The organism is Bradyrhizobium australafricanum (genome assembly GCF_020329495.1).
GTDB classification, from domain to species: Bacteria; Pseudomonadota; Alphaproteobacteria; order Rhizobiales; family Xanthobacteraceae; genus Bradyrhizobium; species Bradyrhizobium australafricanum.
Genome location: NZ_JAGKJL010000002.1, coordinates 173,015 through 230,685, shown reverse-complemented (window position 1 = coordinate 230,685; position 57,671 = coordinate 173,015). Strand labels below are relative to the sequence as shown.

Here is a 57,671-nt window from a genome sequence, read left to right as displayed (position 1 = left end):
CGGATTTGCGATCCGCCCGGAAAAGAAATCTCTAAGCCTTGCCTCGATCTCACTTGCTGGAAGCGTATCGAGATTCACGCCTGAGCTGAAACTAGACAATGCTGGAATTTCCATGTCCAACCTGAGCCGCTCCCACGAGATCAACAAGCTATTAACATTGGTTCGCACCACGAATTCCCTATTAGCGCACATATCCTACAAGAATAAGGCTATAACACGCAGTGCTCACAATTAACTCTTGTAAGGTTATTTCGAGGAAAATCAATACAATAGAGCAAGGGGACTCGACGTCATTTGCACGAAAACCGCGTCACAGGACCGGAACGATCGGAGATCGCCGATGGACCACGGGAATGAAGCAGTCCGCTAGTCGTTCGGGCTTACAAGAACGATGCTTTTGACATCGTTATCCGCAAGCCTCCCGCCCGGCGCGTTCAGCTTTTTGAGTTCCAGCACCCTGCTGCGGCTGCGGCACGCTCCAGACCTCTCGTCGGCGCAATTCGATCGGACGCCAGGCTCCCAGCCGACGAAGCGACGAAGCAATCGCTCGGTCTCCATCCCAATCAAGGCCCCGTTCCGATTGTGTCGGAACGGACAAGGCTGGTCTTGCATTGCTCGATCAGCGCCAGCGAACCGGCCGGGTCCGATCGTTCGACTCCACCGTCCGGTGTTCTACATGATAGGGCGCGTAGATCTGCTTCACCCAATAGTTGAAGTTCGGGTGCAGCTTCACGAAGTCATAGAATGAATCGCCGAAATTCGACGGACTGAGGCAGGTCTTGTTCTGAGGCCGTGACGCGATTGCATTCAGGCAATACGACATCATGCAAGCCTTTGTCTCGCTCTCTGCCACCTTGCTCAGACTTCGGAAACTGTTGGTTGAATGAAGTCGGTACAGATAGCGGTCGGTCTCGAGATAGGTCGGCTCGACCTTGGTTACCGCGCGCAACGCAAAGTCCCAGTCATGGCAGTATTTGAGATCGGCAAGCCAACCCACCTGCCGCAGCAGTTCACGGCTGAAGACAAAGTTTCCGGTCGATGCCGCGATCTGAGAATCCAGAAATGTCCATGACAACGGCGCACCTGCGATCTGGGCCCGATCGATCGCATAGCGCAGGCGCGTTGGAAACTGGAAGTTGCTGATCGACTTTCCATGTTCGTCGATTGGCTCAACCGCCGAGAAGCCGAAGAACAGCCGATCATTGGCATGCTTATCCGCGAACAGCCGAACCCGATCCTTGGAAAAGGCATCGTCCGAATTCAAAAGGAAAATCATGTCGCCGTTCGTCAGCGATAATGCCCTGTTCCAGGTGTAGTGGGCGCCAAGATTTTGAGGGTTCTTGAGCAGCTTGCAGGAAACAAAGCGCTTTCCGAACGACCTCTTCTTGAGGACCCTCTGCGCGACTTCAAAACTCTTGTCCGGCGAATTGTCGTCTACGATGACGAGCTCGATGTCTGCAAACGTCTGTTGATAGACAGTCTCAAGGCATTCCTCAAGATACTGCTCATGCTTGTAGCACGCGATGACAACACTTGCGAGCATCGGTGGCGACCTCAACGTCTCACGATGATCGAGTGGCGAGACCGCACGAGTGCACTAGTCCCGTCGCCGACCTCCAGAACCGCGAGTTGATATTCACCATCCGGCAAATCTCGAATCGAGAAGGACAGCTGGAAACCGAAATAGCAGTCCTTGCTCTCGGCCTTCATATACTCCTTCACGTCCACGCGCTCGTGCCAATCTACGATCAGGCAATAGCCGCCGTTTGCTGCGCCATCCGGAGTAAGCCCCGACAGGACCAGGAATCCCGTTCTCTGTCGGCTGGCCTCAAAGGCGTTGCCCGCGCAAATCCATCCCCGCACCAATATCTCATAGCGCGGATCGACAATCACCCGTTCGCCGGTTTGAGAATTGATGTTCTCGATCACCAGCAACGAACCTGCCGGATTACCGGACGCGCCTTCTGCCTCCACTGGCGTGCCGCTTCTTACGCGCTGCACCCCCGAATGGGTGAGGCCCGACCGGTGCAGGCTTGCGAGCACTTCGACATGCGTCGAGGCTTCTTTTACCGCCCACTCAAGCTCCTGCCTACTCAGGCAATCCAGCAAATCCGGGCTATTTCGAATCTGGGCCGAAATGGGCTCAGCCGAAGCGACCCTTCGCACGACCTCGAGAAACGCCCGTCCATGGCGCGAATCCGGCTCGAGATGCGCACCTTCCGCCCACTCGTTCCAGGAATTGATAAACACCAATGATTCGGAAAAGCTGTTGCCCTTGGCACGCAGGGTTGCATCGCGAAGCCAAACCTCAAACGCTTCCGGACTGGACCTGGTAAAGACGTGACCGCGCGGCCCCTTGCGAGGCGTATTGTCCCAACGCGGCATCACCGCAGGAAAGAACGGGAAGTCGTAGATCTTGCCGATCGACGATCGCATGGCGTCGACATAGTCGTACACCTTTCCAGCGAAGGTCGGCGGTGCATCGACTTCGGTCGGCGGCACCTCCCTTGTCGAGACCGTGTGCGGAGGAAACTCGATTGCCGCGTCGCAATTGACGTCGCGCGGATCGAACTCTCCGAACGTCATCGCATTGCAAATGAGAAGCTCGCCGATTCCGAGTTCTCTGGCTCGCTCGCGCCAAATCTCGAACAAGCGCTGCTTGTCCGGCAACAATGACGGCCTGTAGATGACGATGACCTTTCGACCGTCGACAGTTATGTAGCGCTCATCGAGCAGCAGGTCGGCCATGTCGTCGATAAAGCGGACATCGTCGTCCAGGGAGTGGTTTTGTCCCAACAGAAGCTCAGCGTCCGAGCCGTCCCACCGACGAGACCAATTCTCGTTTGCCCAGCAAATGCAGAAAGGCAGGTTCGGCTCGCCGTCCTCGAGCAGCAGCTGAAGCGGCTTTTCCAATAACCTTCGGCCCTGGAACCAATAGACGTAGTAGCAAAATCCATCGATGCCGTACTGGCGCGCCAGCTCGCCCTGCTGACGACGCGTTTCCGGCAGCCGGACGTCATAGAATCCAAGATCGGCCGGCAACCATGGGGACTCGTGTGCCGGAAACTGGGCACGCATGCGCGCGACGTTGGTCCACTCGGTAAACCCTGGCCCCCACCACCTGTCATTTTCATCAAATGAATGGAATTGCGGGAGGTAGAAGCAAATGTAGCGCACCTCCTTGGGAGGCGCGTCCGCCAGTCCAGCAACGATCCTGTTGTTGCTCGGAAACAACAGGTCGTCGTAGTCCGCGGTCGAGAACCCCAGCGCGACGATCAATTCGCCTGGCGTATAGTTCTCGAACAGGGGTATTTCGTAGTACTCGCCATCATTCAGGCTGATACGCAGATAGATCTGCGCACGCTTAGGCTCCACAAGCGCGTTTCTCAGGGCGCGCGCCAAGCGACGGCGCACTCCCGGCGCGGATAGATCGATACGAAATCCGGGACGTCCGATCACGCTCCGCGGACCTACGCGGGCCGGCATAGATCGGCCTGTCCGTCCCTCCTCGACACAGTGGGAACCGACAAAAAGCGCGATCGAAACGGTTGAAGCGGGCGACTGGGCATCGACAATCCAACCCGAAATCCCACGCCCCGAATACTCCAGTATCGCGCCGCGCAGACGCGATCCTGACTGGAGATCGCCTACGTCGGGATCCAGGAACAGGCTCTGCGGATGGTCGTCCTGCTGAACCGGACTGGCAACGGGCAACATATCCTTTGTATCCCTGACGCTCCGTTCGACCATCTTGTTCATTGCCACTCAATCTCCTGCCAACGCTCAGCGCCGGGTCCAGTTTCTCTTTCCCGGTCGCGCGGAAGTTCGATCCCGAGATCACGCTGCCTGACATGCCCGGATCGTGACCTCTTGATCCTTATCGATCATCTCCACACAACCAGAGGTACAATGAACATTTCTTGCGCGAACGCAACATTAGCGCAATCTCTCTGTCGTCGATGTGAAAACCATTGTTAGTTCTGCCTAGATTGTCACGCGGACTTGCCCGCTTCCGTGCCTTCGCGCTCAAAAACAAAGCTGTCCATCATCTCTGCCGTTGCCTGCGCGCGACGCGATGCCGTCTCCAACAAGTTCAGCCGACGCTCTCGCCCATTGCCTGCAGACGACGTCGCGCCCCTTCGTTGTTCTGCTGCGCCGCTTGTCGATACCAGTGCAGCGCCTGATCGCGATCCTGTGCGACGCCGTTGCCGGCGCGCAGCGCATCGCCAATTGCGAGTTGGGCTTCGATCATGCCCTGCTTCGCAGCGGCCTCGAACCATTCGGCCGCCTTCGCCGGATCGGCATCGCGGCCCTGTCCCCGGCCCAGCATCACGGCAAGGTTGTATTGCGCCGTCGTATGGCCCTGGCGCGCCGCCGCCTCGTACCAGGTGACGCCGTTGGCGAGGTCCTGCTCGACGCCCTGCCCGGTGCAATACATCACGGCAAGCTTGAACTGCGCCGCAGCGTTGCCGCCGTCCGCGGCCTTGACGATCCAGCCGGCGGCGGCCTGCGGATCCTTGAGGCCGCTCTTGGGATCGGAATACAGCAGCGCCAAAGTGTGCTGGGCTTCGACGTGGCCGGCGCCTGCTGCACGTTTGAACCATTGGGCCGCGGCCGGAACATCGACGGCGCCGCCGGATCTTCCCATGTGAAGCCCGCCCAGCTGAAATGCCGCGGCCGGATGGCCGGCCTCGGCAGCGTCGGTCAGCAGCGCACGTGCTTGCGCAAGACGCTCCGTGGACGGCTCATCCTGGATAAGAAACATCGCGTAGGCCATCTTCGCATCGGCATCGCCGCCGTCGGCCGCCTTGCTGAGCCACTCCGCGGCACGCGCTTGATCGCGCGGCACGCCGTTGCCCGCCGAGTAGAGCCGGCCGAGCTGCACGCCGGCGGCGCTAATGCCTCCTTCGGACGCGCGCTCGAACCACTTGATCGCAGTCGCGACGTCGCGCGCCACGCCCCTGCCATTGAGATAGAACACCGCAATATTGTGGGCCGCCGTGGCGTGGCCGCCCTCCGCCGCACGCTCGAACCATTTCGCAGCCTGGCGGATGCTGGGCGGAACGCCGGTGCCGGTGGCATAGAAGCGTCCGGTCAGGAACTGCGCCTGCGTATCGCCGCGCTCGGCCGCCTTCTCGTACCAATACGCCGCCTCGCGCAGATCCGGCTCGGCGGCAGTCCCGAGCGCATAGAACTCAGCCAGCGCCTGGATCGCCGGCAAATAGTCCTTCCGCGCCGCCTTGCGCAATGCGGTCTCGGCCCTGTCGAGATCCTTGACAGCCCCTTTGCCGCTCAACCGCAGCAGTGCAATGTTGTAGAGCGCGATCGTATCGTCATGGGCAGCGGCGCTCTGGAACAGTCGCGCGGCTTCCTCGACATTTTGGGGAAGCCCGGTGCCCTTGAGGCACATGAAAGCGAGCGCAACCTGTGCGCGCACATGTCCCTGTTCCGCGGCCTTGTGATACCAGATTGCGGCCTGCGCGAAATCGACGGGAACGCCCCGCCCCTGATAATACACATCGCCAAGCGCGAACTCACCGGCCGCCGCCTTCTGCTCGGCCGCGGCCTCGTACCAGCGCAGGGCGGCAGCGTGATCTTTCGTGCAGCCTTGCCCGTTGGCGTACATATCGCCAAGGATCGCTTGCGCCTCCGCTTTGCCGGCCTCCGCCGCCACCGATAACCAGAGGAACGCGGCGTCGATATCCCTGGGCACGCCGATTCCGTTCGGGAAAACCAGATCGTGGAGGTTGACCGCCTTGTCGCCCAGACGCGCCGCAGTGGATTGCCGCCACATCTCTGGCCTGTTCGGTCCAACCGTGGCGTTGACGCCGTTGAAGTAGATCAAGCCAAGCTGGAATTGGGCTTCGGTATGTCCCTTCAGGGCGGCGCGTTCGTACCACGCGACCGCATCCGGAAGGCTGCCGATAACACCCTCGTTCCGCGCATAAAGCAGCCCGATCCGGTAATCCGCCTCCGGATCGCCGGCTTGCGAGGCGAGCCGCCAAAACCGCAACGCCTCGAGATATTGCTGGTTCTCGTACGCCTCCAGCCCCCGTTCAAACGGCTTCGAGTCTGAACGGGACGAGCCGGGGCGCAGCAAGTCGAGAAGGGAACGCGTCGATACCGTCATGGCTCGCGCATTGCTTCTTTTGCGCTGCGCAGCATGCCGCCGAGCAGATACATCGCCACCGAGCGGGTGCCGACATTGACATCACCCTGCAGCGTCATGCCGGGGATGAGGCGGAAGGTCTTCGGAACATCCTTGAAGTTGGTCTGGTCGACCGAACACCGCGCCTTATAGAAGGCGTCGACAGGCTTTCCATCATCGTCGTTCGTGAAGGCGCCTTCGCTGATCCAGCGAATCTTGCCTTCGGCCGTACCGTGCTCCGCCGCGTTGAACGCATCGACCTTCATCGTGCAGGGGTCGTTGGGCCGGACGAAGCCGACGTCGCGCGACAGGATCTGGATCTCCGCCTCGAGCCGCGTCTTGAGCGGCATCAGCGTGATGAAGGGATCACCCGGCTTCAGCACGGACCCGACCGAGAGCTTGGCGAGGGTCAAGACGACCGATGGCTCGGCAGCCGTCCACCGCACGAGGTCCTGATGCTTGATCGCCTTGTCATACTGTGAGCGGGCCGTATCAAGGTTGTTGCGCGTCGTGACCAGATCCTGGCTCAGCTGCGCGTTCCACTGCTCGGTGAAGGCGTTGCGATCCGCCTTCAAGGAATCCAGCTGGTGCTGCGCTTCCAGCAAAGTGTTGTGCGTGTTGTCGATCTGACGCAACAGCTCCAGGCGCGTGTCCTGCGACAGATACAGGTTCAGCTTGGACCCGCTGCCGCTTTCGGCGAGCGTCGAGCGCATGTCCTCGATCTTGCCGGCGATCTCGGCACGCTGACTGTACCGCTCGTCGTCCTTCTTCGACTTCTGGATCGTCGCTTCGGTTTGGCTGATCTTGGAATCGTAGCTGTTCACCTGTGCGTGGTACTGCGCGACGCGCTGGTCGTAGAGCGCCTTTTGCAAGGAGTTGTACCTGGTGACATCAGGATCGTTGGATTGGCCGTACGACAACGGCTTTCCGGACAATTCGGCCTCGTCCCGGGCGACCTGCGCCTCAAGGCTCGCAACCTGCAGCTTGTACTGCGTGACATCGGCAGCCGTAAACGTCGAGTCCAGAGTCGCGAGCAATTGTCCCGTCTCAACCTGCTGACCTTCCCGAACATCGATCGTCTTGATGATGGACGCGTCCAAAGCCTGCAGGACGTTGATCTGATCGACGGGAACGATCTTGCCGCCCACGCTCGTGATCACGCGATCGACGCGCGTGAAGCACATGATCGCCACGACGGCGGCGAGGAACCCCACCAGGACGAACAGCGTTGCGCGGGCCAGCAACGGCTCGGCGGCCTCGCGGATCGCATCGGTCTCGGACTGGAACTGGCGAACGGTCGCGAGCGAAGCTTGATTAGGAGACAAGGGTCGGACTCCTGAAATTCTTTTCATTGCGGCCCGCCGGCGCAAGGTGAGTGTTCTGCTGGTACCAGAGCGAGCTGTAGATGTCGTTCCGTTCAAGAAGTTCCTCATGACGACCGATATCGTCGACGACGCCGCGGTTGAGAACGAGGATCGCGTCGGCCTTCGTCAGCGACGACAGACGGTGCGAGATGATGATCAGCGTGCGGCCATGGGCAATCCGCGAAATATTCGCGTTCACGATCGTCTCGCTCTCCGCATCGAGCGCGCTGGTCGCTTCGTCCAGGATCAGGATCGGCGGATTGACGATCAGCGCTCGCGCGATCGCGAGGCGCTGGCGCTGGCCGCCGGAAAGATTCGTGGATCCCTCGTAGATATAGGTCTCGTAGCCTCGCGGCAGCTTGTCGATGAATTCCTCGGCACCGGCCAATCGCGCCGCCCTGACGATGTCATCGAAGGTCGCATCGGGCTTTGCGGCCGCAATATTCTCGCGGATCGTGCCGCTGAACAGGAAGTTCTCCTGCAGCACGACGCCGACGTTGCGCCGGAGATGGTCGACATCGTATTCGCGGACATCGATACCGTCGACCTTGATCAGTCCGCCATAGTCGGAGTGCAGGCGTTGCAATAGCCGCGTGATCGTGGTCTTGCCCGAGCCGCTCTTGCCCATCACGCCCAGCGTCGTGCCGAGCGGAATCTCGAAGGAGATATTGTTGAGCGCCGGCGACACCGCGCCCTTGTACTTGAACGTGACGCCGGAGAATTCGACCAGCCCCTTCAGCGGGACCCTCACACCATGGCCGGAGCGTCCCTCCTCAGCCGGCTGATTCACCAGCCTGCCGACGATCGTGACCGCAGTGCGCGCCTCGTCATATTGGTTGATGAGCTGGGCCATCTGCATCAGCGGGCCGGCAACACGCTGCGACAGCATCAGAAAGGCAAACAGCGCGCCAACATAGACCGGATCGCCACTCGACACGGCCATGTAAACGCCGAACGCATAGGGAGCACTCACCGCCAGCCGCTCCAACGGCTTCACCAGCGTCTGGATGGCGGTTCCGGTCATGCCTTCCGCAAGCCGCGCCTTGGCGACGCGCGCCACCAGCACGTCCCACATGTGGCGCTGGCGCGCATCGAGCGCCAGCGATTTGATGGTCCGCATGCCGTTCAGGCTCTGGATCAGAAACGCTCCCTGTGCCCCTTCGGCCGCCAGGGTTGCCGAGGACTTCTTCCGATAGGCGGGCAGCATCACGATCAGCCAGGTCACGATCATCGCAGCAAAGGCAAGAACCATCAGCGTCATGAGCGGGCTGAAGAAGAACATGACGGGCAGGAAGAAGAACAGCGTCGTCGAATCGAGAATGGTCCCGAACAACTGCCCGGTCAGAAAGCCGCGAATTCGAAATACTTCGCGGATATCCCGGGAAATCAGGCCGACGGGATTCTGCTCGAAGTAGTCGATCGGCAGATTGAGCACCTTCTCGAACACGTAGGTCGACAGTTTGACGTCGAGGCGTGCCGTCAAACGCTGAACCAGATACTGCCGCAGGAACGAGAATGCCGCCTCGAACACGATGACCACGAGCATCGCAGTACACAGCACATAGAACGTGTTGTAGGCCTTGTAGAAGATGACCTTGTCCGAGAGCAGCCGCCAGAACATGATCGGTGCCAGGCCCATGAAGCCCAGGATCAGCGCCGCAATCGCGACGTCGCGCAGGATGCGCCGTTCGCGGAACAACAATGCGGTGACAAAGCCGAAGCTGAACGGCTGCGTCTCGTCGGAAATCTCATAGTCGCGCTTGGCCATGACGACGTCGCCCGACCAGATGTCCTCAAAGCGCGGTTGATCGATGACGAGCAGCGCGTCCTCGCTCGCGTTCGGATCCTGCAGGACCACCCGGGAGCTGTTCTCGTCGCCTTCGAGGCGCAGCAGCACCATGTGGCTGCCGTCGCGCAGCCGAACGATGGCCGGCAGCGCCCTCTTGAGATGGCTCAGACCCTTCCAGTCCAGCGTGACGGCCTTTGCCGTCATGCCCGAGGAATTCGCACACTTCAAAAGCTCGGCCAGCGTGACTTCCTGATCGCCCAGGAGGTTGTCGTGGATCAGCTGGGACGGGGTCAGATGCAAGCCATGCTGCCTTGCCACGATGACGAGACAAGCGAGGCCCGAAGGTGGCAGCGCCTCCACCGAAGGTGCGCCGACGAGCGAGAGGTGTTTGGTCATGGATGCCTCGAAGTTTCGACTGCGCAAGGTCCGGTCCCCAGCGAGATTAACTTATCACTGTTAGTTCGCTAACGCAGCATTTTCAGCGCGTCACCCGAAAAAGATATGTTCACGGCACGCCGCGAAGCCAATTTCGAGCACGTTCTCGCGCGATTTAACCAGGGAACCTTATAACATTGTTTAACATCGACAAATCACGAGTCGGCGGTCACCGTCTCCTGGAAGTCGAATCCGCAGGCCTCCAGCTGCGGCCTGATCCGCTCATCCCTGGCCTCCGGCATCAGCGCCAATGCGCAGATCTCAAAATTCCCGCTGCGAACGGAAACCGTCGGGAAACCGGCGCTGAGCAGCAGGTTTCCCATCCGCTCGGTCGAAAAGCCGGTCTTGTGCGCCATGTGATAGCGCCCCTGCTCGATCGCGCCGGAATGCCCGTAGATCATGTCCAATGGCCGGATCGGACCAGCCGGCGAGACGTAAGCGATCGCGCCGAGGCCGCGCGTCAACATGTGCTGCGCGACCGCCTCGAGGTCGGGAGACATGATCAACGCGAATCCGTCCGGCTTGAGGACTTGGCGGAACTGGACGAATGTGGGGTGAACCTCATGGGCGTAGAGATGCTCCATGACATGAGAACACCAGATCGCGTCGAACGAGGCCGCCGGGAACAATCGGGCAAGATCGGTAATCGACCCGACGACGTCGGGGCTCACGCCGCCGTCGACGTCTAATCGAATCTCGTCCCATTCATGCGATGTCAGGAGCGGCTGGATGCGCTTGGTAACCGTCGATCCAGCGCCGGCATTCAGCATTTTTTTCTTGGCCAATTCGAAAGCTCCGCGGGTTCGTTAAGCGGCTGAGTTCTGGAGTGATTGTTCGTCTCGACTTAAGGTGCCGGGTTCTCGGATAGCCGTCGGCCACAACTCCGTCGTGTCAAGCGAGCGGCACGGCTTTACAAAAGCTACGTGGTCCGAATGTGACGAACTAACTTCTAACGTCGATTGGCGAAAATGCCCGGGGCGGAACTTGTGATTGATTTGATACATCCGACTCGGATCGGTCGACAAGGTTCCAATCGGAATGCGCGCATGCACTTCCCCTGACGCGAGCCGTCGAACTCATCGCAGGCGCGTCATGATCATCAACCGCAGCCTATTCGATCATTCAATCACCCACTTTTGACGGCCATGCCGGCGATCAAAGAAAAAAGCGCCGCCTCAACCTCGGTTGGGGCGGCGCCTTCGCTTAGTGCAGACCTAGGATCTTACAGCTTGGTCGAGTGACCATCGTTGAAGATCAGGAATTCGATGTTGCTGGTCTGGGTCACCTGACCATTGCTGAAGGTGATGTCCATAGAACCGTTCGATCCAGCGCTGATGTCGCTCACGTCGGTCGAAGCGTGATCCAGGAAGGTCAGGGAGTCCTTGTTGCCGCCACCGCCATCGATGGTATCGCTGCTGGTGGCGTTGTTCAGGTAGAAGTAGTCCTGACCGGAGCCGCCAACCATCGAGGCCGTACCGGTGTCGGAGCCGACGAACGAGTCCTTGCCGTCGCCGCCGATCAGAGTCTGCGTGCCGGAGCCGGCGACCAGCGTATCGTTGCCGGAACCGCCATGCAGCGTGTCGTTGCCGGCGCCGCCATAGAGCGAGTCGTTGCCGGCACCGCCGTCGAGCGAGGTCGCGTGCGACGCATCGCTGCCCGAGTAGAGCACGTCCTTGCCGTTGCCGCCGAACTCAGCAGCAGTCTGAGCACCGCCGACAAGGAGGTCATTGCCGTTGCCGCCATGCAGCGTGTCGACACCGGAACCGCCATACAGCGAGTCGTTGCCGGCGCCGCCGTCCAGGCTGTCGTTGCCCGCACCACCGTACAGCGCATCGTTGCCCTTGCCGCCATCCAGCGTGCTGGAATTGCCGGCGGTGCTGCCGGACACCAGCACGTCCTTGCCGTCACCGCCACTCAGCTGCGACGAGCTGCCGCCGTAGAGTGTGTCGTTGCCGGAGCCACCGTTCAGGGTGTCGGCACCGGAGCCGAACAGCAGATCGTTGCCCTTGCCGCCATCCAGCGTGCTGTGACCGGAGACGTTGTCGACCAGCACGTCGTTGCCGGAGCCGGCATCGATCGAGTCGTGACCAGCACCACCGAAGATCGTGTCGTTGCCGGAGCCGGTGAGAACCGTCGTGTCGCCAGTGTTGTTGATGAACACCTGATCGTTGCCGTGGCCGGTCGCGACCAGCACCGGGGTGCTGCCGTTCACCGTCAGCGTGACGTCCTTGTTGGTGTCCTCGATGATCGCCTTCAGGTTGGCGTCGGTGTTAACGGTGTTAATCGGGTTGGTTTCGATCAGAACATTGGCGTTCGGATCCGGGTTGGTGATCCCAGCCCCTTCCTGCACCGGAATGGTCGCGCCGTTATCCGGGCTGGTGTATCCGATCCCCGCGTTGATCAGATAGTCAAGAATCTGTTGCTGGGTCGAGTGATCGATCGTTCCGTTGATCGCGTGTTTGAGGTCCGTCTGGTCTAGATTGTAAGTCGCCATCGATGTAGCCCCTGCTTGGGATACGAGGATTCAAGCCGCTCGCCCACACTTAAGCTGTTGATTCACAACTGGTTTGTTGCGATGCAACCCAAATGTGGACCCAGGTTACGAACTTGTTAAGTCCATTGTTAAGTCCGCTAGGCCGGAGTGTCAATCAGCAATGCGCTGTTAACACCCGGTTCCCTGAGATTTATGTGAGACTTAGCACGACTTCGAATGCACTATAACATTCAGCGCATGCCAATCGCCAATGTTAGCCGCGGCGCAAAAAAGGGTAGTGATTATACGGGGTTTCACGGGGGCCCGGGATACCGCGGGAGCGCAGAATTTCGCTGATGCCGTGAGCGCTTCGACGCGATTTTCTGATCTGAAAAAAATATTTCTGCACCGCATGAGACGTTTTGCAAAAAAGCGTCAAACTTCGCAACCGGCGCCCCACCGGCCAGTGTTATAGTGCCCCTTGGCAGCAGTTTGCGGGCTCGATCAAGCGAGATCCATGGAATCACCCGCAGAATCAGCGCCGTTCGACCGCAAGATCAAAACCTGGCGCGATACGGATCAGACACCCTGCTGTAACAAATTAACACCAGATTTGCCGCAATATGTTAGCGACGCCGGCATGGAACCGGCGGGGACGGTACCCGATCGCGGGTAAAGCTCCGACCTGCGGCGATCATCCCCCGGCGGCGCGCGCGTAGATGGCCTCGAGCAGCCGGCGGTTCTCGTCCGGCGCGTAGCGCTCGAGATAGGCGGCCCGTGCGGCCCGCCCCCATGCGGCGGTCAGTTCGGCGGCGCCGAGAACCTCACTGATCCGATTTCGGAGCGTGGCCGCGTCGCCCGGCGGCACCAGCGCGCCGGTCTTGCCGGCGCTCACCACCTCGGCAAGTCCGCCGATCTCGGAGGCGATGACCGGCGTGCCGCGCGCGAAGGCCTCGACCACGACCATCGGAAATCCCTCGTACCACAGCGACGGCACCACCAATGCCCGGGCGTTCGCCATTTCCCGCAGCACCTCATCGCGCGAGAGCCCGCCCAGGAAGGTGACAAGATCGGGCGCCCGAGCCTCCAACGCAGCACGCTCCGGCCCCTCGCCCACGACGCGCAATGGCACGCCGGTCCCCGCAACGGCCTCGAGCAGCACGCCGACGCCCTTCTCGCGGCTCAGCCGTCCAACATAGAGCAGCCCGCTGCGCGGCGTGGCTGCATCGGGCGCCCCCGGATCGACCATGAAATTCGGTTTCACGTCGATCCGATCGGCGTCGAAGCCGGCCTGCGTGAACAGGGTTTTGGCGAACTGCGTCAGCGCGATCAGGCGCAGGCCAGGACGCGTCCAGGTGCCGCGGCGCTGGTGCTGCGCGATCATGTAGGCCGACGCCATCGAGCCCGGAAGTGATCCGCGGTAGCAGCGGTGCACGACGCCCCAGAGATGGCCGCGATCGAGACACTTGTGGCAGATGCGGCCGTCGCGTAGCAGCATGCCGCCGGTGCAGATGCTGCGATAATTGTGCAGGGTCGCCACCGCGGGCACGCGCTTTTGCCGACAGAGATCGAACACGGCGGGCGACAGCAGCGGGAAGAAATTGTGGACGTGCACGACGTCCGGGCGAAAGCGGTCGATCGCTTCCGCCACGACCCGCTTTCCCTCCGCGTTATCGGCGGTCGACAGCGTGGTCGTGATGCGCGCGGGGAGCGAATTGATCGCCGCGTTGCTGACCGTGAGCGTTTCAACGCTGTGTCCTGCGGCGCGCAGCAGGTCGACTTCCGCTTCAAACACGACGTCCTCGCCGCCGCGTCCCTGATACCTGTTGTGAGCGACCAGGATCTTCATGATCCGGCCGGGTCTGAAAACCAGCGCAGCTCGGTCACCAGGTTTTGCCCGCCCGCGAGCGTACCGGAGCCGATCAAGGTCGTCGCCGGCAGTTTGAGATCGAAGGACGGCGAATACCAGCCGGCCGGCATGGTCTCGTCACCCCGATACGGCATCCAGCTGAGGGCCGCCGGCAGATCGAGCTCGCCGCGCCCGCCCGGCCATGCGAGCTGCGCCCTGTACCCTTCGAGCCTGCATTCGACGCCGGGACCGAGATGCCAGCTGAGGCTCGCCGGGACCGCAAGCCCTTCATCAGCAAGCACGGTATCGGTAACGACGAGCCGCGCCGCCTGACGCTGCAATTGCACCGAGCGGCGATGCACGACACCCGCTTCGTCGCGATATCCAGAATGCTCCGCGACCCAGCTCGCATCCGCATCGCGATCGTCCAGGCCGCTTGCCGCGACAAGCCGGCTCTGCGCATGCCTTGTCCAGAGAAACGGCCCGCCCGACACCGACTGGTCGCGCGCGAACAGGCACAGCGTGTTGTGCGCCAGCGTGGAGCGGAAGTAGGCCCGCCATCGCGGATCGCCATGGTAGCAATAGGTGCCGGGGTCGGCGAGGATCTCCACACCGCCGATCCTGCATTCGAGCGACAACGCGTCCGCATGGGCGTGGGCGGCAATGCGGCCGAAGCCATGCGGGCCGTGGTCACAACGGCACCACACCGCGCGGTCGGAATCGATCAGAAAGGTCTGTCCCGCCCCTTCAAGCAGATGCGGGCGGCGCGTGGGCCGCCCGGCGATCGCACGGGCCTCGATGCCGTCGGTGAGCACAAAGCTACGTAGATCTGGCTCCGGCGATGTGGGCCACCATGGCAGAGCGCCGAACAGGCGCGCGCCGCTGGCTAGCAAGCCGAGCCAGCGATTGCCGGCGTGATCGTCGAGCAGCAGGCCGATGCCGTCGTCGCCATCGCCCTGCCGCGGCGGATGACCGCGATCGTCCAGCATCGCGGCAATGACATCGCTCATGCGGCACATCGTGGTCCACACCGCATCGCCAAGCGGATGTCCGGAGGACTCGCCCTGCACTGCCGCCGCCAGCAGCAGTTCGAGAACAAAGCCATGATAGTCGGTCGCGAGCTCGCTGTTGCTGCCGCAGGCAAGCGTCTGAGCAATGGCTTCGTGTGCCAGTGTGGCGGCCGATTGCTCGCGCCATCGCGCACTGTCCTGGAAGAACGGAAACACGCACGCCGCCACGAACTGCCCGGCAGCCTCCGCGATGAGGTGGTTGTTGGCCGAGGAGCCTCGGCTTGGGAACTGCGACAGCCAGTATTGATGCGCATAGAGCTGCGTCAGGAACAGATCGTTGTCCTCGAACAGCGCGGCAGCGCCGGGCCAGTTCTGCAGCAGCTGGCGCACCCAGGCCCACGAGATCAGCCGCACGCCAAGCTCGATGCCGCTGATCCAGTGCGGGCCGCGCGGGAACGGATTTTCGCGCCACCAGCTCACCAGATGCTCGGCCGCGCGCACGGCGTAGCGCTCGTCGGAGCTCAGGTAATACGCGGCCGCGAGCACCGTGAGATGGTGATGACGCGACGGCTCCCAGATGTATTTGATGTTTCCGACCGCGGTTTCGTCACGATAGGGAACCGCGAATGCGTGCACACCGGCCGGCGCCCGCTTGCCGCTTCTGATATCGACGAACCAGTCGGGCCGTTCGCCGAGGGCCCCATGATCCCTGGCGAAAATCCGCCAGTGCCCTGCGAGAATCCGGTCGGCGCTCTGGATCAGCGGTTCGGCGGCCTGTTGCGGAGCGCTGGCCCGCGAAGGCAGCAGCTTCAGGCGCGGCTGCCGCGGTCCGGGAGCGAGCCTGGCGCCGGCGCGCCGCGCGATATCCGGCGGAGTGATCCGCCAGAGCAGATGCAGCACCTGGTCGTTCACCCGCCCCGCAAGCTCGGACGGCTCCATGCGCTGCAGCCTGCGCAGATACCAGGCCGGATTCATCTCACGCCGTCGAGGCGTGCGCGACGCCCTGCTCTGCCGCGCCGGCCGTCAGATCGATCGGCATCCCGGCGGCCGCGCTTTCCTGCACGGCAAGCGTTGCGCGCGTGGTCGCCAGCAGCCCGTCGAGCGCAATCGGCATCGCGGCTCCCGATGCGACCGCTGCGATGAAGGCATCCAGCATCGGCCGCTGGCCCTTGTCGAGCCGCGCCGTCTTCGCCGTGCGCTGTCCGGCGTGCCAGACCTCGAAGCCCGAGAAATTGTCGAAGGCGGCAAAACCCGTGCTTGCCGATATCTCGAGCGCTTCCTTCGACACCCGCGGATCGCCGCCGGTGAGATAGCTGAGACTCGCGACCGAACCGTCGGCAAAATCGAAGGTGGCGACGAGATTGTCGACGTCCTTGCCCGCCGTGCTCGCGGAGACACGCACCGGTTCGGCGCCGAGCCACCAGCACAACACGTCGATGAAATGGCCGCCCTCGCCGACGAAGCGGCTGCCCTCGCTCTCGGCCTGCAGATACCAGGACGATTTCTCCAGCGGCCCGGCGATGACGCGATATTGCAGGGTCTGCGGTCCTGCCGGCGCGAACGCCGCGCGCATGCCCTGCAGCAGCGGCGAAAAGCGGCGGTTGAAGCCGACCATCAGGCGGTTGTTGCCGGTTTCCCGGATCACCTGCTCCAATCGATCGAGCGAGCTTGTATCGATCGCCAAGGGCTTTTCGACAAACACCGCCTTGCCGGCGCGCAGCGCCTGCGTCGCGAGGTCGGCATGGGAGGCATGGCGCGTTGCGATCAGCACGGCATCGATGTCGTCGGCGCCGAGCACCGAGGCCGCATCCGTCGAGGCACGCGCGAAGCCGAACTTGCGGACCGCCGTGGCACCGCTCAGGCCCGTATTGGTGGCGACCTCGACAAGATCGACGCGCTGGTTGCTCGCAAGCTGCGGCAACAGCATGCTGGAGGCATAATTGCCGGCGCCGATGACGCCGAGCCGCACCCGGCCGCTGCGCAGGGCAACCGCCGGACGATAGGTCATCTGCATCGCGCGGGGAGCGGCGTCCGGATAGGCGAACACCATGCCGAGACCGACCTCGCCACGGCTCATGCGCTCGAACGCCGACGTCGCCTGCTCCAGCGGCACCATTTCGGAAATCAGCGAGGAAAAATCGAGCCGCCCGTCGGCGAGCAGCGCGACGATCGCTTCCATATTGCGCTTCTCGGTCCAGCGCACATGACCGATCGGATAATCGATGCCGCCCTCCTCATAGAGCGGATCGTAGCGGCCGGGGCCGTAGGAGCGCGAGAAGCGCACGTCGAGCTCCTTGTCGTAGAATTCGTTCCACGGCAGGTTCAACGTGCATTTGCCGATATCGACAATACGGCCGCGGTCGCGCAGCAGTGCCGCCGAACGCGATGCGAGATCGGGATCGTCGCTGCCTGCGGTGATGAACACGCAATCGACGCCGTTGCCCGCGGTCAGCTGGTCGATCCGGGCGCGGAATTCGGCCGCGGCATCATCCGATGCGACGGCACAGACCGCGGCGCCCGCAGTCTCCGCCTGGCGGCATCGCGCCTCCAGCCTGTCGAGCCCGGCGACCACGACACCGGCGCTGCGCAGCAGCCGCACCATGATCTGCCCGATCAGGCCAAGGCCGATCACGCAGGCGGTCTCGCCGAAACGGATCTCCGACTGGCGCATCGCCTGCAGCGCGATCGAGGCGATCGTGGTGAATGCGGCCTGGTCGAGCGCAGCGCTGTCCGGCAGCGGCACGCAGAGGTTCACCGGCACCCAATTATATTCGGCGTGGGTTGCATATTGATTGCCGCCGCAGCAGACACGCTGTCCGACCGAGAAGCCGCCGACGCCCTCGCCCACTTCCACGACGGTGCCCGACAGCGAGTAGCCGAGCGGCGTGTAGGAATCGAGGCGGTTCATCACCTTCTGATAGGTCGCAGCCAACCCCTGCTGACGGACCGAGCGCACCACCTTGGCAACCTGGTCAGGTCGCGCGCGCGCCTTGCCGAGCAGCGACAGGCGGCCTTCGGTGAACTTCATCATCTCGGTGCCGGTCGACACCGCGGAAAACGCCGTGCGCACCAAAACCCCGCCGGGGCGGCAGCGCGGCGCCGGCACATCGATCAGCTTGAGCTCGCCGCTCTTATAGTTTTGCGCGATCTGCTTCACAGTCGGTCAATCGCCTCAAGTTAACAGCGCTCCTTGTATCGCGCCCAACGCCCGCAATGAAGCCAACAACATCGTCATAATTGTCTCATTGCCGGGGACTTAACATTGTTATCATTCCAGCAACAGGACCGGTTTTGGCGAGATCTCGACCTCGCCGTTGACGACAGGCCCTTCGCCACCGTCGAGGCCCTGGTAAAGGCTGAAACGCGGGTCGACCCGGTAAACGGACCGGCCCTTAGTGGTCCAGAGGATCAAGCCGTTACGGCCATCCGGCATGCGAAGCTCGACGCGCCAGGTCGTCGGCGACGTCCTGCCTGCGGCCACGACACTTGCACCGACCAGCCAGGACTGGATCGTGCGGTAGGCAATTCCGCTCGGAAGCAGCCCGCGCGCCGGGTCCCATAATTTTCCAAAGTCGCTGCCGCCTCCGGCAAACTCGTACCAATAGAACCGGTCGACGCCGCTGATCCATTTCAGGATGTAGGCGCGTGCCAGACACCCGTCTGGATTGTCCTCATAGGACGACCAGCCGGCCTCGGTGTCCCAGATCGGCCTCGCGGACAGGTCGTGCGCGGCAAGGATTTTCCTGAAGCGCGCAATGATTCCAATCACCGCCTCGGGTTCGCTCGTATAGCCGTGAAAGGCGAACACATCGGCATATTGTCCGCCGCCTCGCGCCATGAAGGCCTGTTGCCAGCGATATCCGTCCGGCGTGCCGTTGGACGGCGGTGTCAGCACGGTCAAGGTGGGATCGCTGGCTTTAATGATCTCGTAGGCCCGCTTCTGCAGCTGGACCATAGTTGCGATATCGCCCGAGTAATATTTGGGATCCTCGGGCTCGTTCCAGATTTCCCAGTATTTGATGCGGCCGGCGGCGCGCGTGACAGCCGCACGGACCCAGTCATCCCATGACGCGAGATCGGCCGGCGGTGAGCTGGCGCCGGGCGTGAACGCCGGCGGCGCATCCTTCACCGACGCGGCCCAGCGCGGCGTATAGGCGAGATTGAGAACGATCTCGACGTGTTCTCGCTCGGCCGCCGCCAGGATGGCGTCGAAGCGCGCCCAATTGTAGATGCCGGGCGCCGGATTGATCTGTGCCCAGTAGATCGCGCCCCATAGCCGAACGCCGTCGAATTTGAGCTCCGGCCAGGGCTGCGACTTTGGCTGCGACTGTCCGATCGCATTGATGGTCATGCCGAAAAGCGTCGGCGGGATCACCGCGTTCACGCGGCTCGCACTCAGCGCATCGCTTGACGTCGAACCATTCCACTGCAGCGGCCATTTGTAGGCCAGCGGCAGCAGCGCGCTCAAAACCAGCGCAATCAATGCCCTTTGGCCCCAATCCCTCACTCTGCCTGCCATGTCCCTGTCTCGTCGCCGTCACATCGGTGCCGGGATTGCATAGTGGAAGCCGCGCATGTTAATGCCGATGTTAGTCGGATTGTGATGTTGTTAGGTCAATGGTATAGATCATCTCAGATGTCGAGAGCTGAACCATCACCGCGGCGGATCCTGTTCATCGTCGAGAACCTTCCGGTTCCTTTCGATCGCAGGGTGTGGTGCGAAGCAACGTCGCTGCGCAAGGCGGGCTATGAAGTTTCTGTGATCTGCCCGAAGGGGCGGGGTCATGACGAGTCCTACGAATGCCTCGAGGGCATTCACATTTATCGCCATCCGATGCCGGTGGAAGCGCGCGGGATCGCCGCCTACCTGATCGAATATCCGGTTGCGCTGTTCTGGGAAACGCTGCTCGCGATCAAGGTGGCGTGGAAGCACGGCTTCGACGTGATCCAGGGCTGCAATCCGCCCGACCTCATCTTCCTGATCGGCCTGTTGTTCAAACTCGGCGGCAAGCGCTTCGTGTTCGATCATCACGACGTCAATCCCGAGCTCTACGAAGCAAAATTCGGCCGCAAGGACTTGTTCTGGCAGCTGCTGCGGCTGGTCGAATATCTCACCTTCAAGACGGCGAGCATCTCGATCGCGACCAACGAATCCTATCGCGAGATCGCGATCACGCGCGGCGGCATGCCGGCCAACCGGGTTTTCGTGGTGCGATCCGGCCCTAATCTCGACCGGGTGCGCTCGCGGCCGGCCGATCCGGCCTGGCGCCGTGGCCGGCGCTACAGCGTCGGCTATGTCGGCGTGATCGGCCAGTCGGAAGGCATCGATCTCTTGCTGCAGTCGATCGGCCACATCGTGCACGATCTCGGCCGCACCGACATCCAGTTCAACATCGCCGGCACCGGGCCGGAGTGGAATGCGGTGGTCAAGCTCTGCGAGGAGATGCAGCTCTCCGACTACGTGAACTTCACCGGCGCCATCGCGGATGACGCGCTGTTCACGATGCTCTCGACCGCTGACGTCTGCGTCAATCCGGACCGCGTCACGCCGATGAACGACATCTCCACCATGAACAAGATCATGGAGTACATGGCGCTCGGACGGCCGATCGTTCAGTTCGACGTTCGCGAAGGCCGCCGCTCGGCACTCGACGCCTCGCTCTATGCTGCGAAGAACGACCGGAGAGATTTCGCCAGCAAGATCATTACGTTGATCGACGATCCGGCATTGCGGCAGACGATGGGGGCATTTGGCCGTAACCGCGTCGAGCGCGCGCTGTCGTGGACGCATGAGGAGCCGAAGCTGCTCGCGGCCTATGAGGCGTTGTTCGCCGGGAAGGTCCCCGTACAAAGCCGTGCACCGCGCGCGCATGCCCCCGCCGAGCGGCCGACCTCGCAAACTTCCAGCGCGAACGCAGCCGCCGGGCGGGTATCGTCTTGAACGCGCAGCCGCCTCACTCACGTCAAACGCGACGCGGCTGCGGCCACGCGCACGTCCTGGATTGTTGAAGGTCGAAGCATGAACGTCAGCATTTTCGGCCTCGGCTATGTCGGAACGGTGTGCGCCGCCTGCTTCACCGAACTCGGCCACCAGATCATAGGCGTCGACAAGAGCGTTGCGAAGGTCGACCTGATCCGCGGAGGCAGGTCGCCGGTCGTCGAGCCGGGCATCTCGGACAAGGTGGCGCGCGCGGTGGCAACCGGTCAGCTGACCGCGACCACCGACGCCACCGAAGCGATCGTCAACAGCGACATATCGATGGTCTGCGTCGGCACGCCCTCGTCCGGCAACGGCAACCTCGACCTGACCGCGATCCGACAGGTCGCGATCGAGATCGGCCGCGGACTGCGCGCCAAGAACGCGCCGCACACCGTGACGATCCGCTCCACCGTGCTGCCTGGCACCACCCGCGGCACCGTCGGGCCGCTGATCGAGGAAGCCTCCGGCAACAGGATCGGACGCGATTTCGACCTTGCGTTCAATCCCGAGTTCCTGCGCGAGGGCAGCGCGATTGCGGATTTCAACGCGCCGTCCAAGACCGTGGTCGGCGCTTTCAATCAGGAAACCGCCGACCGCGTCATGGCGCTCTACAAGGACCTGCCGGGCGCCAAGATCACGCCGCCGGTCGAGACCGCGGAACTGGTGAAATATGTCGACAACAGCTGGCATGCGCTCAAGGTCAGCTTTGCCAACGAGATCGGCACGATTGCGAAGACGCTCGGCATCGACGGGCGCGACGTCATGAACATCTTCATGCAGGACACAAGGCTCAACATCTCGCCGGCCTATTTGCGGCCAGGCTTTGCGTTCGGCGGCTCCTGCCTGCCCAAGGACGTCAAGGCGCTGAAGCACCTTGCACACAGCCGCGGACTGTCGACGCCGGTGCTCGAGAGCATCCTGCCGAGCAATGACATGATCATGTCGCGCGGCGCCGACTGGATCCTGTCGCATGAGGGCCGCCGCATCGCGTTCCTCGGCATCAGCTTCAAGGCCGGCACCGACGACGTCCGCGACAGTCCCTTCGTGAGGCTGGTGAAGAGCCTGCGCGGCGAGCGGCGCGACATCCGGATCTACGACCCCAATGTGCAGCTCTCGCAACTGATCGGCGCCAACCGGGATTTCCTGATGCGCAATCCGGAGCTGGTCGGCTTGTTGAACGACGACGTGACGGCAACCATCGAGTGGGCCGACATTATTGTGCTGACGACGGCGGATCCGCGCTTCGTTGCGGCGCTGACGGCGACCCGTCCCGACCAGGTCGTGCTCGAACTGTCGGAGATCGGATTGCCCGAGCAGGTGCGCGCCAAAGTGAGCGGCTTTCACTGGTAGGGAATATCATGGCCACCATGGGCCAGACCCGCGAGCGACCCGAAATCCGCTTTCACGACGAGATTTCGTCGGGATGGGAGACGCTGCATCAGAGCCGCACCTTCAAGGCGCGGACGGCCGCGATGTTCGGCCTGCTCGGGAACGCGGACCTCAATGGGCAGCGCTGGCTCGACGCCGGTTGCGGCACCGGAACGCTGTCCCGCCTGCTCGCCGCACGCGGCTGCGACGTCACCGGCGTCGACGCCTCATCGGAGATGATTGCGGCGGCTCGCGGCCGCGGCGCCGACGGCGCGCTCGCCGCGCGGCTCACATTTCAGCAGATCCCGACCATCGCAAGCCTGCCGTTTCCCGATCGATCCTTCGACGGCGCGCTGTGCGCGAGCGTGCTGGAATATGTTCCCGACGCGGCGCAGTGCCTCGCCGAGATGCATCGCGTGCTCAGGCCTCGCGGGCTTTTGCTGCTCTCCATCCCCAACCGCGGATCGCTGCTGCGCCGGAGCTACAAGCTCGCGCATGCGGCCTCTTCACGCGTGTCGGCGCGGCCGCTGTTTCGCTATCTCGCGTTCTCCAAATTCGACACCTCGCCGGCGGCCATGCAGGATCTGCTGCGACAACATGGCCTCACGATGCTGGGGAGCAGCTTTGCCGGCTCCCCGCTCCCGCCGGTGCTCGATCGCCAGCCCGCAGTGGGCACGCTGATCAACGTCCTGGCCCGGCGCGACGATTGACCTGGCAGGCGGATAGCTGCCTCAGGCCTTGATCGCCATCAGCGATTTGGTCATGCCGAGATAGCGTTCGCGATAGATCTTCGCGTCCGGAAACGTTTCGGTCATCTCGCGCCAGTCGAACAGGTGCCAGTCGGGCGCGGTGCGCTTGAACCAAAAGCGGTTGAATATACTGATCAGCGCGATCTGCAGCCGCCTCGGCAGCAGGACGATGATGCCCGGCAGCCAGGTATGGCTTTCGATCGGAAAGTACCGGTACGGCGTCTGCACGTAGAAGGACTTCGCGACCCGCGAGATCTCGCCCGCAAAACGGTTCTGATGCTCGCGCGCGATGCTCTGAAACGCCGCTTCGTCCTCGATCGTCACGACATCCTGCTTCGGCCCGGTGACATGCTCGATCACCGACGAGCAGAAGCAGAAGTCGAACGCCTGATCGTCGAACGGCAGGCGCTCGGTCTCCCGCAGCAGGACCGTCTTGAATCCGAAGCGCTCGCGCGCGGCCTTCAGATCGTCGGCCGATATGTCGCAAACCGTGATGTCGGTATGGCGCGGCAGGATCGCGCGAATGTGCCGGCCGGTACCGCCGCCGAGATCGAGGATTTTCGCATCGAGCGGCAGGTTCACGGTGCGGACGAGGAATTCGCCGCGCCGCTGGCGCGCTGCATTGGAAAATCGGGCTTGAATCGCACCCAGCAAGGTCAGTCTCCTGCTACCGGTCGGTCCGGTCTAGCACGGCATGCGCGATCCCTCACGCTACGATGCATCGATTTTCCTGCCACGCTCACTTGATGGCCTCGAAGAAGATCGACTCGTCCGGCCGGTTGTCGAGCCGGTCGATGTCGGGACAGACGCCCTCGCGATAGGCACGGGTGTGGGTTTCCGAACAGCCGGCGTCGCGGAACAGCGCGGCGAGCGAGGCGCGGGTAAAGCCCCAGTGATGCGCGAAGGCGGCCTCCTTGCGGCGATCGATCTCGAACACGCTCCTGAGGAAAGCCTGCGGCGCCGCCGGATCGTAGAGCGCGACGATCCGCTCCATGTCGGGGACGACGATCCGGCACACCCCGCCAGGCGCCAGCACCCGCGCGATCTCGCGCGCCAGCCGCTCGACCTCGTCGGGAAACAGGTGTTCGAAGACATGCGCGCTGAATACCGCCGAGAGGCTGCGATCCGCGAACGGCAGCGGCCTCGTCAGGTTCATGTGGCGCAGCCCGGCAAACTTGCCCTGGCGATGCTCGGCATAGCGGGCATCGCTCAGCACGCCAGCGAGATGCAGCGCTTTCGCCGCGAACGGCACCCGCGCGATCCACAGGTGCATCGTGATGTCGGTATTGATCCAGCCGTCGATGCCGCAATTGAAGGCGCCGATATGCAGCTTTTCGAGCGAGCCGCCGCGCGCGTCGCCGGTCATGTCCGCTCCCGCGCCGAATTGGTCAGCACGACCGTGATCACCGACGCCGCGCTGGAGGCCACCATCGCCGCAACCGCGCCCATCACCTGCCAGGCCTCCGCCGCGAACGGCAGGACGCAGCACAGCGCGACGAGGCCGGCAATCCGGCTCAGCATGAATCGCTGCGGCTTGCCGGTCGCAAACAGCGGCAGAGCGAGGCCGAGCCACACCGCGTCGAGCGCCATCGCAGCTCCCATCAAGGCGAGGCTGCCGGTGCCGATCTCATAGCTCTGTCCGTGGATGACAAGCGCCAGAATGCGCTGGCCGAGCAGCACGACCACCGTGCCATAGGCGGCGGCGATCGACCCAAGCAGCAGGGCATTCTCGCGCGCGGCAGCGGCGACTGCGCTGCGCCGGCCGGCGCGCAGTTCGGCCGCGATTTCCGGGAGGCGAACCGAGAACATCGTCGCGCAGAACTGGCTGAGCGGTGCGAACACCAACAGCAGGATCCGCAGCGACGCGCTCGCGTCCAGCCCAATCAGGAAGCCGCAGACCGGGATCAGCCCGATGCTGCCGATCCAGTAGGTGAGCGAGGTCGCGACGAACCAGCGCCCGTTCCGAAACAGCCGCCGCAGCGAGCCGCGGAAGATTCTGGCTTGCGGCCAGGCCAGCTCGCTGGTGTGGGCCAGCAGCAGGCCGCCGGCGAGCGCGGCCGAGATCGCGATACACGCCATCGCCGCGGCGGCGCCGGTGAGCTTGAGTGCGATCATCAGCCCGGCCGAGACGACCAGCGCCACGCAATAGGTCAGCGAGGACGCCAGCGCACGCGGCAGTCTGCCGTCGAGATAGCAAATCCGGCGGAACATGCTCTGCAGGCGAACCGCCGGGATCGCAAGCCCGGTTACGATCACGAGCCCGCCGGTGTCCCCGCCGACGGTTGTGATCACAAGGCCCGCACCCACCAGCAACAGGCCGAGCGCACCCGAGACGAGCAACGACGCCAGATAGAGGCCGAGCCGCAGCTGCGGCCATATCGATTTCGGGATGCGGTGCGCAGCCGCCGGCAGCCCGTCGTCGAACAAGCCGCGCAGGAACACTGCCTCAATCAGGATCGAGAGCGACCAGGCGACGCTGAACCTGCCGAACGAATTGATGTCGAGCACATTCGCGAGCACGATCGTCAGCACGAACGCCGAGCCGCTCAGCAGCGCCTGATCGATCAGGCCGAGCGCGACATTGCCCCCGGCCCGCCGCAGCCGGCGGAGCAACCCGCTCACGGCACCGGGGACCCGGGTCTGAGCCGCCACCCGGTCCAGCCTGTCGGTCAACGCACTCACGCCTCACTCACCCGCAATCTGTTGAATGTCCGCCGCGGCACCATTTGCAACCTGGCCTCCGGGCCGAAATAGCACCAGAACACCAGCACACAGCCGAAATAGTTGTGCAGCAACTGGCTGGAGTCATTGGCCGACGCGATCACGACGAACAGCAGCATCGCGAATGGTGCCAGCCAGTACATCCCTGTCCGCTCGAACGCAAAGACGATCGTGTTCCACAACGCGCGCGCCAGCAGCAGCATATAGAACGCACCGCCGAGCAGGCCGAACTGGAGAAAGGCGTCGAGATAGGAATTCTCGAACGAGCCGAACTCTGTATTCCACGGCGCCATGCTCGTCAGCTCGTTCACCGGCGAGCTCGGCAGTTCGTTGAAGAATCCCGAAAACCCGTAGCCGAGCCAGGGGTGCTGCCAGAAGAAGTGTGGCCAGACCGACCAGAGGAACGAGCGGCCGGTCAGGTTTCCGCTGCGGCCGACCAGCCCATACAACTCGTCGCTCGGCACGGCGAACACGACAAGCGCAACAAAGGCGAGGCCGAGCCAATAGATCGAGGCAGCCCCCCTGTGCCCGAGCACCACCAACAGAAGCCCGAAGGTTACGGCAAGCGCCGTCAACATGCTGATCAGCGGTCCTGCGGCGCCGGCCGCAGCGAGCGCGAAAAAATGACATCCCATCAGCAGCAGCGTCCAGCCGAATTGCCGCCGCGGCCCTGCCAGCATGCGCACGAAGCAGATCAGCACCATGAGGCCGAAAAAGGCGCCCGCGAGGTTCTTGTGACCGAACACGCCGGCATAGGCCTGGGTTCCGAGCACCGTCGGCCGGTGCAGCGGGTCGTAATCCCATTGCGAGCCGATCACCGGAAAGAGCAGGACGTGAACGATCAGCACCGCGATCCCGATCCGGAACAGCGTATCGACGAGACGATCGACCGGGCAGCTGATCACGACCCATGCCGAGAACATCGTGGTCAACAGATACATCGCGAACTTGATCGACGAGCCGGCGGGGTCCGTGCTCAGCGCCAGTGATACCAGGGCGAAGGCGATGAACGTCAGATAGAGATGCGACTGCAGCATCAGCAGGCCGAAGCGCTTCCGATCGATTGCTATGTGCAGCACCAGGAGGATGTAGAGCAGCAGCCAGGCGCCGCGGAACAGCGTGGATTCCCCGGCCCTTTCCGCGAACGAGATGCCCTCGATGAAATTGAACAGGAAATAGATGCAGCCGAGCACCATCACCAGATAGGCGTGCAGAAAGACATCGGTTCGCAGCCACCATCTGCCGATCATTGCACGGCCTCCTGCCGGGCCGGAGCCCTCAAGAGATGATCGACCGCGGCCGCAAAACGCGCCGCGGCGTCGGCAAGCGCATCGCGTCGCACGCTCTGCCGGGCCTGCCGCGACATCGCCTCCCAGCGCGCGGGATGTTCGAGCAAGCTGCGCGCCGCGTCGACCCAAACCTGTTCATCGAGCGCGCAAACATAGCCGTTATCTCGGTCGCGGACCAACTCGCCGCCTGCCCCGACATGGGGCGATACCAGGCACGGAACCCCACACTGCAGGGCCTCGTTGCACACCAGGCCCCACGGTTCCAGCAGTGAAGGCAGCAGCAGCAGCCGCGACTGCAGAAAGACCTCCGATATCGCCTGCCATGGCAGGTAGCTGTCGTGGCTGACATCGATGCCGGCACCGCCGAGCCGTGCCAGCATGCGCCGTTCGGCGGCGCCGGACCCGACCACACGCACCTTCAGCCCGGGCACGAACCGGCCAAGCGCGATCGCGACGTTCTCGAAGAAGATCGCATTCTTGGCGTTGTCATTGAGGCGGGCGCACCAGAGCAGATGAAATGGACGGTCGTCGAATGCCGGCACAACCGCCGGCGGATCCCATGCCGGCACCAACGGCACCACGAACAGATCGTCGGCGCGAACGCCCTCGCCGCGGAAATACGCCCTGCCCTTGTCGCTGCAACACACCACTGCGTCGCACTGGCGCAGCAGCCAGGGCCGCGCCAGGCGGTGATAGGCGGTGTCGGGCATCGTCTCGCGCCAGCCGTCGATCGTCAGCGCGAGCGCCTTGCCGTTGGCGCGCGCCCATGCCGCGCCGGCCAACATCGAGGGATAAAGACCGTTGACGAACAGCAGGTCGGGCGCGAGCGCGTTCAAGGCGCGCCCGATCCCGATATTGACGTGGGTGTGACGCGACCGCGACAGCGGAATCGATACACCCGGCACCGTGCGCGTGATGTAGCGCGGCGTGAACGAGCCGGCCCAGGAGCGATCGGCCTCCTGCTGTGTACAGGACAGCACGGCGAGATCCAGCCCGCGGCTGGCCAGCTCGTTGTAGAGACGGTTGGTGTAGGGTGTGATCATGTTGTTGAAGACGACCACGCGCGGCGCCATGGCTTACCGGTCCCGCGGCAGCGCCTGCGCCTCGTCACGCCGGGAGAGCGCCCCGCAATGATAAGTCGCAAGCCTGGTCGCGAACGCCGGACCGACCGACAACAGCGACTTCCGCACAATGCTTTTGGCAAGCCCCCTCACCCGCGACGAGTGGAAGGCGTGAACCGGCAGGCTGTGGTCATAGGTGCCGAAGCCAGTGACGTGGAGCCCTGCGGTCTCCAGCACCAGGCGGAACGTGTCGGGCGTGTAGAAATTGATATGGCCGATGTCGAGCGTCGATTGCAACGCCCGGCGATTGGTCCGCGCGTGCAGCTCGCACGGCACCTCGACATAGACGAAGGTCCGCGCGACCCGGGTGAGCTCGTGCAGGAATGCGCGCGGTTCGGGCACGTGCTCCAGGACGTGGCTGGCATAGACGAGGTCGAACGATCCATCGGCGAACGGGATCGTCGCGCCGTCATAGCTGGACCAGCGGAACGGGGCTGAAGCGGCGCCGTCGATCTCCAGATTGGTCGCGGGATCGATCACGTCGATGCCGGTGAAGTCGCGGCCGATGCCGATCGCCGACAGCCGCGCCAGCACGGCGCCGGTGCCGCAGCCGACCTCGAGCACATTGCCGACCTTCGCGGCGGCTGCGCCGAGCAAGCCCGCGATATGATCCGCCTTGTCGACCGCGCAGACGCGGCGCCAGTCGCGCTCCTGCGCCGAATAGACGCCCTCATAATGCGCGTTGTGCTGTCCGATGCAAAATTCCATCGTCATGGCTTAGCGCTCGCCTCCGGCGGCATTCGGGCAAGCTCGTCGAGGCGGTCGTATGATTTGCGCTCCCAATTGCGCCGTTCCGCCGGCGAGCGGCGATCGAGATCGTATCCAATGTCGGCCATGGCGCGGGTCAGGATGTCGACGTTCCGTTGCGGGACAGCTGCAAGGCCGGCCAGCAGCGTGTCGCGGTGCGCCCAGCCCGGTCCCTTCAGGAGATCGATTGCCTCGGTGTACAGTTCGGTCTTCACAAGACGCGCGAACTCGGCAATCACGTCGGACGAAAGGTCAGGCGGCAGCGCGTCGAACATTGCGAGCGCCATCGCGCTGCGCTTGACCACGATCCAGCCCTCATTGGGTCCGAGCCGGTACGACATCCGCAGCAAATCGAAATTGGCGTCGCTCAAGCCCTGCCGTATATTGCGAAGCCAGAACAGCACGAGCCAGAGATGGGGATCGGCCGGCGCGCAGCCGAGCGATTTGCGGACGGCCGCGTCGAGTTCGCCCATCCGGTCATCCACTCGATCGCCGGATGCAAGCGCGTTCTCGGCGCGCCGCAGCCGGATCACCGCCGCGCTGCGATCGATGGCCGGCATGCAATCCTTCTCCGCCACGGCGCGCGACAGCAACAGACCGAGGTCATCGAGCTCGGCGTCGCTGACCGGCACGTTGCGAAGGATCAGGTCCTTTGCGCCGTCGAGCCGGGTCTGGTCGACAAAGGCCGGCAAAGTGGTCGTGCCCCAGGCGACGGACGAGCATGCGACCGCGGCAAGGAAGCCGCGCGCAAGCCAGGCGGCTGCGCGCCCGGGCATCCCGCCGTGCGTCTCACTCGGTGTAGCCATATCGCCCATAGTGCGAGTTGTAATAGTAGTTCTTGCCGCCATAGCCGCTATAGCGGCTCATCGCGGCAATATCGGCCTTATTGAGCACGACGCCGAGCAGGTTCTCGTTGACCGCTCGCGCACTGCGCAGCGCGCGCTCGACCACCTGCACCTGGGTCTTGCCCCATTCCACGATGAAGACGAAGGAATCGACGAAGTGGGCGGTGATGCGGACATCGACCACCGGCGTGAGCGGCGGAAAATCGACGATCACATAGTCATAATGGCTGCGGGCCCCGTCGATGAAATCCCTCATCTGATCGGAGGCCAGCACGTCGTGCGAATGCGCGATGCGCGATCGCGTGGCGCCAGGCAGGAAGGCGAGGCCGGTCTCAGGATCGCGCCAGAGCGTGTCCTGCAAGGTCGCATTGTTCGACAACACGTCGAGGATGCCGCGCTCGGCAGTCGCGGCGACCTTGCGGCTGAGCGAGGGATTGCGCAGATCGCAATCGATCAGGAGCACGCGGGCCCCGCTCTGGGCAACAAGTTGCGCAAATACGAAGGCCAGCGTCGACTTGCCCTCGTTGGGCAGCGCCGAGGTCAGCCCGAGGATCTTCGACGGCTTGGTGACGTTGAGGTCGGCATTGACCTTGATCGAGCGGATCGCTTCCGAAAATCGCGAGAATGGCGAATCGATCGCCGCCCACAGCACCGGCTCGTCGCCGCGCCGGATCGTGCGCGGACCGATCGGCAGATTCGGACGACCGGCGACCGGCGCCTTGATCTGGCCCGGCGAGACGCGGGGAACGATGGCGACGCAGTCGGCATCGAGGATCGTCTCGACCATTTCAGCGGTGCGGAACACCCGGTCATAGAGGTCGCGCAACACGCCGAGCCCGAGCCCGGCGATCAGGCCGCCGAGCGCCGAGAGCGCGAGCACGACCAAGGTCTGCGGATGGCTCTTGCTGAGCGGACGCGAGGCGCGGGTGATCACCCGCGCCTCGCTGACCGGGAACGACTGCTGCTGCACGTTTTCCATGTAGCGTTGCAGGAAATTGTCGTAGAGCGAGCGATAGGTCTGCGCCGAGCTCTCGAGCTCACGCAGCGTGACCTGCGCCTGGTTGGTCGACTGCGACTGCGACACCGAGTCGTTCACGGCGCGCTCGATCTCGTTCTGGCGCTGCAGGGCGATCGCATAGTCGCTCTTGTAGCTTTCGGCGAGCCGCTTCAGCTCATCGATGATCGACGACTGGATCTCGCGCATCTGGTTGCGCAGGTTGACGGCGGCCAGGTGATTGTAGCCGTAGCGCGACGACCAGTCGGCCTCGCGGTTGGCCAGCTCGAGATATTGCGAGCGCAGCTTGGTGATGACCTGGTTGTTCAGGGTATCGGCCACCGTCGCATCGGGGACGCCTCCCTTCACCACCGCCTCGATGCGGTCGAGCTTGGCCTTGGCGTCGGTGACCTGCGACTTCACCTGGAGCAGCTGGGTGTTGAGCTCGCCGAGCTGCTGCTCGTTGAGCAGCTTGCCGCTGGAGGTGACGATGTTGTTGGTCTTCTTGTAGTCGAGCACCGCGCGCTCGGCGTTGGATGCCTGCGTGCGCAGCTCCTGGATGCGGTCCTGCAGCCAGACACTAGCGCGGCGCGTCGCCTGATATTTGGAATCGAGCTGGTCGACGATGTAGGCGTCGGCGACGGCGTTGGCGATCTGCGCCGCGCGCTCGGGATCGAGCGAACGGAAGCTGACCTCGATCACATAGGTCATGCCGCGGCGGCGGACGTCGAGCTGCTTCTGGAACGTGCGGACCGCGCGCCGGGTCCGGTCGAATTCGGTGGGCGGCGCCCCGCCGGCGAGCAGGCCGGACACGAAATCGAGCACGGCTCCTACCGCGCCGGCCCTGGAGCCGACGAATTCCGGATCCTCGTTGAGCTTGAGGTCGCGGATCACCGCGAGCGCCACATTCTCCGACTTCAGGATTTCGACCTGGCTCTCGACCGCGGCGGAATCGACGGGGGCCTCGCTCACCGGCGATTGCTGCTGGAAGGCCTGGAATTTGCGCGTGTCGATGATCATCGTGGCAAGCGCCGTATAGCTCGGCGCCGCCGTCGCCAGGTAGCAGATGCCGCCGAACAGGCAGAGCGCGGCGGTCCCGAGGATGACCCAGTATTGCCGGAGCAGATAGGTGACGAAGGCGTCGAAGGTTTCCGCCAGCGACGGCAATTCAGCCGGACGATTTCTCAGATCGACAGACGGCGAAATCTGGTTGCGCTGAAGCATCTCGTCCTATCGTCGCGCCGGCAGGATGGATCCTGCCCTCGCGCCCTCCAATGATCCTGGGAAGCGTCCCGCCGCCGACACCGAAGCGCGTTGCTGCAGAAAGTTCTCCATTGGCGATTGGACGTCCGCTCAGGGGGTGACTGTTGAAATGAGTGTGGTGCCGGTGCCCGCGGCCGTACCGGTCGTCGTGCTGCCCGAGCTGCTGACCGACGAGGTGAAGCTGAAGATGCCGGTGTTCACGCTGTTGCCGTCGATGGCCTCGAGCGTGCCGCCGCCGGCGCCGCTGGCGCCCAGCGCGCTGCTCTGGCCGCCGGATGCGCCGGCGCTGCCCGCGCCGCCGGCGCCGGTCGCCGCGGTGCCGCTGTCACCCGATGCAGCAGCAAACGCCATCACGGTGTCGAGATCCTTGGTGTCGGCAATCGCCTGCTGGATGCGCGTCGCGTAGGGCTGGTTGCTGCGCACCACGATGCGCGCGGCCTGGGCGAGACCGGCGGCGATCGCCGTCTTCTGGTCCTTGCTTGCCTTGGCGAGCAGCGCAATCAGTGGATCGAGCGATGTCGGATCGTTGAGGGCGAAGTCGCGCGCCCGCGAGGTCAACTCCACGCCTGCATTCGGATACTGGGTCAGCAGCTGCTCGGGATTGGCCTTGAAATTGGTGACCGCCTGGGACAGCTGGATCAGCCCGCCAGGTGTCTCCGCCAGCGCCGCGCCACCGGGTGTCGCGAGCACCAACATCACCACCAACGTCGCCAGGCGCGGGGCGGAAAAGCCGCCGGATCGCTCAAATGTGAACACAGCTATCTCCCTAACGAATACTAACAGTTCGTTAGCATAGTCAGAGTTATCGCGCCAATTAAATAGCCTCGCCGGCCGCGGCCGGGCGTTGGCGCGCGAAATCAGCGTTAACCGGCCGCCCGACCGTAACACTGGCGTCACGGTCGGTGCCGCCACCGCCGGCGCCCCGGCCGGAGCGGAAGGATTGCGACAGGCCTGCCCCGAGCAAGGCCGCGATAACAACGGCATAGCCGGTGATCTGGAGCGAGAAATCGATTATCGAATGGAGTGCGCCGGCGACCGACGCGCAGAGCGCCGCGAGCGGCACGATCACGTCGCGGCGACGGGTCCGCACGCCATGCGCGAGCACGACGAACGCCGCGAGCAGCGCGATCATGGCGGCGCCGGCCATTAACATTCCGCCGTCGGACGCCAGTTCGAGCCAGCTGTTGTGTGCCCGGTTCCAGGTCCCGCGCAGCGAGATGTCGTCGGTGCGATAGGCCGGATAAACAAATTCGAAGGTCCCGAAACCATCGCCGAGCCACGGGTGATCCCAGATCATCCGCAACGTTGCGCGATAGGTCGAGAACCGTCCCTCATCGGACAGGCCCATCGTGCTGAAGCGCGCGCCAACGCCGCCGCCGAGAAGCTGCAGCAGTGCCAGCGCGACCAGGCTGCCGACCCCGAGCGCCACGATCATGCCGTAGCGGCGCGGCACCCGTTTGCGAAAGAAGATCGCGGCAGCCGCGACCGCGGCGAGCAACGAGATCCCGACGCCGCCGCGCGAGCCGGTCAGAAACATCGCCAGCAGGCAAGTGAGCCAGCCGAACGCATGGCCGGCGAGCCGGCGCCGCGCCGGCATATCGAGGCGCCCGAGCAGCCGTGACAGGCCGGCACGGCGCGGCGGCCAATGCCGCTCGATCAGCTCGCAGCCGAACAACAGCCAGATTAGCGCACAGCAACCGTAATAGATGCCGGCCGTGTTGCGATTGACGAAGGGAGATGTCAGCCACGCCAGGTGCGCCTGCTTCTCGTGCAGCAGGTAGATCCGGGTGGGATCGATCACGAAAGTGATGATGCCGCAGATCGCATAGACCAGGCCCGCCGCGGCCACCGCCCGCAACAACCCGCGCGCCAGTCCGCGGTTGGCACCGAGCACGACGCCGATGGCGAAGCTGAGCAGGCAAACGATTCCGACGCCGATCGAATAGAACGGCTGACCGCGCGCGATCGACACGGCCGGCGGCAACTCGGCAGGCAGCAATTTGCCGGCCTCCGCCCACAACGCGTTCGGCGCCACACCCGACCAGGGGTGGAGCGCCGACTGCTCGTGCAGCACCAGCATGGCAAGCGCCGTCAACAGCGCCGTCACGGCGAGGATCATGAGCTGACTGCCGCGCAGGCGCATCGGCAACACCCCGAGCAGTGCAATCCCGAGCAGGATCGACCAGATCGCGGGCGCAACAGCACCGACCGAGCCGAGCGGCAGAGGCGCCAAAGCGACGACGGCGCAGAACAGCCACGATGACCAGCGCACCGGCCACGGCAACGCCGTCGCCTCGCTTGAGCCGGAAGCTAATCTTAAGCGTGTCATGAAGCCGGCCGTGCCGGCTCACGCCCCAGTATCAGGGCGCAAGCTTGATCGAATTACGAAGTAAGGTTGCGTTGTAGGCGGCTACGATCGGATCGTTCGCCGTTGCGGTCACGAGGCGGATCTGCTGCATCACCTTGGCGTCCTCGACGGATGCCGCGTTCGACGCATAGAGCACGTCCTTGTTGCGCAACTGGAAACGCGTGGCCAGGAAATAGCCGGCCGGATCGCGGAAATTGATGTTGTAGACGACCGGGATGATCGGCCCTGAATATTTGCTGACGTCGACGCCAAGCTTGGCCGCCACTTCCGGCAGTTCGCCGCGATAGACGAACACCGAAGCCGGATCGGCCGAGGAGTCGTTCAGGCCGCCCGCCTTGGCGACGGCTTCGGCGAGCGAGATGCGCCAGGCCTCGAAATTGAACTGGCCCTGCGCGCCGGACGCGCCGAAGGCGACGAAGGTCTGCGGCTCGCGGTAGACATAAATGGTGTCGCCGGGATGAGCGTAGATGTTGCTCTTGGGCTCGTAGACCAGCTGGCCGAACGGCACCGTGGTGCGCTTGCCGTCACGCTCGAGCATGACCCATGTGTCAAAACCCTGCCCTTTCGGGCCGCCGGCGCGCGTGATGGCGTCAAGCACGTGCTCACCCGCGGCATTGGCGGGGAAGCGGTTCGGCGAATTGACCTCGCCGAGCACAGAGATCAGCGAGGTGCGCTGCTCGATCAGGGCGACCACGGCCTGCGGCTCGATCGCGCGGTTCTTCAGCGCATCGACGATCGAGCGCTGCACTTCGGTCGGCGTGCGGTTCTTGGCGCGGATCGCGCCGGCATAGGGCACCGAGATGTTGCCGTCGGTATCGACGTTCTGGTTCGGCAGCGTGATGTAGTTGCCGGGACGCACGCCGGCCTCGACCGGAATGAACAGACCGCCGGCGGCGGCCTCGAAGATCGTGACGCTGACGACGTCGCCGATGCCGAAGTGGATGTCCTTCGGCGGCGGGCCCTGGATGCCACCGGCGAGTTGCGGTGCGAATGACGCCAGCACGTTCTCGATCTGCGGTGTGATCTTGACCATCGCATAGGGCAGGCTTTCAGGATCGCGCTGCCCGGCCACGACATCGGAGCTCGTCGGACCGTTGGTCGGCATGTAATGGCAACCGCTGACCCAACAGGCGACCGCAAGCATTAACATTACCCGAATGAAATTCGCACGCGACATTCAAATACTCCGGCCGTGCCGTAACACGCCGACTATCACAATCACAAGTTTCCGCGATATATTGCGATGCAATTGATAAATAATGTTAGCGAGGTGAGGCAATTCGGCGACACCGGCGCACCGCCGTGAGACAAAGCCCCGCGCGCCGTCACTCCGGCTTTGCTTTCGTCCGATGTTCCCGTTATCTGTGAATGAGATGGTTTGAGTTAACCAATTGAGGGTTCGATGGCCCGCTTGAAGCCACTGGCGATCGCGTTGGGAATGGTCGCCTTGCTGTTGGGCGGTTCTGTTGGCAGCTCAGTTTTTGCCGCTGAATTGGGTATTTCCCCTGGGCCGCGCGCCGTGCAACGGGTCAGCGGCAACTGTCAGCGGCTGCAATATTGTCGTGGCGACGTCTGCCAGTGGAAACGGGTTTGCTGGCACGGCTGTCCCGATCGCTACTCCTGCGCGCCGCTCTATGGCGCCTATGGACCGTATGGCGGCCGCGATTATTGGGCTGCCTATAGTTACGGCGATCTGCGTCCGTTCTGAATGTTAATCGACTAACAAAACCACAGGTCATCGAGGTCGGCCGGCACCGCGCCGACGGCTCTGCGACGTGCGGGTTAACCCCGGCTTAGGCCCGGCCCGATATCATGCGGGCGCAGGGTTTGGTTATGTTATTTGTTTTCCTTGGCAATTTCATCGGCGGCACCGTTCTCGGGCTGCGCCAGCACTGTCTGGTGCTGGCGCCGGTGGCGCTCGCGGAAGTCGCGCTGCTGGCCGCCATCGGGGGCGCGCGCCTGTCGTGGTCGGAAACCGCGCTGCTCATGATCGCTGCGATCGTAGCGCTGCAAGTCGGATATCTGGCAAGCACCTTCGCGTCGCTGTTCTGGTCTCGCACCTCGACGCCACGTCTCGCCCTGCGCCGTTCGCAATAGCAGGGCATAACACTGCCCCCTTTGGCGTGCCCGATTTTCGTTGACCTCGCGGCAAGCCCGGGGCATCCCGCTGCCTTGGGCGCGCGCGCCCGCCATTCTGCAGGACCTCCCCCTCTCGTGTGGAACGTCACGGCCTTCATCTGCATCTTGATCGGGGCGTCGATTCCGCTCGGTCTCATCGACGCATCGCTCGCGACGGGTCTCGTCGGCGCGGCGACGTCGCTCGGGCTGCTCGCAAGCCTGCTGGCGATCCGTCCAGGTGAGCTGTCGTTCCTCAAGTCGGTCGCCGGTCCCGCTGTTGCGGCGGCGCTTCTGCCGATGCTCTGGATCATCCTGCAGATGCTTCCACTGGCAGCCCTGGCGCATCCGGTGTGGAAGTTCGCCGGCGAAACGCTGGGAGCACAGCTCAGCGGCAGCATCACGATCGACACCGGCGCAAGCCTCGGCGCGCTGCTGATCTGGCTGTCACTCATATCAGTCATGATCACCGCCGCCGCGATCGCGATCGACGCCCGCCGCGCCGATATGGTGGCCCGCACCATTGCAGCAACGGCGGCCGTCGCGGCCCTGATCCTGCTGCTGTCAAGCGATCCGGTCAAAGTCTGGCCTGGCGCTGCCCGCGATGAGACGGCAAACGGATTCCTGGTCGTCGTTCTCGTTGGCGTTCCGCTCAGTGTTGCGCGCGCGCTCGACGTCGGTGGACACGCCGATGGTCGCACCGCAGCCCAATTGACACGGCTGCGCTGGCTGCTCGCCGCCGCCGCGCTGCTCTGCGCCGTCAGCGCCTGCTGGGTTGGGCGGCGCGGCGCCGCGATCGCGATTGCCGCGGGCATCGCCCTCGTCCTGATGACCTTCGCCGCGCGGAAACTTCATCTGCACCGCTGGAGCAGCGCTGCTGCTGCGGCAGCGATCGCGCTGATCGCCCTGGCGACGGCGATCGGCAACCGTCATCCCGACGTGCCGCTTGCGGTCGCCTTTGTTCATGCACCGTCCGAGTTTGTGCAATCGACCCACAATCTGCTCGCCGACCTGCCCGCGCTCGGCAGCGGCGCCGGCGCCACGGCAACGCTGGCGTCGACCTATATGGACTGGCAGGGCGCCACCACGCGCCCCGTGGTTGCGACCAGCGCGGCGGCCTTGATCGCGCAATTCGGTTCCGCCATGTTCTGGACTCTAGTTGCGGCTATCATCGTCGGCATCGCAGCGTTCACGGCCGGTGCGCGCAATCGCGGCCGCGACTGGTCCTACCCTGCATCGGCGGCAGCCGTCCTGCTGACGCTGCTGCTTGCTGGCTTCACCTTGCCGGAATTGCCGGCGCTGCCCGGAGTGATCGTGTTGGGAGCCGTGATCGGAACAGGACTGGCACAGCGGATCAGCCGTTCACGGTCGCAGGCGGGCTAGACGCCAGATGCGCAGCTTCCTCCAGCGTCTTGTCGGCCAGACCGGCGATCTCGAACATGAGGGCGACGAGACCTGCATCTACGCCGTCGGCGATATCCACGGTCATGCCGACCTGCTGCACGAGATCTGCGCCCGCATCGATGCCGACATCCGTCGGTTCCGGCCGGCGCGACCGATCCAGGTGTTCCTCGGCGACTATATCGATCGCGGACCGGATTCGCGCGATGTCATCGCCATGCTCGAACAACGCCGCCGCACCCGCAGCATGGTCTGCCTGCTCGGCAATCACGAGGCCTGCCTGCTGGAATTTCTCGTCAATCCCGACATGCTCGCGCAATGGCGGCAGTTTGGCGGCTTGCAAACGCTGATGTCCTACGGCCTGACGCCCTCGCCCAATCCCGACGCCTCCGAACGCAGGGCGCTCGCCCGGCAATTGATCCGCCAGATGCCGCCGGCCCATCTCGCCTTCCTGCGCTCGCTGCCGCTCTGTTATGTGCACAAACGCTATTTCTTCGTCCATGCCGGCGTCAGGCCCGGCGTCGCGCTCAACCAGCAGCGCAAGGAGGATCTGCTCTGGATCCGCGACGACTTCCTGATCTCGGAAGATGATTTCGGCAAGGTCGTGGTCCACGGCCATACGCCGGTGCATGAGGCCGAGCTGCTGCGCAACCGCATCAATGTCGACACCGGTGCCTATGCGACCGGCCGCCTGACCTGCGTCAAGCTTGAGGGAGCCCGGCGAACCCTGCTGATGACCGGCAACCGGGCCGCGCGCCATGGCTAATACGATGGCTAACACGATGGCTGACGCGATCGGCCGGAATGCGAGGCGTCTCTCGCCGGCCTTCGTGCCGGCCGCCGCTGCGATCGGCGCGGCGACGCTGGCCTTGTCGACCTGGTGGCTTGCCGCCGATGCATTGCGCGCCAAACCGGCGATCGCCGCAGAGGTCGGCATGGTCAGAGGCGAGCTGTGGCTGCGCGACGGCTGGAGCCAATTGCAGACGTCACCGGAGGTGGCCGAAGCCGCGTTCACGCGCGCGCTTCGCCTCTCGCCGATGGACGCCGGTGCCTGGTTCGGCCTCGCCTCGGCAACCGGACGGTTCGACTGGCTGAACCCGACCGCGTCGAAGGCGCTCAAGATGTCTTACTATACCGGCTTCAACCGCAGCGACCTGATCGCGCCGCGCCTGATCCTTTTGGCGCAGGTCGACACCACGCGCGATGTCGAATTGGTCGACCTGCTGCAGCGGCAGATCCGCCTGATCCTCACGCGGGCGCCGGAACTGAAGGGCGCGATCGGGCAGGCCTATCGCGTGGCTGGCGACGCCAACCGGCGCATCATCGAGGCGGAGTTCAAGGACGCCAACCAGAGCATTCCGCAGTAACGCGCGCCTGGCGCCCAGATGCCCAGCCGTCAGATACCCTTGTGACGCAACACCGCGCCGACCGTGCGCAGCACGATGCGCAGGTCGAGCACGAAGCTCCAGCTCTTGATGTAGATGAGGTCATGCGCCACCCGCAGCTGCATGTCCTCGATCGCCGGCGTCGCGCCGCGCAGCCCTTGCACCTGCGCGAGACCGGTGATGCCGGGCTTGACGTGCTGGCGCTCTGCATAGCTCGCGATCAGCTTCGAATATTTGTCATCATGCGCCAGCGCGTGCGGCCGCGGCCCGACCAGCGACATGTCGCCGCGCAATACGTTCACCAGCTGCGGCAGTTCGTCGATGCTGCGGCGGCGCAGGGTCGCGCCGATCCCGGTCAGCCGCGGATCGTTCGGGCGGGCCTGCGTGATGATATCGCCATCCTCGAGCACGTGCATCGAGCGGAATTTGAGAATGGTGAATTGCTTGCCGTCGAAGCCGTTGCGGCGCTGCCGGAACAGGACCGGCCCCCTGGAGTCGAGCTTGATCGCAATCGCCGTTCCGATCAGCAGCGGCGCGAACAGCACCAGGAGGCCGCTGGACGCCACGATGTCGAACAGTCGCTTGCCGGCGCGCTCGAGCGAAGTAAGCGGCGAGCGCTGCATTTCCAGCGTCGGGATCGGGCCGGTCGCCACCATCCGCAGTGCCAGGAACCGCTCCGCGGTCCGGTCCGGCAGCAGCCGCACCGGCAGCGGCGATGCCCGCAGCTGATCGCACACGAACTGGATGCGCGGCTCCTGCTGCCAGGGCATGGCCAGGATGATCTCGTCGGCGCCGCACTCGCGGGCTGCAAGAATGGCCGACGCGACGGCGGCCCGGTCGCCGGCGTCGTCGGACGATCCGGAGAGCTGGACCCGTCGCACCTCGCTGAGGCCGAAATCGCGCAGCAGGCTCGCTTGCCGCACCCGGGACAATTCGTCCGCCATCCCGACCACGACCGCGCGGCGCGTGGCCAGCATGCCGCGGTCGATCGCGCGTTGCAGCGGCGCCTGCAGCAGCATCCGTCCGCCGACCAGCCCGAGGCCGCCGATCAGGCCAAATGACAGCACCGACCCGCGCGAGACGCCGGAACCCACCTTCAAAAGGAAGATGATCAGGGTCATCAGCAGAACGACCAGCAGCCATCCGCCGAGCAGGCTGCTCCAGCGCCGGTCGAGACCGGCCAGCACCTGCGCATTGTAGAGGCCCTGCGACTTCGCCACGAACATGTGAAGGATGGCGGCGAGGACCCCGATCCCTAGAAAACCCTCGAAGCTGCTGCTATAAACCGTGTGGTAGTAAAAGAGGTGATAGGCCGCGCCGCCGACGATGCTGGACAGCACGACGATTATCATCTCGAACGCGACGGCAAACGCCTCGAGGGAGGCGAAAGCCAACGAGAAGGCGCCGAAGTTAACCGGTACCTTCGCCAATCGAGCGTCCGAAAGGTCGGTCATCGGGAATTAACATTCGTGTTAACAATTCATATGTGTATTATCAGGCGGGTTGTGAGCTCGCAAGACCTGCTGCGGATATCGGATAGAGAGCGCGCATGAGTTCATCGGCTGGCGAAACCGAGGCCGCGCTGGTGGCCCTCCTCCATCTCATCCGCCTGATGGGCGCCGAGCTCGTCGCGGGCCAGCACCGCGACGACGTCGAGGTGCTGGTCAAGGCGATCGAGACAAAGCTGCGCGCGGCCCGCTTCCCGGCCGACATGCCGAATCAGGACATCGTCAGGGGCTTGGACCTTGCACAGGCCAGACTGCGTCCGATCTTCGCAGAACTGCGCGCAAGGTCGGAGAAGGCACATCTGAGCGACCAGCTGCTGCTGGCTCCCAGGCCTTCACGCATCCACTAACGGATAGCTTACGTCAGCTTTGGGCTTCACCACGGCGGGGCAAGCCGCTCCCGCTGCCGGACCTGAGCGCAAGCTTTTCCTCGATCTTCATTTTCTCGAGCAGCAAGTCGGTCACGATACGGCGCAGCCGTTCATTTTCCAGCCGTAATTCATCAATACGGTTATGGACAGGGGGGATCCCATCTCTATCATCGGTGCGAGCGGCGAATTCGGTAACAGTACCATTCGCCTGGTGGCCACGTGCGGCCTCCTGCTTGCGCCAGCGATGAAATGTCATCACGCTAACGCCCAGCACCTTGCACGCTTGGGCCTGGGACTGCCCCCGCGCCATGAGTTCCTCGGCCTGTTTGACCTTGGAACTGATCTCCTCAGTAGAATGACGCCTCATTGGTCATCTCATTGCCCCCTAGATTAGCAATCATCGCATGGCCTATAAGCTATGTAAATGCAACAGGAAATTCAAATTGAGGGTTTCCCGGGGGCCTTTCGGGAGCCTCGAACTTGCCGGTCGGCAGCAACACATAGTGCGAAGAAACGCCGAAGCTGCAAGGTATTGAGCGGAATATACGGGGAATATTCCTCCGCTGAAAGGGCCCGATAAAAAAAGTTATACGACTTTCTGTGTATGAGAGTTTGATCGGGATAACTGGCGCACTGTTTGCATTCTCAAACGGGAAGCAAATGAGAATATTCAATCGGTCTCTCGACAGATTGTGAGTGCGCCATGCCTCGCCGCGATAATCGCCCCACCGGTCAAGCGCAACTTTCACAAATTTCTAACAAATTAATCCCGCGACTTTCGCGTCCGGCCGCTTGCGGGCGTACACGCCCAGCAGTAGTTACTAGGACGTTAGGTGTCATGAGGGTTTCAACATATTTGAGGATTATTTTCACGAAACCTAACGCTCATATCTCGATCCACGAATTATCAATTAAGCGCTTTCCCACCCGAGGCCATCAGGCGGAACCACGTCCGCCCGATAATCCGCGAACCATTCCGTGCTGACGCTTGTCAGAGCCAGTCTCTGATCAACATTTTTGCGAGGATCGACACCATGGCGCGTCTCAAGGTCTTCGAGGGGAACCAACCCGCGTCAAGCGAGGCGGCCGACATCCTGGAACGCCTCGTCGCGGAGAATTGCGAGCTCCGGCATACCGCGGTCGAACTGGTCTTGCAGAATTGGATCCTGCGCGAGCGTCTGTCCGATGTCGGGGCACGCAAGTCCGTGCCGCTGGAGCACTGACCGCCCCCACCCTCACGACCGCGATTATCCGCAGCAACGTCCGCCAGCTCGCCTAAACGAGCATCGGGCCAGCGCATCATTCAATTTAGAATTGAAATGTCCGCAACTGCAGGCGCGCCAGCATGCTCGCCGGATTGGCGAGGATGTGGCCGCATATTCTGCCGATGAGAAAGAGGCTGACGGACTTCAGCTGTGAACCCGGCGCAGCGCGACGCGCGGGGTGTTCTGCTCTCGAGACATGCCGAACGAACGCGACGAGCCCGGGCGTTCCTGGATTTCACGTAACTCAGCGATATCAAGCATCAGCGCAACGACTTCGTTGCGCAGCGATTGATTGGTCGCGAGCAACGCCTCTTCGATCGGCTGATGCAAATGTTGAACTTTGTGCTGCTTCATGGCGCGCCCTCGCTCTGCGGTTAAGGGTATGAGCGATGTGATTGAAGTTTCGATGACAGGGTTATTCCGCGCACATGGAAGGCGGTTAATGGGGCAGGTTTGCGACCAACATGGCTCCGAGTTAAATTTTCTCAATCAGGTTCCACAACCTGATCGCGAAGCGCTAGATCGGCGGCCTTTGATGTGTCGTACAGATGAGTTGGCAGCGGCAGCTATGAGGCGCGCGGCTGGACAACGCGGCTCAATGTGGGTCGGAAGCTCTACCAAGCGCATGATATTGCTTGGTGATCATTGATGGCTGCCGTGTCGTTCAACCAAACGTGCATTGTCCGGCTATCACAATGTCGCCGTGTTACAGCGATCGCGCTTCAAGGGACGCGCTCAGCTGCACACAAGATATTCCACCAAAGCTGCTCCGCAGACGCAAAATCTGCTGCTGCCACGTCCATCAAGGATCGCAGAGTGTTTCGACCGGTTGCGAATATTGAAGAGGCTGACGGTGCCCTGAAGCGCTCGAGCAATCCAGCGAAATGAATTCAACGCTGAACATCGGACCAAACGCGATTTCGCCTCCGCCGGACCCAACCGCGCTAACGCTATTCTAATTAAAATGAGCGGGACCGAAGCGTCCGGTTTGAACAGTGGGAGTGAACGCCTTTCGCGCGCCTGTCGCTGCATTCGCACGCGCTTGCACAGTCCCCATGAACAGCAGCGACAGCGAAGATTCGCCATAAGCATCGCTAATTCGCCCCGCGTCGCGATCGCGCGCTATTTCGATTTAGGAGGCGTATCGTCGTCCATCTTGCCACCATTGGCGACGCACTTGTTGAAATAGTCCCGCTGGGCTTTGGCGCCTCCCCGCGCGCTCCCGGAAGCGGGATTGCCGGGCTGTAGCGGCGGAAATGCCTTCGCGACCAAGGCATCGCAGGCGCGCGCCACCTGCACGTCGATCGCATGCGCGGGAACCATTGCGCTGGAGATCATGATCACGGCTGAGGCGATCGCAAAACCCGAGATAACTCGCATTGCCACACTCCGTTCCAAACTGAATCAGTTTTTTTCTCGAGCCCGGACTCGCAAGGAGCGGACTAAAGCATGATCCGGGAACGTGCGAAGCGGTTTTCCGTCGCAACAAAACGCGGATCGCGTTTGCGCGAAGATCAAGCTCTGACTGCGAGCTGAAACACGACGACGATTCTCGCGGCGCCTAGGTCCGATCGACGTCGTGATAGGCCCGATACCAGGCGACAAACCTGGCAATGCCATCCTCGATCCGCGTCTGCGGGCGGAAGCCGATTTCACGCTCCAGGTCAGAGACGTCGGCCGACGTCTCTAGTACATCTCCCGGTTGCATCGGCAGCAACTGCTTTTCGGCCTGTCGCCCCAAGCCCTGCTCGAGCAGCGCCACCACATGCATCAGTTCTTCCGGCCTGCTGTTGCCGATATTGTAGACCCGCCACGGCGCCCGGCTCGAACCCGGATCGGGATGCGCTCCCGACCAGTTGACGTCGCCTTCCGGCGCGCGGCCGATCAACCGCACCATCGCCTCGACCACGTCGTCGACATAGGTGAAGTCGCGCCGCATGTTGCCATTGTTGAACAGCTGGATCGGCTTGCCCTTGGTGATCGCGTCGGCGAACGCATAGAGCGCCATGTCCGGCCGATACCACGTCCCATACACGGTGAAAAACCGCAGCCCGGTTGCCGGCACGCGATAGAGATGGCTATAGGAATGGGCGATCAGCTCGTTGGCCTTCTTGGTTGCGGCGTACAGGCTGACGGGATGGTCGACATTGTCGTGGACCGAAAACGGCAATTTGGTGTTGGCGCCATAGACCGACGATGAGGACGCAAACAACAGGTGCTTGCACGCGGTGTGCCGGCAGCCCTCGAGGACGTTGAGGAAGCCCTCCAGATTGGAATCCGCATAGGCGTGCGGGTTCTGCAGGGAATAGCGCACGCCGGCCTGCGCGGCGAGATGCACCACGACCTCGAAGCGATAACGCTCGAACAGCGCCTTCATGCCGGCTCGGTCGGCGAGGTCGAGCTCCACGAAGGTGAAGCCACGGTGCTGCTTGAGCAGATCGAGGCGCGCGCGCTTGAGCGCCGGGTCGTAATAGTCGTTCAGATTGTCGAGGCCGATGACCGGCTGCCCTGCCCGCAGCAGATGCTCCGCCAGATGGAAGCCGATGAAGCCGGCGCAGCCCGTGACGAGTAGATTGCCTGCGATCACCACGTCTTGCCCGTGCCTTTCGCCTTGCGCCGGACCATTCGAATACCGCCGTTACACGCGGCAGCCGCAGCTGGCTTCGCGTTGCGCGCCGCCAGGCGTCAGTTGCTGGCGGCCGGAGGCTTGTAGTCCGGAAAGCGGCTCAGGACGGCGGCTTTCATGAACTTGAAGTGCGCAATCTCGGTCGCCAATTCCTTCAGCCGGCGCTGGCCGTTGGAGATCTCGGCGTCAAACAGGTCTTGATGATAGTTGTCAAGCGCCTCGCGTTCCAGATATTCGTCGGTGCCGTTGCCAAGAGTCACTGCGGCGCGGGCCAGAACATCATCGACGCGGCGGCCAAGACCGGATTGCTCGCTTTCGGCCGCCTGCAACGCGGCCTCGATCGCGGCCATGATCGATCCGATCCGGGCGCGATCGGTCTCGGCATCGCGCTCGGCCGAGCGTGCCTTGAACCCTTCCTCGCCGCGCCGCGATTTGATCAGGTCCTGCGCGCGAGACCGCAAAAACAGCTGAAACATCTGTCAGTATCCGGTTCGGGCCCATTGAGGCAGCACAGGTCAAAATCGCCCGGTCTTAGTTAAAAAAGGGTGAATTGCCCTCATGCCCGGCTCTCAGGTCGGCTTTCCACTTGATCCAGGCCTTGTCGTGCTTGTCATAGAGTTCGAGCCACCGTCCCTCACCGGCTGACGGCACCAGGCCCGTCCCATTAGCGTGCCCGTCGGCCAGTCCCGGCAGCGAGGAGTCCAGGTCCTCGAACTCCGACGTCTCCTCAAGCGTCAGCCCGACCAGCACGCGCTTGCCACTGACATCGACGACATACCGCCTTGGCGAATGCCCCCTGAGATCACTCATGACGTGAAAGTTCCCTTGCGATCCGCGGGGCTGGCGACGAGATCAGGCGCACGCTGGCATGCAACCAACCCGCCTGCCGCAACGGACGCGGACATGATGACCGATTGCATGTTGCCAGCCAACCCCAACTCACCGCACACCGTCGCGTTACCTCGATCGAACTACTCCGCTAGAACGCGCGACGCATGTGGCCGAACGCACTGACCGGCTGTTCCCGCCTCGACGATTTCGCGGCTGATGGCGCCACATACGGTGCATAGATCCGATATTGCGCGCGGCGCTTGTGCGACCGCCACGAGCGCGCGGCGAAACCGGAGAAGAAGCCTGCGACGAACACCGCCGCGAGAATCAGAGCAGGAGAAACCATCACAACCGTCCACGTTCGCCTCGATGTTATTAACATTCGAAGTTGTGACGACATCATGATTGGACGCGCCGAAAGATTGTTCAGCCGCTGGAATTTTTGTGCAATCGAACGACGCATCAATGATCAGGCGTCGACAATAATTGTTCTCGCGAGAGAACGTCTCAGGAGAACCACCAGAGCATGAATTTCAGGAACATCGAGCTGAGAAGATAAATCCACCCCGCCATCGCCAGCACCGTCAGTCCGACGAAGGCACCTGAAACGCTTTTCTCCTTGAGGCGCGCCAGCAACGAGTTTTTTTCTTCTTGCGAGTAGAACATCTCAGGCTCAAGGCGTATCTGATTCAAATCAGCTAGCAGTCAATTTCGATGATCTCGTGACGAGTTGCCACAGCCATTCGCCTTGCGCATCACAGATCATCGCTGCAAAACGCCGCCAAGCCGCACGCCATCGCGCAGTGGAAATTCCGTTCGACACGATCAGGAATTCGACGTCGGCGATCGCGGCAGCCCGCGCGCCGGAATTTCCACTTCGAGTCCTGGTCCGATCGACGTCACATACGTCGATCAAGACGGTCGTGCAGCTTGACCATGCGACGTGGCCCGCATGCAGGATAGCCGCGCGCCGGAAGCCGCCGCGATCGACCGAACGGATTCTTCCCGGGAGCAATCTGCCCGCTTCGCCCCGCCTCTCAGTTTAACAATCAAGTCCTCGCACGTGGCCAACCAATGATAATCGCCTCACACGCGGAAAAAGGCGAACCAGACAATGCCGAGGATCAGGACGGCCAGTCCTGTCGAGGCCGTGAGCAGCGCGAGAACCGAAGGTCCAGGCTCGGCCTGCCGTGCCTCGGTCGGGGTTTCGACGATTTGACCGTGTCGTTCCGTTGCCATGGCAACCTCTTTGCTTAAGTGCCTGTAATTCCGGCGTTTGCCGCGCCCCTTCGACAGCCAACGCGTGATCGGGAGCGATGTTCCGAGGGCGTTGACGGCTGGGCCGACGGCAGTCCCGCCCGCCGCGTCAAACGGGCGCAGCGCGAGGATACGGTTAACGCCGTTGCGAGATTCACCGGGCCGTGTTGTTTCAAACTGGGGTTGCCGGTGTTATCCTTGACCGTTCCGTCGGTTGTGTAATCGGAGTTTCCTGGAGTTTCCCCATGGCCCCTCGCGCCAATTGGAAGGGCTTTTTGCGCCTTTCGCTCGTGACTTGCCCGGTTGCCCTGTACCCGGCGACATCGGATACCGAAAAGGTCTCCTTCAACCAGATCAACCGCAAGACCGGCCACCGGATCAAATACGCCAAGGTCGACGCGGAGACCGGCGAGGAAGTCTCCACCGAAGACATCATGAAGGGCTACAAGGTCGACACCGACACCTATATCGAGGTCACCAAGGAAGAGCTCGACGACATCGCGCTGGATTCGACCCGCACCATCGAGATCGACGAATTCGTGCCGCGCAGCGAGATCGACAGCCGCTATCTGATCCGCCCCTACTACCTCGTTCCCGACGGCAAGGTCGGCCACGACGCCTTTGCGGTGATCCGCGAGACCATCCGCAGCCTGAACAAGGTCGCGATCGGCCGCGTGGTGCTGACCAATCGCGAGCACATCATCGCGCTCGAGCCGCTCGACAACGGGCTGATGGGCACACTGTTGCGCTACCCGTATGAAGTGCGCAGCGAGAAGGAGTATTTCGACGACATCCAGGATGTGAAGATCACCAAGGACATGCTCGATCTCGCCAGGCACATCGTCGAGCAGAAGTCCGCCGACTTCGATCCGGAGGAGTTCGAGGACCGCTACGAGCAGGCGCTGATCGACCTGATCAACCAGAAGCGCAACGGCATCAAGGTCGCCAAGCCCGCGGCGAAGACCAGCGGTAACGTCATCAACCTGATGGACGCGCTGAAGAAGAGCCTCGCCAACGAGAAGCAGGCCGCGCCCGCCAAGACTGAAGCAAAGGCCGCGAAGGGCAAGAAGCCGAAGAAGCGCATCGAGGGCCAGCGCGAAATGCTGCTGCCGATCTCGGGCAGCGGCAAGCGCGAGCCCAAGGAGGCCGCCAAGCCCGAGCCGAAGAAGGCCGAGAAGACAACGCGCGCCCAGGGCACCGCGGCGCGCAAGAAGGCAGGCTAGCGCAGCGACCGCAAGATGAGCCCGGTCCACAGCGCCTGAGATGTTCCGGTCGAGATGCCCTGGTCGACGCCGTTTGACGAACCGATCGCGCTGCATCGCGGCGGCACACTGGTGACGCTGCAGCACGCCGCCGACTACATCATGAAGCTATCGGAAGACACCCAGCAGGAAACGCGCTGGCAGATCGCGGTCGAGCATCTGATCAATGCGGCGGAACAAGGCGCCGGCTGGTTGATGTTCGCGCGCATCGCGATGCTGCGCGCGTTGAACGGGGACGACTGAATCCGGAAAATGCCGAGCTGCCGGCAGGGCTTACTTGAATGCCGAGCTGACGGCATTGAATTGGCCGCTCACGCTGGTGCCGATGCCCCTGACGCCCGCGACGATCACGATGCTGATGCCACCGGCGATGATGGCGTATTCAATGGCCGTCGCCCCGACCTCATCACGCAGAAACCTTGCCATCAACGCGCGCATGAAAAGCTCCTGTCCGACGCTCGCGGCTTTTTCTCCCGCGCCGTAGTAATATGCTTGCGAAACTAGGCCACATTGGTTGACGGCCCATTGAGGGAAAGGATGAACGGTCGCTTAAAAGTTGCAGCGAATTTCCGTGCTAGTTCTGCCTGCATCGGGTTGCCGCCGGGCGAGGCACCGGGCCGCGACCAAAGCGCTTTCCAGCGAAGTGGACACCGGCTCGCGCAAAGAAAACGCGTCAAAACAAGAATTTAAGAGCTCCGTTCTGATCCTGTCTGACCGGAAACAGCTCCAGTCGTAAACGCATATCAGGACTACCTGATCCGGCCCCGGCCGCGCTTTACCGGCGCCGCGGAATCCTGTTCCTTTATCGGACAGGCGACAACGAGGCCGGAACGAACCGGCCGCATGCAAAGGGAGTGACCGTCATGAAGCTCGGCACCGCGATCGCGGAAATCATGAAGCGCGAGGGCATCGAGATCCTCACGGGCTACCCGGTCAACCATTTGATCGAATACGCCGCCAATGCCGACATCCGCCCCGTGATGGTGCGCCAGGAGCGCATCGGCGTGCACATGGCGGACGCAATCTCCCGCGTCACATCGGGCGAGAAGATCGGCGCCTTCTGCATGCAGCACGGCCCCGGTGCGGAGAACGCGATGGGCGGCGTCGCGCAGTGCTACGGCGAATCCGTGCCCGTCCTGGTGCTGCCGATGGGCTATGCGCGTCGACTGGCGAATATCGACCCGAACTTCAATTCCAGCCAGGCGATGAAGGCGTTCTCAAAATCGTCGGAGCCGATCAACATCGCAGCCGAGGTCTGCAACATCTTTCGGCGGGCGTTTACAAAATTGAAGAACGGCCGCGGCGGGCCGGTCATCGTCGAAATCCCCGCCGACATGTGGAACGAGGAGGTGCCGGAGCCTTTGAACTACACGCCGGTGCTGCGCACCCGCTACGGCGCCGACCCCGTCCATGTGAAGGAAGCAGCCGCCCTGCTCGTTGGCGCCAAGCGTCCGGTGATCTATGCCGGCCAGGGCGTGCACTATGCAAAGGCCTGGCCGCAGCTGAAGCGCCTCGCCGAACGGCTCGCGATCCCGGTCACCACCAGCCTCGGCGGCAAGTCGTCCTTCCCCGAGACGCACCCGCTCTCGCTCGGCTCCGGCGGCCTCGCGGTGCCGCGCGCGGTGCCGAAATTTCTTTCCGAAGCCGACGTGATCTTCGGCATCGGCTGCTCCTTCACCGAGACGTCATTCGGCATCGCGATGCCGAAGGGCAAGACCATCATCCATTCGACGCTCGATCCGAACCACATCAACAAGGATGTCGAGGCCAAGGTCGGCCTCGTCGGCGACGCCGGCCTGGTGCTCGACGCGCTGCTGGAGGAGATCGGCAAGACCGTGACCTCGGACCGCAACGCAAGCGCGGTCGCCGAGGAGATCGCCGCCTCCCACAAGGAGTGGCTCGCCAAGTGGATGCCGAAGCTGACGCACAACGACGCGCCGCTCAATCCCTACCGCGTGCTGTGGGACCTGCAGCACACCGTCGACATCCACAACACCATCATCACCCACGACGCCGGCAGCCCGCGCGACCAGCTCTCGCCGTTCTGGAAGTCGGTCGAGCCGCTGTCCTATATCGGCTGGGGCAAGACCACGCAGCTCGGCTATGGTCTCGGCCTTGCGATGGGCGCCAAGCTCGCCAAGCCCGACAAGCTCTGCATCAATGTCTGGGGCGACGCCGCAATCGGCTTTACGGGGATGGACTTCGAGACCGCGGTGCGCGAGCGGATTCCGATCATGTCGATCCTGCTCAACAATTTCTCGATGGCGATCGAACTGAAGGTAATGCCGATCTCGACCGAGAAATACCGCTCGACCGACATCTCCGGCGATTACGCCGCGATGGCCCAGGCCTTCGGCGGCTACGGCGAACGGGTGACCAAGCCCGAGGACATCATCCCCGCGATCAAGCGCGGCATCCAGAAGACCAAGGAAGGCGTGCCGGTGCTGCTGGAATTCATCACCAGCAAGGAGACCGAGGTGTCGCGGCCCGGGACGTGAGGGCACCTCACACGCCTATCTCCGTCATGGCCGGGCTTGTCCCGGCCATCCACGTCTGCTTCCTGCACAAGCATGGAAGACGTGGATGCCCGGCACAAGGCCGGGCATGACGAACTTGCGGAAGGCGCGAGTTGATTGGGCCAGACTCCGGCACGCAGCGACTCGGCCTTGCCTCCCCACTTGATTTGACCGCGCTAGCACAGGCAAGCTCCCTCCGGTGCAACTTCGGAGGGAGAGATGGCGCGCATCCTGGTGCTGGGGGCCGGCTTTGCCGGGCTATGGGCCGCGCTCGGCGCAGCCCGCAAGCGCGACGAGATCGGTGCACGGGCAGCGGACACCGAGATCCTGGTCGTCGATCGCAACGCCTATCACAACATCCGGGTGCGCAATTACGAGGTCGATCTCGGCGATGTCGCGCTGCCGCTCAAGGACCTGCTCGATCCGGTTGGCGTCAGCCATAGGGTGGCCGAGGTCGCGGCGATCGATCCGGCGACGCGCGCCGTCACGGTCAGGACGAGCGCAGGCGCGGAGGTTGTGAGCTACGACCGGCTGGTGCTGACCACCGGCAGCGAGTTGGTCCGCCCCGCCATCTCGGGCCTTGCCGCCCACGGCTTCGATGTCGACACGTATGAAGCAGCGATGCGGCTCGACACGCATCTGGCGGCGCTCGGTAAAGAGCCGCCGTCAGAGGCACGCGCGAGCGTCGCGGTCGTCGGCGCAGGGTTCACCGGGATCGAGGTCGCGACCGAGATGCCGGCCAAGCTGGCGCACGCCGGCATCACCGGCGATCATCGGGTCATCCTGATCGATCCCAATCCCGTCGTCGGCGCGACCTTCGGCGCGCATGGCCGCCCGGTCATCAACGAGGCGCTGGCCGCGCTCGGTGTCGAGACGCGGCTGAATGTCCGGGTCAGTGCCGTCGGCGCCGACAGCATCACGCTCGATAGCGGCGAGATCATTCCGACCAAAACCGTGGTGTGGTGCGCCGGCATGCGCGCAAGCCCCCTCGCCGCCTCGCTGCCAGCCAGGCGCGACGCGCTCGGCCGGATCAAAGTCGACCACACCATGCGCGTCGAAGGCCTTGCGGACGTCTTCGCCGCCGGCGACGTCGCCGCCTGCCTGATCGACGGCGAGCACCCGACGGTGATGTCCTGCCAGTTCGCGCGGCCGATGGGCCGCTTCGCCGGCCACAATGTGGTGGCGGACCTGTTTGGCGAGAAGCTGCTGCAGCTCAATATCGACTGGTATGTGACGGTGCTCGATCTCGGCGCCTGGGGTGCGCTCTACACCACCGGCTGGGACCGCGAGGTGCACACCACAGGCGCCGCCGCCAAGCTCACCAAGCAGACCATCAACCAGCAGCGCATCTATCCGCCACGCAACGGCGACCGCGCCGCGCTGCTCGCGGCGGCCGCGCCGACGATCCAGACGGCGCCGCCGACGCGCAAGTAGTTTGGGACTCACATTCGCCGATCATCATTGCGAGCCACCCGGTCGGCGCGAAGCGCCGCCGGATGACAGGCTCCGCGAAGCAATCCACCCCTCCACGTCGGGATAGGTGGATTGCTTCGTTGCTACAGCGCAAAATGGCTTCGCAATTTTGTCGCGAGCTCCTCGCAACGACGGCGAGTACGTCTGCTACTGCGACAGCTTCACGAAGTTCGGAAACTTCATCTGGCCCTCGGCGATCGCCTTCGGCCAGACCGTGATCTGCTTGCCGCCCTGCCACTGGAACACGAGGCCGGTCACGGCGCCCGGACCGGACTTGATGCCGTGGGTGAACTCGTCGTTCTTGCCGTAGAACTGGATCTTGCCGATCGTGCCCTCGAAGTCGGTCTTCTCGAGCTCGGTCACCATCTTGTCCGGATCGGTCGAGCCGGCGCGCTGGATCGCCTCGGCGATGATGTAGACCTCGTCATAGGCGGTGTAGCCGGTATAGGCCGGCGGCGTGCCGAACTTGGCCTTGAACGCCGCCGCAAACGGCTTGGTCTTCGGCGTTACCGCAACATCGGGCGTTGCCACCGCGAGCGAGGGCACGCCTTCGGCGGCGCCGTTGGTGTCGCCCCAGAAGGTCGGGCTCAGCGCCTGCGCGCTGATGCCGAACATCGGGATCGGTACCTGCTGGTTCTTCCACTGCACGGTCGGCTGCACGCCGACATGGGAGATGCCGGTGACGATCACGTCGGGCTTGGCGGCTTCCATCTTGTTGAAGATCGGCGTGAAGTCGGTGGTGTCGGGCGAGAAGCGAATGTGCTCGACCACCTTCAGGCCTGCCTTCGGCAGGCAGGCCTCGTAGCCGACGTCGAGCGGCTTGGTCCAGGCTGCGTCCTCGCTCATGATCGCGACCGACTTGAACTTGAGCTGGTCGACCAACAGCTCCTTGGCCGCGTCGCAGACCAGCTGCGCCTGCGCGGCCGAGGTCAGGTAGCCGTGGAAGGTGTACTTGTTCTTCTCATAGTCGTTGTGGATCGCCTTGGTGATCTCGTTCGAGGCGGCGCCGGGCGTGATCAGCGGCATCTTCAGCCGCGCAGCCCACGGCTCGAGCGCCAGCACGACCTCGCTGATGTAGCTCGCGATCACGGCCGAAACCTTATCCTCGCTCACCGCGCGCTGGAAGGCGCGCACCGAGTCCGCCGACGAGCTCTTGTTGTCGTAGGTGACGATCTCGATCTTGCGGCCCATCACGCCGCCCTTGGCGTTGATCTCGTCGGCTGCGATCTGCGCGCCGCCCGGCGTCGCCGCGCCCGCGATCGACTGCACTTCGGCAATGATGCCGATCTTGATCGGGTCCTTGGACTGCGCATAGGCCGGCGCCGCGAGGCAGAGCGCGAGCGCCGAGGCCAACAGGCTCATGCGGGTCGCGGTTGAATATGCTGTCATCATGATCTCCCTTGTTTTGCTTTCTTCTTTTCGAACTGCGAACGTCAGAGAAAGTCCTTGCCGGCCTCCGCGGCGAACCGGCCCGGATCGCCCTCCCAGACGATCCGCGCGTGCTCCAGCACATAGACGCGGTCGGCATGCGGAAGCGCGAACGTCACGTTCTGCTCGCCCAGCAGAACCGTGATCTTGGTGGTCTGGCGCAGCTTCTCCAGCGCCTTCGACAGCAGCTCGAGGATAACAGGCGCAAGCCCCAGCGTCGGCTCGTCCAGGATCAGGATCTGCGGCTGCATCATCAGCGCGCGGCCGATCGCCAGCATCTGCTGCTCGCCGCCGGACAACGTCTGCGCCATCTGGCCCTGGCGTTCCTTCAGGATCGGGAACAGCTCGAACAGCCAGGCGAGTTGCTTGGCCCGCGCCGCGTCGTCGAGATGCTGGCCGCCGAGGTCGAGATTTTCCCGCACCGTCATCTCGCCGAATAGCTCGCGCGATTCCGGACATTGCACGAGGCCTGAGCGGGCGATCTTCGCAGGTCCCGTGCCGCGCAGCTTCTCGCCCCCGCGCAGGATCTCGCCGGTATAGGGCAGGAAACCCGAGATGGTGTTGAACAGCGTGGTCTTGCCGGCGCCGTTGAGGCCGACGACGGAGACGAACTCGCCCTCATGGACGTGGATCGAGACGTTTTCCAGTGCCTGCGCCTTGCCGTAATGCACGCTGACATTCTCGACCTGCAGCAGCGGCACCTTGTCCTTGAACGAGGTCTCGGGCCGCGCATGGGTCTGGATCGCGCCGCCGAGATAGACCCGCCGCACGGTCTCGTTCTTCATCACGTCCTCGGCGCGGCCGGCCGTGATCTCCTCGCCGAGATACATCGCGAGCACGCGGTCGACCAGCGCCGCGACGCTCTTGACGTTGTGGTCGACCAGCATCACCGCGCGACCCTCGTCGCGGAAGCTGCGGATCAATGCGGAGAAGGTGCCGACCTCGGCGCTGGTGAGACCGGCGAAGGGCTCGTCGACCAGCACGACCTTGGGGTCGCGCGCGATCGCCTTGGCCAATTCCAGCCGGCGCAGGTCGGCGAATGGCAGCGTCGGCGGGCGGCGGTCCATCACCGCCCCGAGGCCGACACGCTCGGCGATCCATTTGGCGCGCTCGGTCAGCGCCTTGTCGGGAAACAGCATGAACAGGCTGTCGGGCAACAGCGCTACCATGATGTTCTCCAGCACGGTCTGCCGGTTCAGCGGCCGTGAGTGCTGGAACACCATGCCGAAGCCCTTGCGCGCGATCTTGTGCGCAGGCAGCCCGGCGACGTTCTCGCCTTCGAACAGCACCTCGCCTGCGGTCGGGCGCTCGATGCCCATCACGCTCTTCATCGCGGTCGACTTGCCCGAGCCGTTCGGTCCGATCAGGCCGAGGATCTCGCCGGGATGCAGGTCGAACGAGAGGTTCTTCACGGCGGTCAAGCCGCCGAATCGCTTGGTCAATCCACGGACGGTGAGCGTTGCTGTGGTCACAGTCTGATCCATTTAAGAGCGCGCCTCGCGTGACAGGGCCGCTCCGAGGAAACCGCCGGGGAAGAACAGGACGACGAGCAGCGCCACCGCCGAGACGATGAAGGTCGCAAGCTCGCCGGTCGGGCGCAGGAATTCGCCGGCAACGATCAGGAAGATCGCGCCTAATGCGGCGCCGAGTACGGTGCGCCGGCCGCCGAGCACGGCGGAGACGATCACGTTCACGCCGACCGCAACGTCAACCACGGTGCCGACCGAGGCGGTGCCGAAGTAGAACACGAGCAGCGCGCCCGACAGTCCCGAGAAGAAGGCGCTGACGATGAAGGCCGCGAGCTTGTGCTTGACGATGTTGAAGCCGAGCGCGCCGGCCTGCACCGGATCCTGCCCGCTCGCCTGCAGCACGAGGCCGACCGGCGATTGCGACAGGCCGTACAGGATGGCCGCGCTCACGGTCATGAAGCCGAGCGCGATCCAGTAATTGGCGCCGGCATTGATGGTGATGACGTCAGGGATGGTGAGCCCGATCTCGCCGCCGGTGAGATCTGCGAACACCACGACGAAGTTCTGCAGCATCAAGACCGCCACCAGCGTGGTCAGGCCGAAATACGGCCCCCTCACCCGCAGCGCCGGCAGCGCCAGCACGAAGCCCGCGACGACCGAGGCCAGCGCGCCGAGCAGGATGCAGACATAGACCGACCAGCCGAACTGGTTGTTGAGAATTCCTGCGGTGTAGGCGCCGGTGCCGATCAGGAAGGTCGGCCCGAAATTCACCTCGCCGGCGAAGCCGAACAAGAGGTCCCAGGCCATTGCGAACACGCCGAAATAGAACGCGACGGTCAGCAGCCCGAGGATGTAGCCCGAGACGTAGAACGGCAGCGTCGCGGCGATCACCACGCAGACCAGCGAAATGAAGAACAGGCGCGAGGAAAAGAAGCTGGCCATCTCAGCGCCTCCCGAGCAGGCCCTGAGGCCGGATATACATCACGAACACCAGAAGCAGCAGCGCCGGAATGGTGCGATAGGCCGGCGAGATCATGTAGGCCGTGATGGTCTCGAGATAGCCGACGACGAAGGCTGCGATCAGCGAACCCGACACGCTGCCGAGGCCGCCGAGCACGACGATCGAGAACGCGCTCGCGGTCAGCGGCCCGACGCTGTAGGAGCTGACGCCGAGGAACATGCCGAGCAGCACGCCGGCGATGCCGGCGAGAATGCCGTAGATGCCCCACACCACGATGTAGATCTGGGTGAGTTCGAGCCCGAGCAGCGTGACGCCGCGCGGGTTCATCGAGGCCGCCAGTACCGCCTTGCCGGTCCTGGTGCGGTTCACCAGGAGCCACAGCAGGCCGATCACGAGGCAGCAGACCAGCGCGGTGAAGATATTGTTGCGCGGCGTGCGGTTGCCGAAGATATCGACGACACCCTCGACGATCGGCAGCACCGTCTTGGCGTTGTTGGTGAAGAAATAGGCGATCAGCTCCTGGATCATGATGCCCCACAGCAGGGTGCCGGTGAGGACGAAGATTTCCTTCTCCTCGTTGGGGATCCGCGTTGAATTCTGGATCGGCTTGACGACCGCAAAATAGGTCGCGAACGACACGATCAGCGCGACGCCGACACCGAACAGCGCGCCGGTGTAGATGTCGAGGTGCAGCACGCTGGCCGCGGCCCAGGCCGCGACCGCCGCGGCCACCATGATGGCACCGTGGGAGAGGTTGAGGACGCCGGAGACACCGAAGATCAGGGTGAAACCGGTGGCGCCGAGCGCATAGAGCGCGCTGATGGCAAAGCCATCGATCAGGATTTGTAAGGCAAGCATCTCAGATTGGCCGCGGCAGCAGGGCTGCCTGTTGTGGAGGACACAGAACCGAACAGGGATGCTCCCGGGTGGGGCCCGGGAGCATGATCATCAGTCAGTTCGTGGTGACCTTGATGAAGCTCGGGAACTTGAGGTCGCTCTTGGCGACCTCCTTCGGCCAGACCGCGACCTGCTTGCCGCCCTGCCACTGCAGCATCAGTCCGGTGATCAGGCCCTTGCCGTACTTGATCGAATGGGTGAACGGATCGTCCTTGCCGTAGAACTGGACGCGTCCGATGGTGCCTTCCCAGTCAGTCTTCTCCAGCGCATCGACCAACTTGTCGGCCTCGACCGAGCCGGCGCGCTTCACCGCATCGGCGATGTAGTAGACCTCGTCATAAGCGGTATAGCCCGCGTAGGACGGATAGTTGCCGTAGCGCTTCTTGAAGCCTTCCG

Annotated in this window: 53 protein-coding genes (2 of these 53 running past the window's edge); 14 read left to right on the top strand and 39 right to left on the bottom strand. The window is 63.4% G+C overall.

The features are described 5' to 3' along the window. From J6525_RS02865 to J6525_RS02810, 12 genes are all read right to left on the bottom strand, one after another. Positions 1–114: the 5' portion of a glycosyltransferase family 92 protein gene (locus J6525_RS02865; protein ID WP_092079625.1), read on the bottom strand. The gene continues 1,131 nt to the left of window position 1, outside the view; only the first 114 of its 1,245 coding nucleotides appear in the window; its start codon is at positions 112–114; its stop codon lies beyond the left edge, outside the window. Positions 115–619: 505 nt separating this feature from the next. Next, positions 620–1,543, bottom strand: a complete 924-nt coding sequence (locus J6525_RS02860) for a glycosyltransferase family 2 protein (RefSeq protein WP_168856486.1) — start codon at positions 1,541–1,543, stop codon at positions 620–622. A gap of 11 nt (positions 1,544–1,554) precedes the next feature. Beyond that, positions 1,555–3,759, bottom strand: a complete 2,205-nt coding sequence (locus tag J6525_RS02855) for a glycosyltransferase WbsX family protein (protein ID WP_168856485.1) — start codon at positions 3,757–3,759, stop codon at positions 1,555–1,557. Positions 3,760–4,093: 334 nt separating this feature from the next. Next, positions 4,094–6,130 (bottom strand): tetratricopeptide repeat protein, encoded by a 2,037-nt coding sequence (locus J6525_RS02850; protein ID WP_092079613.1) that lies wholly within the window; start codon positions 6,128–6,130, stop codon positions 4,094–4,096. Next, positions 6,127–7,473 carry an HlyD family type I secretion periplasmic adaptor subunit gene (locus tag J6525_RS02845; RefSeq protein WP_076833256.1) on the bottom strand — a complete coding sequence of 449 codons (1,347 nt, stop codon included), beginning with the start codon at positions 7,471–7,473 and terminating at the stop codon, positions 6,127–6,129. The genes J6525_RS02850 and J6525_RS02845 overlap by 4 nt, the downstream gene beginning before the upstream one ends. After that, on the bottom strand, positions 7,463–9,697 hold the full coding sequence (locus J6525_RS02840; protein WP_057020230.1) for a peptidase domain-containing ABC transporter: 2,235 nt from the start codon (positions 9,695–9,697) through the stop codon (positions 7,463–7,465). Before J6525_RS02840 ends, J6525_RS02845 begins: the two co-directional genes overlap by 11 nt. Positions 9,698–9,891: 194 nt before the next feature. Then, on the bottom strand, positions 9,892–10,506 hold the full coding sequence (locus J6525_RS02835) for a class I SAM-dependent methyltransferase (RefSeq protein ID WP_057020229.1): 615 nt from the start codon (positions 10,504–10,506) through the stop codon (positions 9,892–9,894). Positions 10,507–10,958: 452 nt separating this feature from the next. Beyond that, on the bottom strand, positions 10,959–12,230 hold the full coding sequence (locus tag J6525_RS02830) for a calcium-binding protein (protein ID WP_092079610.1): 1,272 nt from the start codon (positions 12,228–12,230) through the stop codon (positions 10,959–10,961). A 673-nt stretch (positions 12,231–12,903) separates the two neighbouring features. Beyond that, positions 12,904–14,058: a glycosyltransferase gene (locus J6525_RS02825; protein ID WP_225641883.1), complete on the bottom strand. Its 1,155-nt coding sequence runs from the start codon at positions 14,056–14,058 to the stop codon at positions 12,904–12,906. Next, positions 14,055–16,043 carry a heparinase II/III family protein gene (locus J6525_RS02820; protein ID WP_225641881.1) on the bottom strand — a complete coding sequence of 663 codons (1,989 nt, stop codon included), beginning with the start codon at positions 16,041–16,043 and terminating at the stop codon, positions 14,055–14,057. Before J6525_RS02820 ends, J6525_RS02825 begins: the two co-directional genes overlap by 4 nt. 1 nt (position 16,044) lies before the next feature. Further along, positions 16,045–18,225 carry a bi-domain-containing oxidoreductase gene (locus tag J6525_RS02815; protein ID WP_225641879.1) on the bottom strand — a complete coding sequence of 727 codons (2,181 nt, stop codon included), beginning with the start codon at positions 18,223–18,225 and terminating at the stop codon, positions 16,045–16,047. A 111-nt stretch (positions 18,226–18,336) separates the two neighbouring features. Then, positions 18,337–19,587 (bottom strand): glycosyl hydrolase, encoded by a 1,251-nt coding sequence (locus tag J6525_RS02810; RefSeq protein ID WP_225641877.1) that lies wholly within the window; start codon positions 19,585–19,587, stop codon positions 18,337–18,339. Positions 19,588–19,704: 117 nt separating this feature from the next. Here J6525_RS02810 and J6525_RS02805 point away from each other — a divergent pair, with 117 nt between their 5' ends. From J6525_RS02805 to J6525_RS02795, 3 genes are all read left to right on the top strand, one after another. Next, positions 19,705–21,009, top strand: coding sequence for a glycosyltransferase family 4 protein (locus tag J6525_RS02805; RefSeq protein WP_225641875.1), 1,305 nt, complete (start codon positions 19,705–19,707; stop codon positions 21,007–21,009). 78 nt (positions 21,010–21,087) lie between these two features. Continuing rightward, a complete protein-coding gene (locus J6525_RS02800) occupies positions 21,088–22,398 on the top strand; it encodes a nucleotide sugar dehydrogenase (RefSeq protein WP_028331593.1) in 1,311 nt (436 codons plus the stop codon). Positions 22,399–22,406: 8 nt separating this feature from the next. After that, positions 22,407–23,126: a class I SAM-dependent methyltransferase gene (locus J6525_RS02795; RefSeq protein ID WP_225641873.1), complete on the top strand. Its 720-nt coding sequence runs from the start codon at positions 22,407–22,409 to the stop codon at positions 23,124–23,126. 21 nt (positions 23,127–23,147) lie between these two features. Here the strand turns inward: J6525_RS02795 and J6525_RS02790 are convergent, their stop codons facing one another. The 11 genes from J6525_RS02790 to J6525_RS02740 all read right to left on the bottom strand — a co-directional run bounded on the left by J6525_RS02790 (position 23,148) and on the right by J6525_RS02740 (position 35,618). Continuing rightward, entirely contained in the window at positions 23,148–23,819 is a 672-nt protein-coding gene (locus J6525_RS02790) for a class I SAM-dependent methyltransferase (protein WP_225641871.1), read from the bottom strand. A gap of 85 nt (positions 23,820–23,904) precedes the next feature. After that, the gene (locus J6525_RS02785; protein WP_225641869.1) at positions 23,905–24,531 is read right to left on the bottom strand and encodes a class I SAM-dependent methyltransferase; all 627 of its coding nucleotides are present in this window, start codon (positions 24,529–24,531) and stop codon (positions 23,905–23,907) included. After that, a complete protein-coding gene (locus J6525_RS02780) occupies positions 24,528–25,847 on the bottom strand; it encodes an MATE family efflux transporter (protein ID WP_225641867.1) in 1,320 nt (439 codons plus the stop codon). The genes J6525_RS02785 and J6525_RS02780 overlap by 4 nt, the downstream gene beginning before the upstream one ends. Continuing rightward, a complete protein-coding gene (locus tag J6525_RS02775; RefSeq protein WP_225641865.1) occupies positions 25,844–27,136 on the bottom strand; it encodes an O-antigen ligase family protein in 1,293 nt (430 codons plus the stop codon). The genes J6525_RS02780 and J6525_RS02775 overlap by 4 nt, the downstream gene beginning before the upstream one ends. After that, positions 27,133–28,248, bottom strand: a complete 1,116-nt coding sequence (locus tag J6525_RS02770) for a glycosyltransferase family 4 protein (protein WP_225641862.1) — start codon at positions 28,246–28,248, stop codon at positions 27,133–27,135. The genes J6525_RS02775 and J6525_RS02770 overlap by 4 nt, the downstream gene beginning before the upstream one ends. Before the next feature lie 3 nt (positions 28,249–28,251). Continuing rightward, a complete protein-coding gene (locus tag J6525_RS02765; RefSeq protein ID WP_225641860.1) occupies positions 28,252–29,010 on the bottom strand; it encodes a class I SAM-dependent methyltransferase in 759 nt (252 codons plus the stop codon). After that, on the bottom strand, positions 29,007–29,819 hold the full coding sequence (locus tag J6525_RS02760; RefSeq protein WP_225641859.1) for a hypothetical protein: 813 nt from the start codon (positions 29,817–29,819) through the stop codon (positions 29,007–29,009). Before J6525_RS02760 ends, J6525_RS02765 begins: the two co-directional genes overlap by 4 nt. Before the next feature lie 13 nt (positions 29,820–29,832). Beyond that, positions 29,833–32,106 carry a polysaccharide biosynthesis tyrosine autokinase gene (locus tag J6525_RS02755; RefSeq protein WP_225641857.1) on the bottom strand — a complete coding sequence of 758 codons (2,274 nt, stop codon included), beginning with the start codon at positions 32,104–32,106 and terminating at the stop codon, positions 29,833–29,835. Between the two features lie 129 nt (positions 32,107–32,235). After that, positions 32,236–32,901, bottom strand: coding sequence for a hypothetical protein (locus J6525_RS02750; RefSeq protein ID WP_225641854.1), 666 nt, complete (start codon positions 32,899–32,901; stop codon positions 32,236–32,238). A 58-nt stretch (positions 32,902–32,959) separates the two neighbouring features. Beyond that, positions 32,960–34,474 carry an O-antigen ligase family protein gene (locus J6525_RS02745; RefSeq protein ID WP_225641852.1) on the bottom strand — a complete coding sequence of 505 codons (1,515 nt, stop codon included), beginning with the start codon at positions 34,472–34,474 and terminating at the stop codon, positions 32,960–32,962. 31 nt (positions 34,475–34,505) lie between these two features. Beyond that, positions 34,506–35,618, bottom strand: a complete 1,113-nt coding sequence (locus J6525_RS02740) for a polysaccharide biosynthesis/export family protein (RefSeq protein ID WP_092079563.1) — start codon at positions 35,616–35,618, stop codon at positions 34,506–34,508. Positions 35,619–35,915: 297 nt separating this feature from the next. Between J6525_RS02740 and J6525_RS02735 the strand changes: the two genes are divergently transcribed. The 5 genes from J6525_RS02735 to J6525_RS02715 all read left to right on the top strand — a co-directional run bounded on the left by J6525_RS02735 (position 35,916) and on the right by J6525_RS02715 (position 39,396). Continuing rightward, on the top strand, positions 35,916–36,221 hold the full coding sequence (locus tag J6525_RS02735; protein WP_143029476.1) for a hypothetical protein: 306 nt from the start codon (positions 35,916–35,918) through the stop codon (positions 36,219–36,221). Positions 36,222–36,325: 104 nt separating this feature from the next. Continuing rightward, a complete protein-coding gene (locus J6525_RS02730; protein ID WP_225161239.1) occupies positions 36,326–36,610 on the top strand; it encodes a hypothetical protein in 285 nt (94 codons plus the stop codon). A gap of 117 nt (positions 36,611–36,727) precedes the next feature. Then, entirely contained in the window at positions 36,728–38,011 is a 1,284-nt protein-coding gene (locus J6525_RS02725) for a hypothetical protein (RefSeq protein ID WP_225641850.1), read from the top strand. A gap of 7 nt (positions 38,012–38,018) precedes the next feature. Further along, positions 38,019–38,795 (top strand): metallophosphoesterase family protein, encoded by a 777-nt coding sequence (locus tag J6525_RS02720; protein WP_082654012.1) that lies wholly within the window; start codon positions 38,019–38,021, stop codon positions 38,793–38,795. A 16-nt stretch (positions 38,796–38,811) separates the two neighbouring features. Continuing rightward, positions 38,812–39,396 carry a hypothetical protein gene (locus J6525_RS02715; RefSeq protein ID WP_225641848.1) on the top strand — a complete coding sequence of 195 codons (585 nt, stop codon included), beginning with the start codon at positions 38,812–38,814 and terminating at the stop codon, positions 39,394–39,396. A gap of 29 nt (positions 39,397–39,425) precedes the next feature. Here the strand turns inward: J6525_RS02715 and J6525_RS02710 are convergent, their stop codons facing one another. Then, positions 39,426–40,844, bottom strand: coding sequence for an undecaprenyl-phosphate glucose phosphotransferase (locus tag J6525_RS02710; RefSeq protein WP_225641846.1), 1,419 nt, complete (start codon positions 40,842–40,844; stop codon positions 39,426–39,428). Positions 40,845–40,963: 119 nt separating this feature from the next. On the opposite strand from J6525_RS02710, the gene J6525_RS02705 reads away from it, so the two are divergent. Beyond that, positions 40,964–41,269: a hypothetical protein gene (locus J6525_RS02705; protein WP_092079551.1), complete on the top strand. Its 306-nt coding sequence runs from the start codon at positions 40,964–40,966 to the stop codon at positions 41,267–41,269. 13 nt (positions 41,270–41,282) lie between these two features. Here J6525_RS02705 and J6525_RS02700 read toward each other — a convergent pair whose 3' ends face one another. After that, positions 41,283–41,657: a helix-turn-helix domain-containing protein gene (locus J6525_RS02700; protein ID WP_225641845.1), complete on the bottom strand. Its 375-nt coding sequence runs from the start codon at positions 41,655–41,657 to the stop codon at positions 41,283–41,285. A gap of 667 nt (positions 41,658–42,324) precedes the next feature. Here J6525_RS02700 and J6525_RS02695 point away from each other — a divergent pair. Then, positions 42,325–42,513, top strand: coding sequence for a hypothetical protein (locus tag J6525_RS02695; protein ID WP_028331611.1), 189 nt, complete (start codon positions 42,325–42,327; stop codon positions 42,511–42,513). A 186-nt stretch (positions 42,514–42,699) separates the two neighbouring features. On the opposite strand, the gene J6525_RS02690 is transcribed toward J6525_RS02695, so the two are convergent. From J6525_RS02690 to J6525_RS02655, 8 genes are all read right to left on the bottom strand, one after another. Beyond that, on the bottom strand, positions 42,700–42,909 hold the full coding sequence (locus J6525_RS02690; protein WP_016841790.1) for a hypothetical protein: 210 nt from the start codon (positions 42,907–42,909) through the stop codon (positions 42,700–42,702). Between the two features lie 768 nt (positions 42,910–43,677). Next, complete coding sequence (locus J6525_RS02685; protein ID WP_225641843.1) at positions 43,678–43,935, bottom strand: hypothetical protein; 258 nt, start codon at positions 43,933–43,935, stop codon at positions 43,678–43,680. Between the two features lie 181 nt (positions 43,936–44,116). Next, positions 44,117–45,145 carry an NAD-dependent epimerase gene (locus J6525_RS02680; RefSeq protein WP_375166706.1) on the bottom strand — a complete coding sequence of 343 codons (1,029 nt, stop codon included), beginning with the start codon at positions 45,143–45,145 and terminating at the stop codon, positions 44,117–44,119. A 95-nt stretch (positions 45,146–45,240) separates the two neighbouring features. Further along, positions 45,241–45,657, bottom strand: coding sequence for a hypothetical protein (locus tag J6525_RS02675; RefSeq protein ID WP_057020208.1), 417 nt, complete (start codon positions 45,655–45,657; stop codon positions 45,241–45,243). A gap of 55 nt (positions 45,658–45,712) precedes the next feature. Continuing rightward, on the bottom strand, positions 45,713–45,991 hold the full coding sequence (locus tag J6525_RS02670) for a hypothetical protein (RefSeq protein ID WP_092079548.1): 279 nt from the start codon (positions 45,989–45,991) through the stop codon (positions 45,713–45,715). A gap of 169 nt (positions 45,992–46,160) precedes the next feature. Beyond that, positions 46,161–46,358, bottom strand: a complete 198-nt coding sequence (locus J6525_RS02665; protein WP_028331616.1) for a hypothetical protein — start codon at positions 46,356–46,358, stop codon at positions 46,161–46,163. A 161-nt stretch (positions 46,359–46,519) separates the two neighbouring features. Beyond that, positions 46,520–46,678 carry a hypothetical protein gene (locus tag J6525_RS02660; RefSeq protein ID WP_167350445.1) on the bottom strand — a complete coding sequence of 53 codons (159 nt, stop codon included), beginning with the start codon at positions 46,676–46,678 and terminating at the stop codon, positions 46,520–46,522. Positions 46,679–47,098: 420 nt separating this feature from the next. After that, positions 47,099–47,251 (bottom strand): hypothetical protein, encoded by a 153-nt coding sequence (locus J6525_RS02655; protein WP_016841798.1) that lies wholly within the window; start codon positions 47,249–47,251, stop codon positions 47,099–47,101. 263 nt (positions 47,252–47,514) lie between these two features. On the opposite strand from J6525_RS02655, the gene ku reads away from it, so the two are divergent. Then, complete coding sequence (ku, locus tag J6525_RS02650; protein ID WP_225641840.1) at positions 47,515–48,492, top strand: non-homologous end joining protein Ku; 978 nt, start codon at positions 47,515–47,517, stop codon at positions 48,490–48,492. A 54-nt stretch (positions 48,493–48,546) separates the two neighbouring features. Beyond that, positions 48,547–48,774 (top strand): hypothetical protein, encoded by a 228-nt coding sequence (locus J6525_RS02645; protein ID WP_016841800.1) that lies wholly within the window; start codon positions 48,547–48,549, stop codon positions 48,772–48,774. A gap of 30 nt (positions 48,775–48,804) precedes the next feature. On the opposite strand, the gene J6525_RS02640 is transcribed toward J6525_RS02645, so the two are convergent. Then, on the bottom strand, positions 48,805–48,969 hold the full coding sequence (locus J6525_RS02640; RefSeq protein ID WP_016841801.1) for a Flp family type IVb pilin: 165 nt from the start codon (positions 48,967–48,969) through the stop codon (positions 48,805–48,807). 425 nt (positions 48,970–49,394) lie between these two features. Here J6525_RS02640 and J6525_RS02635 point away from each other — a divergent pair, with 425 nt between their 5' ends. Both J6525_RS02635 and J6525_RS02630 read left to right on the top strand, forming a co-directional pair. Next, on the top strand, positions 49,395–51,029 hold the full coding sequence (locus J6525_RS02635; RefSeq protein WP_225641838.1) for a thiamine pyrophosphate-requiring protein: 1,635 nt from the start codon (positions 49,395–49,397) through the stop codon (positions 51,027–51,029). 237 nt (positions 51,030–51,266) lie between these two features. Then, positions 51,267–52,481: an NAD(P)/FAD-dependent oxidoreductase gene (locus J6525_RS02630; RefSeq protein WP_225641836.1), complete on the top strand. Its 1,215-nt coding sequence runs from the start codon at positions 51,267–51,269 to the stop codon at positions 52,479–52,481. Positions 52,482–52,667: 186 nt separating this feature from the next. Here the strand turns inward: J6525_RS02630 and J6525_RS02625 are convergent, their stop codons facing one another. From J6525_RS02625 to J6525_RS02605, 5 genes are all read right to left on the bottom strand, one after another. Continuing rightward, entirely contained in the window at positions 52,668–53,912 is a 1,245-nt protein-coding gene (locus J6525_RS02625) for an ABC transporter substrate-binding protein (RefSeq protein WP_225641834.1), read from the bottom strand. 41 nt (positions 53,913–53,953) lie between these two features. Beyond that, positions 53,954–55,432, bottom strand: coding sequence for an ATP-binding cassette domain-containing protein (locus J6525_RS02620; protein ID WP_225641832.1), 1,479 nt, complete (start codon positions 55,430–55,432; stop codon positions 53,954–53,956). Then, positions 55,433–56,359, bottom strand: coding sequence for a branched-chain amino acid ABC transporter permease (locus J6525_RS02615; protein WP_225641830.1), 927 nt, complete (start codon positions 56,357–56,359; stop codon positions 55,433–55,435). A 1-nt stretch (position 56,360) separates the two neighbouring features. Then, on the bottom strand, positions 56,361–57,236 hold the full coding sequence (locus tag J6525_RS02610) for a branched-chain amino acid ABC transporter permease (RefSeq protein ID WP_050424320.1): 876 nt from the start codon (positions 57,234–57,236) through the stop codon (positions 56,361–56,363). 94 nt (positions 57,237–57,330) lie between these two features. After that, positions 57,331–57,671, bottom strand: the 3' portion of a protein-coding gene (locus tag J6525_RS02605) for an ABC transporter substrate-binding protein (RefSeq protein ID WP_225641829.1). Its footprint extends 883 nt past the window's final position; only the last 341 of its 1,224 coding nucleotides appear in the window; its start codon lies off the right edge, out of view — the gene reads right to left on this strand; the stop codon is at positions 57,331–57,333.

Excerpts from the sequence above, each read along its gene's own strand:
- J6525_RS02860 (WP_168856486.1), bottom strand. The coding sequence starts at position 1,543 with ATGCTCGCAAGTGTTGTCATCGCGTGCTACAAGCATGAGCAGTATCTT.
- J6525_RS02855 (WP_168856485.1), bottom strand. The coding sequence starts at position 3,759 with ATGAACAAGATGGTCGAACGGAGCGTCAGGGATACAAAGGATATGTTG.
- J6525_RS02850 (WP_092079613.1), bottom strand. The coding sequence starts at position 6,130 with ATGACGGTATCGACGCGTTCCCTTCTCGACTTGCTGCGCCCCGGCTCG.
- J6525_RS02840 (WP_057020230.1), bottom strand. The coding sequence starts at position 9,697 with ATGACCAAACACCTCTCGCTCGTCGGCGCACCTTCGGTGGAGGCGCTG.
- J6525_RS02835 (WP_057020229.1), bottom strand. The coding sequence starts at position 10,506 with ATGCTGAATGCCGGCGCTGGATCGACGGTTACCAAGCGCATCCAGCCG.
- J6525_RS02830 (WP_092079610.1), bottom strand. The coding sequence starts at position 12,230 with ATGGCGACTTACAATCTAGACCAGACGGACCTCAAACACGCGATCAAC.
- J6525_RS02825 (WP_225641883.1), bottom strand. The coding sequence starts at position 14,058 with ATGAAGATCCTGGTCGCTCACAACAGGTATCAGGGACGCGGCGGCGAG.
- J6525_RS02820 (WP_225641881.1), bottom strand. The coding sequence starts at position 16,043 with ATGAATCCGGCCTGGTATCTGCGCAGGCTGCAGCGCATGGAGCCGTCC.
- J6525_RS02810 (WP_225641877.1), bottom strand. The coding sequence starts at position 19,587 with ATGGCAGGCAGAGTGAGGGATTGGGGCCAAAGGGCATTGATTGCGCTG.
- J6525_RS02805 (WP_225641875.1), top strand. The coding sequence starts at position 19,705 with ATGTCGAGAGCTGAACCATCACCGCGGCGGATCCTGTTCATCGTCGAG.
- J6525_RS02800 (WP_028331593.1), top strand. The coding sequence starts at position 21,088 with ATGAACGTCAGCATTTTCGGCCTCGGCTATGTCGGAACGGTGTGCGCC.
- J6525_RS02795 (WP_225641873.1), top strand. The coding sequence starts at position 22,407 with ATGGCCACCATGGGCCAGACCCGCGAGCGACCCGAAATCCGCTTTCAC.
- J6525_RS02785 (WP_225641869.1), bottom strand. The coding sequence starts at position 24,531 with ATGACCGGCGACGCGCGCGGCGGCTCGCTCGAAAAGCTGCATATCGGC.
- J6525_RS02775 (WP_225641865.1), bottom strand. The coding sequence starts at position 27,136 with ATGATCGGCAGATGGTGGCTGCGAACCGATGTCTTTCTGCACGCCTAT.
- J6525_RS02770 (WP_225641862.1), bottom strand. The coding sequence starts at position 28,248 with ATGGCGCCGCGCGTGGTCGTCTTCAACAACATGATCACACCCTACACC.
- J6525_RS02765 (WP_225641860.1), bottom strand. The coding sequence starts at position 29,010 with ATGACGATGGAATTTTGCATCGGACAGCACAACGCGCATTATGAGGGC.
- J6525_RS02760 (WP_225641859.1), bottom strand. The coding sequence starts at position 29,819 with ATGCCCGGGCGCGCAGCCGCCTGGCTTGCGCGCGGCTTCCTTGCCGCG.
- J6525_RS02755 (WP_225641857.1), bottom strand. The coding sequence starts at position 32,106 with ATGCTTCAGCGCAACCAGATTTCGCCGTCTGTCGATCTGAGAAATCGT.
- J6525_RS02745 (WP_225641852.1), bottom strand. The coding sequence starts at position 34,474 with ATGACACGCTTAAGATTAGCTTCCGGCTCAAGCGAGGCGACGGCGTTG.
- J6525_RS02740 (WP_092079563.1), bottom strand. The coding sequence starts at position 35,618 with ATGCCGACCAACGGTCCGACGAGCTCCGATGTCGTGGCCGGGCAGCGC.
- J6525_RS02735 (WP_143029476.1), top strand. The coding sequence starts at position 35,916 with ATGGCCCGCTTGAAGCCACTGGCGATCGCGTTGGGAATGGTCGCCTTG.
- J6525_RS02730 (WP_225161239.1), top strand. The coding sequence starts at position 36,326 with ATGCGGGCGCAGGGTTTGGTTATGTTATTTGTTTTCCTTGGCAATTTC.
- J6525_RS02720 (WP_082654012.1), top strand. The coding sequence starts at position 38,019 with ATGCGCAGCTTCCTCCAGCGTCTTGTCGGCCAGACCGGCGATCTCGAA.
- J6525_RS02715 (WP_225641848.1), top strand. The coding sequence starts at position 38,812 with ATGGCTGACGCGATCGGCCGGAATGCGAGGCGTCTCTCGCCGGCCTTC.
- J6525_RS02705 (WP_092079551.1), top strand. The coding sequence starts at position 40,964 with ATGAGTTCATCGGCTGGCGAAACCGAGGCCGCGCTGGTGGCCCTCCTC.
- J6525_RS02700 (WP_225641845.1), bottom strand. The coding sequence starts at position 41,657 with ATGAGGCGTCATTCTACTGAGGAGATCAGTTCCAAGGTCAAACAGGCC.
- J6525_RS02695 (WP_028331611.1), top strand. The coding sequence starts at position 42,325 with ATGGCGCGTCTCAAGGTCTTCGAGGGGAACCAACCCGCGTCAAGCGAG.
- J6525_RS02690 (WP_016841790.1), bottom strand. The coding sequence starts at position 42,909 with ATGAAGCAGCACAAAGTTCAACATTTGCATCAGCCGATCGAAGAGGCG.
- J6525_RS02685 (WP_225641843.1), bottom strand. The coding sequence starts at position 43,935 with ATGCGAGTTATCTCGGGTTTTGCGATCGCCTCAGCCGTGATCATGATC.
- J6525_RS02675 (WP_057020208.1), bottom strand. The coding sequence starts at position 45,657 with ATGTTTCAGCTGTTTTTGCGGTCTCGCGCGCAGGACCTGATCAAATCG.
- J6525_RS02670 (WP_092079548.1), bottom strand. The coding sequence starts at position 45,991 with ATGAGTGATCTCAGGGGGCATTCGCCAAGGCGGTATGTCGTCGATGTC.
- J6525_RS02665 (WP_028331616.1), bottom strand. The coding sequence starts at position 46,358 with ATGGTTTCTCCTGCTCTGATTCTCGCGGCGGTGTTCGTCGCAGGCTTC.
- J6525_RS02660 (WP_167350445.1), bottom strand. The coding sequence starts at position 46,678 with ATGTTCTACTCGCAAGAAGAAAAAAACTCGTTGCTGGCGCGCCTCAAG.
- J6525_RS02655 (WP_016841798.1), bottom strand. The coding sequence starts at position 47,251 with ATGGCAACGGAACGACACGGTCAAATCGTCGAAACCCCGACCGAGGCA.
- ku (WP_225641840.1), top strand. The coding sequence starts at position 47,515 with ATGGCCCCTCGCGCCAATTGGAAGGGCTTTTTGCGCCTTTCGCTCGTG.
- J6525_RS02645 (WP_016841800.1), top strand. The coding sequence starts at position 48,547 with ATGCCCTGGTCGACGCCGTTTGACGAACCGATCGCGCTGCATCGCGGC.
- J6525_RS02640 (WP_016841801.1), bottom strand. The coding sequence starts at position 48,969 with ATGCGCGCGTTGATGGCAAGGTTTCTGCGTGATGAGGTCGGGGCGACG.
- J6525_RS02635 (WP_225641838.1), top strand. The coding sequence starts at position 49,395 with ATGAAGCTCGGCACCGCGATCGCGGAAATCATGAAGCGCGAGGGCATC.
- J6525_RS02630 (WP_225641836.1), top strand. The coding sequence starts at position 51,267 with ATGGCGCGCATCCTGGTGCTGGGGGCCGGCTTTGCCGGGCTATGGGCC.
- J6525_RS02625 (WP_225641834.1), bottom strand. The coding sequence starts at position 53,912 with ATGATGACAGCATATTCAACCGCGACCCGCATGAGCCTGTTGGCCTCG.
- J6525_RS02620 (WP_225641832.1), bottom strand. The coding sequence starts at position 55,432 with ATGGATCAGACTGTGACCACAGCAACGCTCACCGTCCGTGGATTGACC.
- J6525_RS02615 (WP_225641830.1), bottom strand. The coding sequence starts at position 56,359 with ATGGCCAGCTTCTTTTCCTCGCGCCTGTTCTTCATTTCGCTGGTCTGC.
- J6525_RS02610 (WP_050424320.1), bottom strand. The coding sequence starts at position 57,236 with ATGCTTGCCTTACAAATCCTGATCGATGGCTTTGCCATCAGCGCGCTC.